Genomic DNA, 57,395 nt, shown 5'->3' on the forward strand with positions numbered 1-57,395 from the left:
CCGCGCGGAGATAGACCTCTTTGTTGGTCTTGTTCTGCAGCATCTCGGTGATGCGCGGACCCAGATCGCCGGAGGAGACCTGGTTGGCGCCGAGGTAGACCTTGCCATCGCGCGTGACCGCGACAACGACCGAATCCTCGTGATCCGCGTCTGGCATCGGTGTTGCATCGATGCTCTTCGCCAGATCCACGTTCACCTTGTTCTGCACCATGGGCGTGATGACCATGAAGATGATCAAGAGCACCAGCATCACGTCCACCATCGGTGTGACGTTGATGTTGGAGTTGACCTTGGAGCCTTCGTTTCGAACTGCAAGTGCCATATGTGCTCCCTGATGGGCGGGGGGATGATGGGCGGGATCGTGCCGGAGGTCCATCCGCTGCGAGTAAGGAGGGGAGCGGCGGGAAGACGACTCCCCGCCACGTCCAGCTCACCCACGTTGGATGACAGGCCCGCTCTTACCGGCGCTGTGCCTGCTTGATGAAGTAGTCGACCAGCTCGCTCGAGGAGTTATCCATTTCGACGTCAAATGCCTCGACCTTATTGGTGAAGTAGTTGAAGAGCATCACGGCCGGGATCGCGACCAGCAGGCCGAATGCTGTGGTGACCAGAGCCTCCGAGATACCACCAGCGATCGCGCCGATACCGGCCGACTTCTGGGTGGCAATCTGCTGGAAAGCGTTCAGGATACCGACCACCGTGCCGAACAGGCCGATAAACGGTGCCGTGGAGCCAATGGTCGCCAGACCACCGAGACCGCGCTTCAGCTTTGCGTGAACGATCGCCTCAGCCCGCTCGAGTGCGCGCTTGCTCGACTCGATCTGGTCTTCGGTGATGGCCCCGCCGTTGCCGTAGCTCCGGAACTCCTGCAGGCCGGCCGTAACTACCTCAGCCAGGTGCGACTTCTTGTTGCGGTCCGCTACCTTCACGGCCTCATCCAGCTTGCCCTCGCGCAGGGCGCCCGCAACCCGGGGTGCAAACTCGCGCGACTGCTTGCGAGCAGCGCTGAAGTAGATCAGGCGATCGATGATCACAGCCAGCGACCAGATCGACATGATGAAGAGAATGACGACAACGCCGCGAGCCGGAATGCCCATCTTCGACCACATCTCGGGAAGAGTGAAGCCGGGCGTGGCACCAGCCTGGTCCTGGAAAAATCCCAGTGCCGAGACGTGCGGAACTACTTGAGTGAGCTGAGCGAGAATCACTGAATCTTTCCTCCTGGGTGAGACAGCAGAACGAATCTCCATGACAACTGCATGGATGGAAATCGAAGGGCCAAGAAAGCTCCCCGATGCTAACACCGGCCTCTTCGTCACCTATATGACACGAAGAGGCCAGTCGGTTCGAACATCAGCCCCGACTCGCGACGAGCGGAGCGCAGGGATCAGCCGCCGAGGTTATAGACCACGTTCACCGTAGTCTCAACTTCCACCGGCTCGCCGTTCAACTGATAAGGCTTGTAGCGCCACGTGCGCACGGCCTCGAGCGCTGACTGCGTCAGCATCGGCGGCCCGCTGATCACACGCAGATTCTCGATGCTGCCTGTCTTCGAGATAGTTGCCTGCAACACCACCGTCCCTGAGATGCGCGCAGCACGCGCGATCGGCGGATAAGTGGGGTTACTCCCGGCAGTCTTCAGACCGGTGGCGACACCGGACGAGATAGCCACCTTCTTCGGAGGCGCAGCCTTGACCACAGGAGCCGGGGGACCGGAGCCACCGAGAATGCCGCCGATCGCGCCACCACCGGCACCACCAGCAATGCCTTCCATACCGGCTACACCACCCGGAGGCGGCGGCGGGGGCTCTTCCTTCACGACCTTGATCTCATGCGGGATCTTGCTCGGCGCTTGGAACGGATCAACCGTCTGCACCTTGATCTTGGGTTGCGGTGCCTGCGGCGGCGGCGGGGGCGGCGGCGGAGGCGGCGGGGGTGGCGCGGTCAGGAGCGTCGCCATCATCTGCTTCGGCAACGACTCCAGGTGGAAGAGCGGGTACAGAATCAGGGCAACCACGACCCCGACGTTGATTGCCAACGCCACGATTGACCAGTACTTGCTCTTCGACTTGATCCTGCCACCGGATTCCATCAGGGCATCTTCGAACATGAGCCTTAACCTCGAATTCGGCGTTCCCAGGTCTCGGGGGAACTGCGCTCGGCGTGGGGCCACCTTCAGGAGCGAAGAGGGTGGACGGCAAGAGGGCGACAGCACTCCGGACCTGTGACTTCTGGGCTATAGACACCTCATGTGCATAGCTTTGTTCCCGAGATATTCAAAAAAGATTCGCCTGCACTGGTTTCAGTGCAGGCGAAGAGTGCTTCGGAGATGACGTCGGTTAGACGCGCGCGCGCCGTGCCGCTGGCAGCGCCGCGGTCCGACCCTGGCCTGCGCGCCACTGCTGATACGCCACCAGCATCGGCGCCGCCACCGCAATCGACGAGTAGGTGCCGATCAGAATGCCGATCACCAAAGCGAACGAAAAGCCATGCAGCACCTCACCACCAAACAGAAAGAGCGACAGCACGGTGAGGAACGTCAGTCCTGACGTCAGCACCGTCCGGCTCAGTGTCTGGTTGATGCTGCGATTCACAACGTCGGCCAGCGGCTCGCGCCGGCTCATGCGCAGGTTCTCGCGAATGCGGTCAAAGACCACGATCGTATCGTTCATCGAGTAGCCGACCAGCGTCAGGATCGCCGCGATCACCGTCAACGTGATCTCCTGGTTCGTCAGTGAGAAGAAGCCGATGGTGATCAGCGTGTCGTGGAACACAGCGACAACCGCAGCCACGCCGTAGATCAGCTCAAACCGCACCCAGAGATAGATCAGCATGCCGAGCAGTGAGTAGAGCGTCGCGAGCAGCGCCTGCTTGCGCAACTGCGCGCCGACCTGCGGACCGACGATCTCCACGTTGAACACGGTGAAACCAGGGATGTAGCTCTTCGCCTCGAGGGTCGAGACGACCGCCGCGTCCGCGACCTTGCGCAGCGCGTCATAGCTGCCGACGAGGCCGCCGTTGTCGCGATCGCGATAGTTCAGGACAGCTTCCGCCTGCTGCGCGTACTTCGCCGGGGCTGCGTCCGGACCGAGGTGCTCAGGATTCTCCTGCGTCAGGAAATCGGTCAGCGTTGCGCGTCCCACATTGTCGATGTCGAACCGGCCCGACTCGTTCGCGGCGGCAGAGGAGTAGTGCTGCTCGAGCGCCTTCACGATGGTGGTGCGGCCGGCCTCAAGGTTCGCCTCCTGGGTCTGCTGTTCCGGCAGAGAGACGATCACCTGGTTGTTCGACGCGGGGCCAAAGCGCTGGATGCGCGTGTCATGCACGCCCGCCTGCGCGATTGCATCGCGGATCCGGTCGTAGGACGGCGTGGCATTGAACTTCACATAGACCAGCGTGCCGCCCTTGAAGTCCACACCCAGCGGAATGCCGTGCCACAGCACGATGGACAGCAGGCCAAGCACGCTGAAGATGAGAGAGAAGCCGAGGAAGTACCACTTCTTCCCCAGCCAGTCGATCCGTACGTCGTGAAACAGTTCCACGTAAACTCCGCTTTCCGCCGTGCCCTGCGCAGCAGCCGGCGCCCTCGTTAGAACCTGCGCAACGCGCCGATCAAAAACTTTTCAACTGCCATCGCGGTCATGACAAAAACTGCGCCTGCCGCGAGACCAAGGCCGAGACTGCGGCTCAGTTCTGCCGGACCGATATCGGGCTTGCCGCCCCGCTGAGCAAGTGTGTTCTTCATCAGATCGACAGCGCCTCCCCGCGCTCCTTGCGATTCAGGTTCGCGTCGAAGATGGTGCGCGACACAAACACTGCAGTGAACAGATTGGCCAACAAGCCGAAGGTCAGCGTCACGGCGAAGCCCTGCACCGGGCCCGAGCCGAACAGAAACAGAATGGCGGCCGACACGATCGTCGTCACGTGCGTATCGATGATCGTCGTCCACGCGTGCCCGAAGCCCTGATCCACGGCAGCGCCCGGACTCTTCCCCGCACGCAGTTCCTCACGAATGCGCTCGAAGATCAGCACATTCGAGTCCACGCCCATACCAATGGTCAGGATCAGACCCGCGATGCCCGGCAGCGTCAACGTTGCGCCGGTGTAGCCCATAAAACCGAGCAGGATGACCAGGTTCAGGACCAGCGCGAGGTCCGCATTGATGCCGGCGCCGCGGTAGTAGATCAACATGAACGCCATGACGGCGAGCATGCCGACCACTGAGGCGAGCACGCCCTTGCGGATCGAGTCTGCACCGAGCGACGGGCCAACCGTGCGCTCTTCAAGGAAGTGGATCGACGCAGGCAGTGCGCCGGTGCGCAGCATCAGCGAGAGGTCGCGGGCCTTCTGCTCGCTCAGCCCGGAGATGCGGCCCTGGTCGCGGATCGCCGCCTGGATGTTCGCGACTTCCTGCACGCGGTTGTCGAGGACGACGGCAAGCTGCTTGCCGATATTGGTGCTGCTGAACTGGTAAAAGCGGTCGCCTGCGGCGCGCGTCAGAATGAAGGTCGCGTCCGGCCGCTGGTTCTCATCCTTGCCCGGCTCCGCATCGCGGAAGTCCGCACCCGACACGACCGGGATGCGCTGCAGGATGAAGAACTGCCCCTGCTCCGCAGCGTCGGTGCCGCCGAACTGCAGCAACTCCTGATCCGGCGGAACCGCGCCGCTCACTGTCTGGAGCGCTGCTTCCCGCGTCGGAAACGGACCGCTCTCGACGGCGTGGATCTCGAGCCGTGCCGTCGACTGAATAATGTCGCGTACGCGGCCCGGATCGTCGATACCCGGCAGCTCCACCAGGATCTGGTTCTTGCCGAGGCCGTATTCCTGAATGGTCGGCTCGCTCACACCGAGCGCATTGATGCGCGTCCGGATCGTCTCGATCGACTGCGCCAGCGCGCGCTTCTCGATATCCTGCTGCACCGGCTGCTTCAGCGTCAGGCTGTAGCCGTCAGCGTTTGAGCGGATGTCATATTGCTGCGCGTACTTGGTTTCGAGCATGTTGCGCACATCGCTCGACTTGCCCGCCGGCACGCCGGTCAGCGCAATGGTCTGCGGCTCTGCCGGGTTTGGCTTCTGCACCGAGCCGACCGTCAGGCTCGCGCCCTGCAGATCCTGCTGCAAGCGGCCGAGCGCGTTATCGGTCTCTGCGCCGACCGCCTCATCGACCATCACCTGCAGCACCAGGTGAGTCCCGCCCTCCAGATCGAGGCCGAGCTTGATGCGGTCCGACAGCGCGTTGCGCAGCGCGCTTCCGCTCAGTCCATGGGGCAGGCCGAAGATCCCGTAAAAGAAAACCAGGAGCACGGCAACAATAGCAATGGCTCGTCCAGTGAGGTTCTTGCGCATAGATCCGTCGCGGTTACTTCGCGTCCTCGGGAGTGTTGGTGGTCACGGAAGCAATGGCGGACTTCACGATCTCCACCTTGATGTTGTCGGGGGGCAGCTTGATCTGGATCGCATCATCGCGCAGCGCGACGATCGTGCCGCGCATGCCACCCGTGGTGGTGATCTTGTCGCCGATCTTCAGGCCGCCCAGCATCTCCTGCCACTGCTTCTGCTTCCTCTGGTTGGGCCGAAAGAGCATCAGGTAGAAGACGCCCACCATCAGCACCGCGGGAAGAAATGTCACATAGCTCTGCGGCAGGGCAGCGCCCAGAAGCGCGGGCGAAAGAAGAGTCAGTTGGGCGAACACAGCGATCGATTCCGTCCTTGGCGTTCCATCTCTTGTCTTGCTGGCGCGTACGCCCCATTGCACCCGAAGTGGCCAAGCCAGCAGGCGGGGCGCAAAGAGTGCGGGAGGCACGAGAGAGGAGCGATGGTGGCCAGGTCCGCCGAAGCCGTTCGCCGCAACATCACGGCAAGCGGCTCATCCTGCACGCCCGGGGCAAATACGACCAGACACACCAGCGGGCAGGATACCTAAGCATCAAGCATCAGGGAGGGTCCCGCCCCTGTCAAGCAGAAGACCGCGGCTGATCCCGAGGCGTCACCGTCTCGCAGACACCGCTCACGCCGGGCTCAGCACCGCGTCAGACTCGGCGACCGGAGTCAGGTCGCGCGGCGCGCCCTCGGCTCGGGCGATCAGCAGTGTCAGATCGTCCGTCGGCCTTGCTCCCGCCAGAAAGCTTTCGAGGGCCGCAAGCACAATGCTGCGAATCTCACCCGGCTCGCATGCAGCCGTCTCGGCCAGCAGTGCCTGCAGCCGCTCCTCTCCGAACTCCTCGCCCGCCGGATTGGTGGACTCGACCAGTCCGTCCGAATATAGGACCAGCAGATCCCCTGGATTGAGAACCGCCTCCGCTGATTCGTACTCCGCATCCGGCAGCAGGCCGAAGACGGTGCCGCCCTTGTCCAGCGGCTCAATCCGCGTGCCGCTCGCGTCGCGGCGCACCAGCAGCGGCGGACAATGCCCGCCATTCACATAGCGCAGCTGCCGCCGCCCGGCATCGTAGTGCGCCCAGAACATGCTCGCGTACCGTCCCGCGGCGGCCCGCTCACACAGCAGCCGATTCAGCCGCGCCGAATCCTGCCGGTGCGCCTCCGGCGAAGCCGTCCAGTCGCTCGACCGCACCGCGCCATGCAGCACGCCCATCAGCAGCGCCGCGGGAATCCCCTTACCCGAGACATCGCCCATCACTAGCGCCACGCCGCCATGCGACGGAGTGAACGCGTCGTAGAAATCTCCAGCGACCACCTCCGCGGGACGATACTCGGCCGCGATGTCGAGTCCGCCGATCGCGCCGCCACGCGGCAGCAGCAGCTCGGCCTGCACCTCGCGCGCCACCTCCAGCTGCTGCTCCAGCGCACGGCCGCGCACGTACGACCGCAGCAGCAAACCCGCAATCAGCACCGAGCCCAGCAGCGCGAGCGCGCCCGTGCTGTTCACGAACAGATTCCAGTGCTGCGGCGCCAGCACCGACGGATCTGCAAAACGCAGTGGCGTCGCGAGCTCCACGATCAGGATCGACCGCGACGGCGGACCTGCTGGCGATCCGGACGTTGCAGCCTCTGCGGGTGCGACAGGTCCTCTCGGATGTGGCAGAAAGATCGGGAACGCCTCCGCAACCACCTGCTGGCCGGCTGCAGTTATCGTGCGGCGCAACGGCACATGGTTGCGGAAGGCCTCGATCTCTTCCGGCAAGGTGAACACCGGATGCCCTGCGCCCTGCACCTCGAGCACCACGCCATCCTGGTTCCGTAACGTCACCCACACAGGCTGAAGCTGTGCGCGCCCAAGCAGCTCGTTCAACAGGTGCAGGCGCGAGTCACCAGGCTGCCACCGTGTGCGGAGCTGCTGCTCCAGGCTCACCATGACCTGGTTGGTCTGCTGATGCACCTGCTGCGCCGCGAGCAGGCGGGACACGAATCGGTAATCGCGAAACGAGTTAGCAAGCAGCAGCAACGCGAGCAGCGCGCCGGCCGCCAGCCAGAGCGTCAGCCAGCGATAGAGCTGGCCCGAACGGGGCCCTGAGCCCCGAGTCGACCGGCGGACACGTCTCTGCGTCACAAGCTCATTCATAGTGGGCGGGCAGCGGACTCCGATCCTACTCCAGCCTTCGCGTTCATAGACGAGCTCGCGCGACATCGCGCCGACAGCACTTATTTCAAAACCGCTCCCGCTGCAAGCTGCTCCCGCACCCGCCGCATCGTTTCCAGGTAGTACGCCAGGTTGTGCAGCGTGTTCAGCACGGCCGACAGCGGCTCCTGCGCCACCATCAGGTGCCGCAGATACGCCCGCGTGTAGCGACGGCACACCAGGCATTCGCACGTCGGATCGGGCGGCCCCTGGTCCTCGGCAAACTGCCGGTTCTTGATGTTGAGCCGGCCCTCGGACGTGAACAGTAGCCCATGCCGCGCCGCACGCGTGGGCAACACGCAATCCATCATGTCGACGCCCATCTTCGCGTACTCGACGATCTCCTCCGGATAGCCCACGCCCATCACGTACCGCGGCTTGTCCGTGGGCAGCAGTGGCAGCGTGCTCTCAATCACCTCGCGCGTCAGCTCACGCGGCTCGCCCACACTGAGGCCGCCTATCGCATACCCCGGCAAATCCATCTCGACCAGCCGCTCCGCCGATTCACGTCGCAGCTCGGGATACATTCCGCCCTGCACGATGCCGAACAGCGACTGCGTGCGGCCCTCCGCGCGATTCCACTCCTCGGTAAACCAGGGCGCCTCGTGCTTGTGCTCCTCGAAGTAGCGCCGGCTGCGCTCTGCCCACGCCATCGTCAGTTCAAGCGAGCGCCGCGCCCGCTCGCGATCCGCTGGATATTCCGTGCACTCATCGAAGACCATCAGGATGTCCGCGCCGAGCGCAATCTGGATCTCGATCGAGCGCTCCGGCGAAAACATGTGTGACGACCCATCGAGATGCGAGCGAAACCGCACCCCTTCCGGCGTCACCTTGCGCAGTTCGTTCAGGCTGAAGACCTGGAAGCCGCCCGAGTCCGTCAACATCGCGCGCGGCCAGCTGATGAAGCGATGCAGTCCGCCCATGCGTCGCACCAGTTCATGCCCAGGCCGCAGATACAAATGGTAGGTGTTGCCGAGGATGATCTCCGCGCCCAGCTCTTCGAGCAGATGCTGCGGCACCGCCTTCACCGAGCCTACCGTGCCCACCGGCATGAAGACGGGCGTCTGCACCTGCTGGTGGGGCAGGTCGAGCACGCCGCGCCGGCCGCCACTGGCTGCGGTAGCACTCACTGTGAATCGCAGACTCATTGCGCAGCGCTCCGCGCAGGCGTCTCGATGCGCACAACCGTCTCGGCGTTCGCCGGCAACTCGGCCAGAAGTTCCGCGATCCTGCGGTCCAGCACCGGATGCCGCCACTCTGGCGCAATCTCGGTGAGCGGCTCAAGCACGAACCGCCGCTCCTGCAGCGACGGATGCGGCAGCGTCAGCGTGGGTGTTGCGAGCACGCGATTGTCATATAGCAGCAGATCGAGATCGAGTGTGCGTGGGCCCTTCGCCGGACCCTTGCCGCGCTCCCGGCCGAACTCGCGCTCCACTTGCAGGAGTGCGTTCAACAGCGCGACCGGTTCCAGCGAAGTCTCGAGCAGCGCCGCTGCATTTACAAACTCCGGCTGGTCCAGGTAGCCCACTGGCGTGGTGCGGTAGATTGACGAGCGCGCCAGCACCTGGCCAAGGGCTGCCAGCCGCTCCGTCGCTGCGGTCAGCGTCTCCGCCGGCGTTCCCGCCGCAGAGGGCAGGTTCGCACCGAGCGCGATGGCAGCCATGGACATACTTCTATTATGGCTGGCGCTCACCAGGCGCGCTGAAGTGAGGCCGCGCGCCCTCGGCTAGCATGGAACGATGCGCATCGCCCTCTTCGGCGGCAGCTTCGATCCGCCGCACCTCGGCCACCTCGGCATCGCGCTGGCCGCGGTCGAACGGCTCCGGCTCGATCGCGTCCTGATGGCTCCGGTCGGACGCCAGCCGCTGAAGGTCGGGCAGCGGCCATCGTCCTTTGACGACCGACTCGCCATGGTGACGCTGCTGTGTGCAGGCCGCGCTTCGCTCGAGCCATCCACGATCGACGCACCATTGCCGCCGAGCAGCGAGGGGCGCCCGCGATTCAATTACACCAGCGACACACTTGCCCGGCTGCGCCAGGAGCTGAGCAGTGCGGACGAGCTGTTCTGCCTCATCGGCGCGGATTCGTTGCAGACGCTGTGCCGCTGGCACAACGCCGCGGAAGCGCTGTTCGAGGCCGAGTGGATCGTGGCGGCGCGTCCTGGCTTTCCGCTGGACCGCCTGTCCACGCTGCTGCCTGCCGGCGTCGTGACCGGTGCGCGCGAGGCGGCTCGGGGATGCGAGCGCATCCCGCTGAGCTCACCCGATGGCAACACGAGCGCCCTTTGGCTGCTGCCCGACCTCAACTACGACATCTCGGCGACAGCCTTGCGGCGTGCGCTCGCCGATCACGCCTCCGGCATGCCGCAGGCCGTGCTCGACCCGCGGGTCGCCGAGTACGCGCGTCAGCACGCGCTATACGAAGCCGCAAGCCGGACCGGCACACAGCCAACCGGCGTCATACGATAGAGCACGAGCACCGTTCGGCACACAGCCGGATGCCTCAAGGATCGAGGACCAGCAAGCATGGCACCATCGAGCAAGAAGAAAGCAACAAAGCGCACCCCCGCGAAGCGTGCATCGTCGTCAGCTGGCAAGAAAGCCACCGCGAAGGGCACGAAACGCGCCTCGGCTGCAGGCAAGAGCAGCCGCGCGAAAAAGGCGACGAGCACCCGCGCCGCGAGCAAGAAGAGCGCACGCGCCACGAGTGGCACAGCCAAAGTGCGAGCCGCAAAGGCGCTCCCCGCACCCGAGCCGCCGGCGCCGCGCGCTATCTCTGAACTGACCCGCCGCATGGTGGCCGCAGCCGCCATGGCGTGCGAAGAGAAAAAGGGAACGGAGACGCGGCTGCTCGAACTCGACGCCGCCGATGCCGGTCTGACGGACTTCTTCCTCATCACCAGCGGCACCAACGAGCGGCAGACACAATCGATCGCCGACGAGGTGGAGATGAGGATGAAACGCGAGTTCAACACCTACCCCAACTCCGTCGAAGGCAAGCGGCAGGGGGAGTGGGTGCTGCTCGACTACGTCGATTTCGTCGTGCACGTCTTCCTCGAAGAAAAACGCGCGTTCTATGACATCGAACGACTGCGCAAGTCCGCACGGACCATTGACGTAACGCAACTCGAGCACTTGCTCGCAGACAAGACGGTTAGCTCACGGACCCGCGCCGCCGCACGCAAAACGTAACTCTAAGGCGAGCGTTTCCAGGAAAGCAGAAGGGGAGCCGGCTGGCTCCCCTTCTGCTTTGGTTCGAGTGCATAGTTAGAACTCAATGCGCACGGCAAGCTGCGTCTGACGCCGCTCGTCCGTAGCACCTGGGCTGCCACCCGGTGCACCCTTGATGGCTTGCACCGCGGATACTTCCGCGAAGTCTGCGTTCCCGGGCACGACGTAGAAGTTGTGGTGATTAGGCAGGTTATAGAACTCGCCACGAAGCTGAAGATTCAGCCGCTCCGTGATCTTGAAGTTCTTGTGCACGCCAAGGTCAAGGTTCCACACGCTGGGCGAGAACCACTGGTTGCGGGCAAGGCCGGCATTCTGGTAGCAGCTCGACGCAATGCAGTCCGGCACATCCGACAGGCCGAAGGTCGAATCAACATACGGGTTGGCAGAGGCGGCCGGCAGCGGGATGTAGTCGTACGAGTCCACACCACCATTGGCCTTGGGCGTGCCGTGGAACTTCAGCCCGGGAGTATTAACAACGCGTGGGCACGACGCGAATGCATTTGTGCAGTCGTAGATCGTGAATGGTGTTCCCGTCCGTGCGGTAAAGATTGGCGCGAACTCCAGCCCGCCGAGCAGTGTGTGAACGAAGTGCCCAGCATTGTTGAACTCAAGCCACTTCGGCTGATAGATACCGCCGACCACAAACCGCTGGCGCACGTCGTAGTCGGAATTGCCACGATCGAGCGACGGGTTGAATGGATTCAGGTAACCGAGATTGAAGTTGTTGCCCGACTCGCTGAAGGTGCTGCTCAGGTTATCCAGCGAATGCGAGTAGGTGTAGTTCGCGTTCAGCTGCAGACCGCTTTCTGCGAAGCGGCTCGATTCCAGTCGAACGTTAAGACCGTTGTAGTAGCCGTCACCATTCGCCTGGCGCTGATTGATATTGCTGAACTGGTAGTTCAGTCGATTGCCCGCGTGCTCGTCACCCAGGTACTCGTTGCCGAAGTAGGCCGGGTTCAGGTTCGCGATCGAGTAGAGGTGAACGCCGCGTGTGCCGGTGTACTCAACCGCGACCAGTGTGTTCGGCAGCACCTCGTGCTGAACAGAGAGGCTGTACTGACTCACATACGAGGCCGGGATGTTCTGAGCTAGTGCGCGCAGACTGGTCTTCGGCAGTGGCTTTGTTCCGGTGCCCGCCAGCGGACCGGAGTTGTCCGAGGTGACCGCAAGCGATGGGACATCGACGCCAGCAACCAGCGAAATCACAGCGTAGTTCGGCGGGTTCTGGATCACGTTGTAGGTGACGTTGCCGAAATCACGCTCGTAGCTGATGCCGTAGCCGCCGCGGACCACCGTCTTGCCCGTGCCAGAGACGTCGTAGGCAAAGCCGAAACGAGGACCGAAGTTGTGATACTGCTGACCGATCAGTCCGTGCTTCGGGCTGTTCGGAGTGGTGAGCACGGTACCGTTACGCACCTGCTCGAAGAAGTTCGCACCAGTGCCCGTGAAAAAGTTCGACTCGAGATTCTTATTGCTGTTGTGCTGGACACCGTAGTATTCCCAGCGCAGACCCGCATTGAGCGTGAGCCGCGGTGTGAGCTTCCAGTTGTCCTGGCCATACACCGCACCGTCGTTGAAGGTGTTCTCGCGCTTGAAGCTGGGGGCATTGACTGGCAGCGTCAGCGTGCAGTCGGGGCTGACCTGCGTTTTGCCTGCTTCATTGGTCGGGCAGGGCAGCTTGCCCTGCGGATTGACCGCGCCCTGGAAGCTATAGAGCGTGCCTGCCTGCAGCCGCGCAAGCGCCGCTGCTTCCCCAGTGCCGTTCTTCGCGACCTGCTCGACGGAGTTCTCATAGGCACCGAAGAGACGGTTGTCACGCGTCTGCAGGAATTGACCGCCGAAGTGCAGGCTGTGGGTCTTCACCGTCCAGTTCAGATCTTCCTGGAACTGGGTAAGGTTCTGCGGACCGCCAAACGGCAGCGCATTCCCCGGGCTGAAGGGCAGGTATCCGGGAAACGCGATATCCAGTCCAGTGCTGGAATCCGCGCTCGCCGTATTCGCCTGGTTCAGGTAGAGCGTTGGGCCGACCGGACCGGTTCCCAACGGCTGCTGCAGGTTGATGCGGCTGTAGGCCGCCTTGCTCGTGCTGATCAACTGCGGGGAGAAGATGTGGGTGATGCTGAACAGGTTCGACTGATTGAACACCACCTGTGCGGTGCTGTAACCGGCATACGGGCTGAACGAGACCGCACCCGCCTGGTCGGTCTCATGATACCCACCGTAGCGATAGAACATCGTCGTCTTCGGGCTCAGGTTGAAGTCGAAGCGCTCGTCCGTCAGCCAGCTGTTCTGCGGGCTGCCGGCGCTGGCATCGGAGGGGACCTGGAACGAAACCTGCTGCAGCGGGGCGGCGTCGAAGCCGGCCACCGCTACGGGTGCAACCACCTTCACGTTCGAGGCTAGCTTGCCGTATTTGCTGAAGAAGTCCTGCACGTTCGGTGCCGAGGAGGCGATGAACGAGTCGGTCGGCACCACGGCGTTCTGCGTGCCGCTGCTGCGGACCCGGATGAACTCGGTATTCGAGAAGAAGAACAGCTTGTCCCGCTTGATCGGACCGCCGACCGCATAGCCGAACTGGTTGCGGGTGAAGTGATCGCCCGGGTTCGCCGGCAGTCCCGACTGCTTCAGCGAGTAATTCGTTGCGTCCTCGTAGTAGGTGTTGGCAGCCAGAGCAGAGACGCGGTTGTACTCATACACCGAGCCGTGGAAAGCATTCGTCCCCGACTTTGTGGCCAGATTGACGATGCCACCCGAAGCGCGCCCGTACTCCGCGTCAAAACCGTTGGTGACGACGCGGTACTCCTGCACGGCATCAAGCGGAATCTGCGTGCCGACCGCCTGGTTGTAAAGGTCCACGTTCTCGACACCGTCGAGCAGGATCTCGGTTGCGGAAGAACGTGTGCCGCTGATGGAGACACCGACGCCGCGGAGGGTCGACCCGTTCGGGTCCTGCGTCACGTTGCCGGACAGAACGACGAAGTCATAGGGGTTGCGCGTCAGGCTCGGCAGATCCACGATCTGGCGTGGCGAGATGACCGTCGAAATCTCGGATGTGGTCGTGTTTACCTGGCCACCAGCATCGTTCGCGTCCACCTGAACCGTCAGCTGCGAGCCGACGCCCATCTTTGCGTCGACCGTTGTCGAGCCACCAACCGCCACCGTGGCCGCACCTTTATAGTCACCGAAACCTGGTGCCTTGATGCTGATGTCGTAGACGCCGGGCGGCAGGGACAGAACCTGGTACACACCCGGCCGTTGCTTTGCGCCGTCCGTTCAAGGCCGGTCTGCTGATTGTGGACGGTGACGTTTGCGTTGGGAATCACGGTGCCGAAGCTTTCTGGAAACAAGGGGCTGCCCAGAATGAAGATGAATTAACGACAACAACGGAATTAAGACTTTCTACGATTTGATGAATATATCTACAAAATCAGAAGGGGCAAGCAGAAGGGAGGCGACTGCTACCTTCTGCTTGCTTTCCTCTAAGTTCAGAAGGTGAACTTTGCAGCAAGCTGACTCTGGCGTGCAGGGAAGTTGGTGTTGATCCCCGTGATACGGCCGAAGTTACCTGACGTAAAATTTCCCTGCGGCATAGCGAATTGCGTGTGGTTAAAAACGTTGTCGCTTTCGAGCCTGAGTTGCAGGCTGTAAGGACGCTCCGCACTGAGGCGGAAATTCTTCGCGAGAATCATATTCGTATTGTTGATCCCCGGGCCGTGGTAAGGGTTCCGATGGATAGTGCCGAAGGAGCCGATCGGTTCCGCAACAAAGCTGCTCTTATCGAAGTACCCCACCGGAGACGTTCTGCCGGAACCGGTCCTAGACTGACGAGGGTTCAACCTCACAAGCGGGCTGATCTGATCGGGGACGTCCGGGCAGGCGTAGAAGGACCAGTTCGCAGAGCAGTAAAGCGAACGAGACGTGCCGCCACCGTACGAAATGTCGTAGGGGAAGCCAGTCGCGAGCTGAACAATGCCCGAAACCTCCCAGCCAGAGAGCGCCAGATTGAGGGGCGAGAACGCGCTACCCGCCCTATGATATGGCACCTCGTAAACAGGACTGAAGACGAGGCGGTGCCGGGCGTCATAGGCGGAGTCGCCGTAATTCAGAGACTGGTCGTACTGGTTGTAGCCCCGCGCCGAACCGCCGAATCCGGAGTTCTCGAAGTTTGATCCGTTGTCCATTGCGTGGGAGTAGGTGTAGCTCAGCTGAAAGAGCAGGCCGTGTGTCGGAGCTTTCTGGACGCTGATCTGTGCTGAGTGATAGCTGGAGGATGCCTCAGAGCCAACGGTTCCGATACTGGTGAAGCCGGTCAGCCCAGTGATGGCATCCGGAGCCCCGTATGCGGTGTTCTGAGGATAGAGCAAGCTCTGATTGTTGCGGTTTCTGATACACGCGGGGTCAGCCAAGCAAGCGTCGTGCCCGGCCGCGGTCTCAGGGTTTCCTTCATACGTGATCTGATTGTGACGGCTCAGTGCGCCGACATAACTGAAACGTGCGACGACCTGCGATGGGAACTCGCGCTCTACGCTAAGCTGAATGTTCTGCGAATAAGAAGCGCGGAAATCCGGACCGTAGGTGCTGATACTGAACGGCTCCGAAGCTGAGAAGTCAACCGCCTGCCCCTTCACCGGGAATGCGAACGGGAAACGGTTCGGGTGAACCTCGCCTGTATCAACATCCTGGTACGGGTTCTGGAAGCCTGGCGCATTCGCACCGTAGTCGCTGGCGCCGAGTGAGGTCAAGCCGAACGGCGGTGTCTGCAGTGTTTGAAGCGAAGACTCTTCTTCGGTGCGGTTGTAGTAGATGCCGTAACCGCCACGAACCGAGAACTTCTTCGTGTTTCCGCCGGAGAGCCAACCGAGATCAGGGGCCCACGCGAAGCCAAACCGCGGCCCGAGCTCGCTGTAGCGGGTTTTTGCCTGACCCGAGATTGAGCAGTTCCTATCACCAGGGAAGGCAATTCCGCGCGGCGCCGTCGGGAAGATCTTCGACTGTTGACCCGGGACCAGGCAGGCGATGGCTTCGCCACCAAACTGATGCTGCCGAAGTGGCGTATCGATCGAATATCCCAGGCCGTAATTCAGCGTCAGTGCATCCGTTACCTTCCAGCCATCCTGCGCATAGAAGTAGTTCAGGAATGCATCGGCCTGAATGATACCGCCAGAGCCCTGTGAGTAGCTGCCCGGAATGCCGAGCAGAAAGTCCAGCGAGGGATCGCCGGTCGAAAACGGGCTGCTGGATGTGTTGAATGCGAAGTTGCCGTTGTTATTGGATCCGAAGCTGTTGGATACATTGAATCGGCGTCCGTCGTATCCGAACTTCAGGCTGTGGTTGCCGACCAGCTTCGAAAAGTTATCATCGAGCTGATACACCTGGTCAATACGAGGCTGTGGTCCATTATTACTGAAGCCCAGATTAAAGAAGCCGTTGACCTGGATGAGGGGCAGACCTGCACCAGCCGACTGCTGGGGAGCAATTGCGAAACCGAAGGTCGATGGCTGAACCACGGTCTGCGGAATCACTGTCTGATCGTCGAACCGGGTATAGTGCGCGGCAAAGTCGTTGACGGCAGTGGATCCGAGCTGGCGAGTGTAGTCAAGTGTGTACTGAGTGACGTTAACCTTGGTCGCGTCACCGAAGCCAGGGAGCGTGGACCCGGTGAAGGGGAGCGTCTCGGTGGAGTTGCGCTTGTCATTTATCGCCAGAAAATAGAGTCGATTGTTGCTGTTCAGCGTGTAGTCAAGGCGACCGATGAATTGATCGTTCTTTCCGGGGATGGTCGGATTGAATGTGTACCCATAAGTGCCGCTGTTCGGCGCGGGGACGTACTTGTTGATAAGCGCGAGCGCGACGGGATTGAATGACGAGGTAGGGATCTGGCCACCCAAGCCGCTGAGGCAATCGGCCCAGGTCTCGCCGGTGGTGCATCCCGGGATGTTGACCGTGCCAGGGATTGGGTTGCTGCTGAACGTCAGACCGCCCTTCGCATCCGCTCCATTTCCCAGATCGTCCGCGAAGTTGCCCTGGCGGTTCTGGTTTGAGTAAACCAGGAGCCCGGTACCGCCCGCTTGAGGCTGGACCTGGCGCGCGCCCTGATAGGCAAAGAAGGCGAACAGCTTGTCTTTGAGAATCGGTCCGCCGACCGTACCGCCGAAGATGTGCTGATGGAAGGGGCTTGCCGTGTTCTGGAAGAAGTTGCGGGTGTTCAGGAAGCTGTCGCGGTAAAACTCAAATGCATTGCCGTGAAACTGGTTGGTGCCCTGCTTCACCGTCGTACTCACGATTCCGCCGGAATTGCGGTCATATTCCGCATTCAAGGGGCCGGTGATCAGGTTGAACTGATCCAGAGCATCAATATTCGGCGAGAGAGCCAGCGTGTTTAGGGCGATGTCGTTGCTGTCGGCCCCATTGATCAGGTACGAGGACTGCTGCGTCTGAGAGCCGCTGCTGGAAAACCCGCCGAACCGATCACTCGGAGACTGCACGCCAGGCAGGGTGGTTTCCAACTGAGTGAAGTTGCGCCCGATTAACGGAAGCTCGACGATTTGACGGGAGCCGACGACGCTAGAGATCTGGATATCCGTCGTGTTGACTTGGACCGCGTCCGCGGTAACGGAAACCGTCTCTCCAGAGTTGCCCACAGCCATCTTCACTGGCTCGACGTATTCCTGGTCGATATTCAGGACGATTCCGGTTGCGGAAAACTTCTTAAAGCCGGGGGCTGCAACGGAGATTCCGTAGGTGCCGACTGGAAGCGCCTGAAAAATGTAATCGCCCTGTGGGTTCGCAGTCACGGTGGACGCAACGCCCGTAGCCGTATTGGTCGCTGTGACAGTGGCACCTGGAATTGATGCTCCTGATGGGTCGGTCACTGTGCCTTTAATACGCGCCGTAACATCTGCAGAGTAGGCAATGGGCACAGCGATGAAAAAACCAGCCAAAGCCGAGAGAAGAATACGAGAGGCCATGCCAAGCTTCACAGAACAGATCCTCCAGGAGAAAAAGAGCCGACAACGGAAAGAGAGATCCGGCGCGTAACCGGACCTGCCAGCAACTCATGTAGGCGTGGAACCTTCTTAGTGATAAGAAGCTGCGACGCTCACATTCGCCTTGGCGCACCCAACCCCTAGCATTTCTCGTGCCGTTAGGGTTTGGCTTTTCCTCACATCAAAAATCAGCATTCACGAGGCCAACTGCGGGTGAAAGTGTCGCACTGAAACACATTGCGCTGCCTCTCTGTATGAAAATCCGTATAGATCGATCACAAATGTCTCCATAATTTGGGTTATGCGCCTCTCCATTCAAAGTGTGAGCCCCAGGACCAAAGTGGGGCCGTCCGCTACGTCGGTCGACGCCTATCTGCTGCGCATGCGCCCGTTCGTTCAGGCCGGAGCCGAGGAGTTCGCCTCCGAGGCTCGGCTGCTCGATAAGGCTTCTGTAGCCGGCCGCACGCGCCCCACTGTTGTCCTGCTCGATAGCCGAGGACGGCTCTTCTCCTCTGAGGAGCTGGCAGCCTGGATTGGACGTCAGCGCGATGGCGGCGCACAGCACCTCCTCTTTGCCATCGGGCCAGCGGATGGCTGGTCCGACACAGCCCGCAGCCGCGCCGATCTCTTGCTCTCCTTCGGGCCCATGACCTTCCCACATGAGCTCGCCCGCGTCATGCTGGCAGAGCAGGTGTATCGCGCATTTACAATCCTCGCTGGACACCCGTATCACTGCGGACACTGAGAGCGGCCCACAAATACAAGCCGCGCACACCGGAGAAGTCAGCCCACACGGCTTTGGTGGCGTGTGATCGCCAGTGAAGGGCATCCGCGAAAACAGCCGCGCTTTGGCGGACGGAAGGGAAGTGGCATGGCCTGGTTCAAGCGGCAGGACAACGACATCGAGAGCTCGCAGGAGAAACGCGTCCGCACCGAGGGGCTATGGGTCAAGTGCGACGGCTGCAGCCAGTTCATTTTCAAGGCCGACCTTGAAGGCAACCAGCAGGTCTGCCCAAAGTGTGGCCGCCATCGCAAGATGGACGCGCGCACCCGCGTCGCCACGCTGCTCGAACCCGGCTACGAACTGGTCGACCTCGAGTTGAAGTCCACTGACCCGCTCAAATTCACTGACACGAAGAGCTACCGCAGCCGGCTTGCGAAGGCGCAGGAGGCCACCGGCCTGAACGATGCCATCGTCAACGCGCTCGGCCGTCTCGGCTCGCACGATGTCGTGCTCAGCGTTATGGAATACGGCTTCATCGGTGGCAGCATGGGCGCCGTCGTGGGTGAGACCATCGCCCGCGCGGTCGATCGCTCGCTCGCTACGCGCCGCCCGCTCATTGTCATCTCTGCGTCCGGCGGCGCACGCATGATGGAGGGCATCGTCAGCCTGATGCAGCTCGCAAAGATCTCAAGCAGCCTGGGCGAGCTCGACGAAGCCGGCGTTCCTTATATATCTGTCCTGACCGACCCCACCACGGGCGGCGTCACGGCCAGCTTTGCCATGCTTGGCGACCTGAACATCGCCGAACCCGGCGCCCTGATTGGCTTTGCCGGACCCCGCGTCATTGAGCAGACCATCCGGCAGAAGCTGCCCGAGGGCTTCCAGCGCTCCGAGTTTCTGCTCGAGCACGGCATGCTCGATGCCGTCGTCTCCCGGCTCGACATGAAGGCATACCTCGATCGCGCCCTCAGCTTTATGACCGCGGCCGCCTAGCAAAGGCGCCGCCTCCTGCAAGTACACTGATCGTTATGCAATACACCGAGGCCGTCGATCGCCTGGCCGCACTCGGCGCGGAGTTGCACAGCCCAGCCGGCCAGCCGCGGCGCAAATTCGAACTAGCCCAGATGCGCACGCTCATGGCGGCGCTCGGCAATCCCCAGCAGCGCTTCCGCTCGGTGCTGATCGCCGGCACCAACGGCAAGGGCTCCACCGGCGCGACCCTGGCCAGCATCCTCGCTGCCTCCGGCCTGCGCACCGGTCTCTACACCTCGCCACATCTGGTGCGGGTGAATGAGCGCATCCGCGTCCTCTCCCGTGCCGACGCAGCGACCTTACGCATCGCCCAGGGCCTGATCCCGGATGCAACCTTCGGCGAGCACCTGGAGCAGGTTATCCACGCGGCAGAGCGCCTCGTCTCCGAAGGCCGCCTCCCCGGAGCGCCCAGCTTCTTCGAAACGATCACCGCCATGGCCTTCCTGCACTTCGCAGCAGAAGCCGTGGACATCGCGGTCCTTGAAGTCGGGCTCGGCGGACGGCTGGACGCGACCAACATCGTTGATCCTGTGCTCTCCGTCATCACCGACATCTCGCTCGATCACACGGAATGGCTGGGCCACACCATCGCCGAGATCGCTCGGGAAAAGGCCGGCATTCTTCGCGCAAACGGCGTACTAGTCACACTGCCCCAGCACCCCGAGGCGAACCAGGCGATTGGCGAAGCAGCCGTGGCGCTGAACGTACGCGGCATCAATGCGGCTGCTGCTCTGCCCTATGGCACCGTCGCTGTGACGAATGATCGCAACCAATACACATTAGCGATGGACGACCTTTCCGTCGAGGTCGACTCGCCGCTCGCCGGACAGCACCAGCAGCGCAACCTCGCGCTCGCCATCACCGCCGCACTTGAATTACGTAACTCACACCATTACGAAATTGGCAGCGCCTCGATCGCCGCAGGCATCCGTCAGACCGACTGGCCGGGTCGTCTCGAGCGGCTCACGCACGACGGACGGGCCATGCTGCTCGATGTAGGTCACAACCCCGCCGGCGCGTGGACCCTTCGGGCTGCGCTGTCCGCGCTGCCTGGCTTCGACACAGTGGTCTTCGGCTGTCTCGATGACAAGCCGGTCGAGGAGCTGGCCCAGATCCTGTTCCCACTCTTCGAGCGCGTGCTGCTCGTTCCAGTTGCGTCGCCGCGCGCTGCCACCGGAGCCCGCCTCCTGGCCGCCGCGAACACCACGGGCGCGCACGCCACACTCGAGCCCAACCTCTCCGCAGCGCTCGCCGAGGTTCCGGCCAGGGCCAATGCGGTCATCACCGGCTCTGTGTACCTGGTCGGCGAGGCAAGGCGTCTCCTGCTCGCGCAAGGTTGGGGCTCTCATGCCGGTTGAGCCGGAGCTGCAACCCGCAGCGCCTTCGACGAATGCCCTCGTCCCTGTGCCAGAACGCCACCTCCGCAGGACGGAACAGCTGCTCTCAACCGTCGTCCAGGGACCACTGTTCTTCTCGGCTACGGCGGCCTTCGGCACGCTCTCGCTGATTGCTTCACTAACGGAAGACGACGGTCGCCGCCAGCACAGGATTGCCCAGGCTTGGGCACGCTGGTCGCTCGCCATCGCGCGCTCACCCATCCGCGTCACCGGCCTCGACATCCTGCACAACCACCCGGTCGCGGTCTACTGCTCGAACCACCTGTCCTACATGGACACCCCGGCCATCTTCGCCGCGCTGCCGTTTCCCTTCCGCATCCTCGCCCGCAGCGACCTGTGGCGCATCCCCTTCATCGGCTGGCACCTCAACCGCTCCGGCCAGATCCCTGTCGCCGTCGACAATCCGCGCGCCTCGATCGCGTCGCTGACCACCGGGGTACGCGCGCTCAAGTCCGGCATGCCGCTCTTTGTCTTTCCCGAGGGCGGCCGCTCGCCCAATGGCAAGCTCCAGCCCTTTATGAGCGGGCCCGCCTACATGGCGATCCGTGCTGGCGTCCCCGTGATTCCGATGGCGCTGGTCGGCACCTATGAACTGCTGCCCATGCACACACGCGAATTCAGCCCACGACCACTCGAACTGCGCGTCGGCCAGCCGATTTCGACCTCCGGCATGAACGCGCGACAGGCTGAGGCACTCACGGGACAAATTCGAGAAGCCATCCTCGCGCTACAGGACGCACCACCAGCCCCGAACCAACTATGATCCAGCCCCGCATCCTCATCCCGGAACCCACCTCCTTTGACCGCGCCTACAACGAGCGCGGCTGGCCGCAATACGCCGAGGCCGTGCGTCAGGCGGGCGGCGAGCCCGTGCTGGTGCCGCTGCACGCCACCCAGGAGGAGCAGGCGCGCCTGGTTGCGAGCGCCCAGGGCGTGCTGCTCCCCGGGAGCCCCGCCGACATTAATCCTGAGAAGTGGGGCGAGGTTGTGCACCCAGAGACCGCAGCTGCGGACCCGCTCCGCGAGGCAGCCGACGAACTCCTGCTCCAGGATGCCTTCAACCTGCAGAAGCCCCTGCTCGGCATCTGCTACGGCCTGCAATCCATGAATGTCTGGCGTGGAGGCTCACTCGTTCAGCATCTCGAGACGGCCATCAACCACAGCCCCGGCCGCGATGTGCACGAGGCGCATGCGCTCGAAGTACTTGATGGCAGCCATCTGGCAAGCCTGGTCCGCGACTCGCAGCCAGGAAGCCCCGTGCTGGTCAACTCCAGCCACCACCAGGCGCTTGGGCGGCTCGGCGACCAGCTCGTTCGTGTCGGGACCAGCCCGGGCGACAATGTCGTTGAGGCAGTCGAAGATCCCTCAGCCCCGTTCGTCATCGGCGTCCAGTGGCACCCGGAGCGGACGACCGCCTCCAGCCCCCTCTCGCGCCAACTCTTCCGCCAGTTCGTCGAAGCGGCCCGCACCTGGGCTCCTCGCCCGAACGGCGCCGCAACTCTAGGCATTTGAGCTTGGTCGCACCCGGGCAGATCACTCCTGAGCAGGTATCCGCCGCTGCCGCACGCTGGAGCCTCCCGCTGCCGGGGAATGCCGACATCCAGCTCGCGGCCTACGGCAACCTGCTGCTGCGCTGGAACGAGCGACTCGCTATGACCGCCATCCGCACTCCCGGCGAACTTATCGACCGCCACGTGATGGAGGGCCTCTTCGCTGCCGCACATCACCCGCAGCCTAAGGGGAATGAGCCAGCAGTGCTGGACTTCGGCTCCGGTACCGGCGTTCCCGGCATCCCTCTAGCGATCTGCCGTCCCGAGCTCCACGTCACACTCGCCGAGTCGCAGCAGAAAAAGGCCTCCTTCCTCCGGGAAGCAGTCCGGCAACTCGGTCTGCGCTCGCGCGTGCATCCCGGACGTGCCGAAGCCCTGCCGTCGGGAAGCTTTGACGCGGTCTGGATGCGTGCGGTCGAGCGGAGTGTCGCCATGCTCCCCCTCGCTGCCGCCTTGGTCAGCCCATCCGGCGCGTTGTGCCTCCTCAGTGGTTCGGCGGTTCCAAAACTGCCCGATTGGCATTGGACCAGCCTGCCGCTCCCTCACTCAGAAAGACGCGTTTTGCACATCGGCACCCGCTAGGTTTGTTCCACGTGGAACACTCTAACCCCTGCGCTTTCTGCTGTTCCACGTGGAACATCCCACGCCCTCCCCGCGATCCACAATCCAATCCACAGGTCGCACAAGCACCCCCGTTTGCATCCTGCCGCCTCACCCCTTAGCTTCAGTAACAATGTCAGAAGCCATCTGTCTGGCCATCGCCAACCAAAAAGGCGGCGTCGGGAAAACGACGACAGCCATCAACCTGAGCGCGGCTCTCGCCCTCGAAGGCCTCCAGTGCGTCCTCATCGACTGCGACCCTCAGGCCAACAGCACCAGCGGCCTCGGCGTCGCCCGTGAGGGCGATCACGGCTCTGTCTACGACCTGCTGACCGGCGCGGCCTCCGTCGACACCCTGCTCCAGCCCACCGGCATCGAGACTCTCAAGATCATTCCAGGCAGCCGCAACCTCATCGGCGCCAACATCGAGCTCGTCGATAACAAGAATCGCGAGACCCGCCTCAGGGAAGCTCTCAAAGAGCTCCGGATCGCCTACGACTTCATCCTGCTGGACTGCCCCCCAGCGCTCGATCTCCTCACCCTGAACGCCCTTGTCGCCGCCGATCGCCTGCTCGTCCCCATGCAGGCCGAGTACTTCGCCCTCGAGGGCGTCAGCGAGCTGCTCGGCACCATCGGCCGCGTCCAGCAGGCCTTCAACCCCAAACTCCAGCTCGAGGGCGTCGTGCTCACCATGTACGATGAGCGCACCAACCTGGCCCAGCAGGTCACAGAGAACCTGAAGACCTTCTTCGGCGACAAACTCTACAAAACCGTCATTCCCCGCAACGTTCGGCTCGCTGAGGCGCCCAGCCACGGCAAGCCCGTCCAGCTCTACGACCCCCGCTCTCGTGGGGCCGAAGCCTACCGCGACTTGGCCGACGAGTTGCTGTCGCACCACAAGATCATCAGCCCCGCCGCCAAGGAGCGCGAGGCCAACGCGAAGACCCGCAAAAATACCAAGATCCGCTTCTGGCCTTACGCCTGAGTCGAACCCTGCCTGGAGATTCCGCCATGTCCACACCTGACAAACGACGCGCGCTCGGCAAAGGCCTCGAAGCGCTGCTACCTCATCGTCCCAGCACGCCACCGCCCGCACCCGCTACGGTTCCGTCGCTCTCCGCCCAGGCGGACGGCAGCCCCAACCCTACTGGCGCGCCGCTAGAGATAGCCGTCGATCTCATCGACCGCAACCCCTTCCAGACCCGCACCCAATTCGACGAAGCCGCCCTCGACGAGCTCGCCACGTCCATCGGAGCCACCGGCGTCGTTCAGCCCATCCTGGTGCGGCCCATTGCGGACGGCCGCTATCAGCTCATCGCCGGCGAGCGCCGCCTCCTCGCGTCACGTAAGGCCGGCAAGGCCACCGTTCCCGCCGTCGTCCGGCAAGCCTCCGACGGGCAGGCGATGGAGATGACGATCATCGAAAACCTCCAGCGGGCCGACCTTAACCCGATGGAGCAGGCCCGCGCCTTCGATCGCCTGAGCCGCGAATTCCAACTCACCCAGGAGCAGATGGCGAAGCGCACCGGCAAAGACCGCGCCTCGGTCGCGAACTTTCTCCGACTGCTTCGTCTGCCGACAGAGATCCAGGGCAAGGTCGAGAGTGGAGACCTCACCTTCGGCCACGCCCGCGCCCTGCTCGCACTCGAGTCGCCGGACGCGATCCTCAAGGCCGCGCAGAAGGTGCTCGCGCTCTCCATGTCTGTGCGTCAGACCGAGAGCTTCGTCCAGAACACCCTCAACCCGGAGAAGGCCGAAAAGACCGCAAAGCCGAAAGACGTGCTCGACCCCAATGTCCGCGAGGCCCGCGATCAGATGCAGCGCGCCCTCGGGCTCAAGGTCGCCATTGAGGACAAGGGCGGCAAGGGCAAGGTCATCATCGAGTACACCAACCTCGAAGCCTTCGACTCGCTGATGGAGCGGCTCACCGGCGCAGGCACTGCATGAGTGAGCCGGCACCGCTCCCGCACGCGCCTGTGCGCCGGCGCATCTGGCTCGGCCCTCTGCTAGACGGCCTCATGGTCCTGCTGGTGCTTGTCTTCCTCGGGCTGCCAATCTTCTCCGGCTCGGCCGGCAGTGGCAGCTCGTTCAACCTGGTCTGGCTCGCGCTGCCGGTCTGGCTCGCGCATCACGGCGTCGGCCTTGAATCTGCAACCGTCGATGTGACAATTGCAGCGCTTGTGCTCGCCATCGCCGGCGCACTGCTCGCCATCGCGGCACGCATGCGGGCGGGCGCCCTGCTCTGGGCCATCGGCACGCTCTGCTTTGCCGCGTCCATCGCAAGTCTCCTGCAGCCGTGGACGGCCGTCTTCTTCCTCGGGGCGATGCTGCTGCTCATCGCGCTCCGCGCGCGCTTTGTCCCCCTGCACGCGGTGACAGCACTGCAAGCCGTTCTGCTGGAGCTGTGGCCTCTCGGCTATGCGATCGGCTACGCCGTGCTGGCCTGGCGCTACAACCCGCAACTACTGTGGCGCGTCCTGCTCATCGCGCTCGGTGCGGCGCTGGTGGCGCGCGCCATCGTGCCCGCGAACGCACCCCGCCATACGTAACTGCTCATTGCACTCATCATCTTGAGCGCAAAAAAAAGTGGTGTGGCTCCGCAGAGCCACACCACAGTCGCTCACAACGTCTCTCCAGCCCGGCGCCAACGCCCCCGGTGCCTGGATTGGAGGCGGCTACTTCTTCGGCGGCGCGATCGTGTCCTTCGCGGACTTCGCCACGCGGAACTTCACCACCGTCTTCGCCTTGATCTTGATCTGCTCACCCGTCTGCGGGTTGCGGCCCAGGCGTGCCTTGCGCTCCGCCTTCACCAGCCGGCCCAGACCGGGGATCACGAACACGCCGTTCTTCTTGGTCTCCTTCACGGCGGTCTCAGTCAGAAGTTCGAAAAATCCGTTCACCTGCTTGTTGGTCAGCTCGAGCTTCTCGGCCATCGCCCGAACGAGCTGTGTCTTGGTCAATCCTGCTGCCATGCGTATTCCTCCTCGTACTCGTGTATCGCCCTGGGGCTCGCGTCCCCGAGCGCTGGTTTAGGAAAGCTCCGCTCCCGCGTGCCAGGTCATCCGTTGCACCGGGCCCCAGCGATCGAGTGCACGCATCGCCAGTGTTTATGCGGGTTCCCGCAACTTCTACCGCGTTCACCATGCGGCCTGCCGGCGCTGCTTGTCAACGAGAAATCAGGCATTTCCACAAGTTTCTTGCGGTTTTGGCCACAATCACCGGCTTTTATAGGGTTTTCTACAACTTTCTGGCTACATGGGCCGCCAAACACGCGGCTCCCGGCGTCCTCGCGTGCGCTAAAACAGCGGTTTCCGCGGCTTCTCGGCTGCCTTCAGCAGCGGCCGGTTCAACAACTCCACCAGCGGCGCGGCCGCGCGAAAGCGCTGCGCGATCTGCTTCGCAATGTCAGCTTTCGCCGCCGCAGCGGACGGCAGCGTCACGCTGCGTCCCCAGCGCCGCTGCCGGATCAGGTCCAGCGCCGGATGGTCCACAGGAAATCCCTTCGGCGCACGCGTCATCGGATCGCCGCTCTCTTCCTCCGGAAACAGCCGCCGCATCGCCCGTCCGCCATCAAGCTTCCGATACTCCTCATGGTGCTCGAGCAGGTGACGCCGAATCGCCAGCAACTGCTCCGGATCCGGCATGTACGCGCCAAACGCGATCATCACTTCCTTGCCTGAGATCTGCAGGTAATAGCCCGCGCCAGACGTCTTCGTCAGCCCGTCACGCACCCACCAGCCAGACACGTGCGGCTTGTACGGCGACTTATCCTTCGCGAAGCGCGTGTCGCGATAGATGCGCATCAGGATCGACTCCGGCGCGCGCACATGCGCCGGCGCAAAGTCCATCATCGCCCCGGTCACGGCCTCGATCAGCGCCAGCATGGGCCGCTTCACTTCCGCTTCGTAGATCGGCTTGCGCTCGTTGAACCAGAGGCGGTCGTTGTTGCGCGCCAGCCCGCGCAGAAAACGCAACCCCTCCGGTGACAGATACGGCTCGGCCTTCTCTGGCGCGGCCTTGGCTGGCTTCGTTGCCGCTGCCTTCTTCGCGCGGGTCGCGCTCTTCGTCTGCGCCTGCATGCTGCGGGTGGTCCTCCGGGAAAGGCTGCAGGTCCAGTATCCACCGCCCAGAGACATCACACGCAGCGAACGGAAGGGTCGCTTCGTTCAGGCGAACAGCATCGCAATCGGCAGGAAAACTAGCGGTCCGCGATCAGCATCAGCGGATCGGGCTCCACGCGGCAGGACTGCCCCGCCCCCGGACGCCACCGCGAGCCGTCCGCATAGCGCAGCTCCATGATGTTCACCCATGCCACTGACGTCAGACCATCCACCGCCAGCAAATGGCTCCACGACCCCGCCGCCGCTACGCGACTGTCGAGATGCACATGACGCACTGCATCTGCACCGGAGTCGTCGGTACGCAGCTCCGCCGCGGAAGCCGAGCCCGCGGTCACCACGCGGCCCTTGTTCTCTGTCCCGTGCACATCCAGCTCTGCACTGACGATCGGCGCACGTCCCATGTTCGTCATCGAGAGATCGAGCCACTGATGCGTCTGCGACTTCTCGCTGCGCCGCCCCGCCGGCATCAGCGTTCCATCCGCGTGGCGGCTCACCGCCAGGTCAACAGGACACACGTCCGCTGGTCGCGGATGCACGGCGACCTGGATGGCAGTCGAATGCTGCGCAGGCAGCGTCGCGGGAGCAAGCAGCAGGAGTGCAGCAGAGGAGAGAACGAAACGCATAGCAGGACCTCCGGGTGAGGCGGCTTTCGCTCGACACCAATCTACGCCCGGTCCCTCGCCGCCGACAACGTCACAATCGCCCTAGCGAATCGCCATCAACGCTGCGCGAAACAGGGTGTCGAAGTGCTCGCCTGCCTGCTTGTCCTTCGCCACTGCGCTCTCGATCGCCTTCTCTGCCGAGGCGCGCTGATACCCGAGATTCACCAGTGCGGAGAGCACATCCTCCGCCGCAGGTCCGGCCGCAGCCATCGCAGGTGCCGCCGCGGTCGCCATGTCTTCGAGCTTGTCCTTCAGCTCCAGCGCCAGTCGTTCCGCCAGCTTCTTGCCCACACCCGGAATACGCGTCAGCGTCGCGTGATCCTGCCCGCGCAGCGCCGTCACCAGCCGATCCGCCGGCAGCCCGCTCTGGATCTTGATCGCGAGCTTCGGCCCCACGCCGCTCACCGTGATCAGCCGCTCAAACAGCCGCTTGTCTTCGCGGTCCAGGAATCCGTAAAGCGCGAGCGTGTCCTCGCCCACCTGCGTGTGGATGTGGAGCCCCACGTCCGCACCCTCTGACGGCAGCGATGTGTAGGTCGAAACACTGATGGCGACGTCATAGCCAACGCCCGCCGCCTCCACGATGGCTTGGTGCGGTTGCTTGCTGAAGAGTCGTCCGCGAAGGTGCGCGATCATGCGCCTATGGTAGCCGCCCGCGCGTGATCCGCCGCGGTCTTCGGCAGCAGCGCCGTCAGCAGCCCGAGCGCCGGCAGAAACGCGCACACGTGATACACGAGGTCCAGGCTGGTCGCATCCGCCAGCTTGCCCAGCAGCGCCGCACCCAGTCCGCCCATCCCGAACGCGAGGCCGAAGAATAGCCCGGAGATCGTACCCACTCGGTGCGGCACCAGCTCCTGCGCATAGACCAGGATCGCGGTAAACGCCGAGGACAGCACCAGCCCGATGATCACGATCAGGATGCCGGTCCACAACAGGTTTGCGTACGGCAGCAGCAGCGTAAACGGCAGCACGCCCACGATCGAACCCCAGATCACCACGCGCCGTCCATAGCGATCGCCGATCGGTCCGCCCAGGAAGGTGCCGATCGCCGCTGCGCCAAGAAACAGGAACAGATACATTTCCGCGCGGTGCAGCGACACATGGAAGCGCTGGATCAGGTAGAAGGTGAAATAGCTGGTGATGCTCGCGATGTAGAAGTACTTCGAGAACACCAGCACGCCAAGCACAGTCATCACGCGGGCCACATCGCGCCGCGGCTGCACGTTCTCCGCAAAGGCTCGTGTCACTCGCGACGCAGCAGCCTGGGTGCGAATCGTGTCGCGATACCATCCGCCGATGCGGATGAGCAGCCCGATGCCGAGCAGCGCCGCCAGCGAGAACCACGCGATGCGATGCTGTGCCCGCTCCGGGTTACGCGCCGACAACACCACCAGGAGCACCAGCAGCGGCCCCAGCGCCGAGCCAGCATTGCCGCCCACCTGGAACACCGACTGCGCCAGCCCATGCTGTCCGCCCGACGCCAGCCGCGCCACACGCGACGACTCCGGATGAAACACCGCCGACGCCAACCCGACCAGCGCACCCGCGACCAGCAGCCAGCCATACGTCGGCGCCCACGCCAGCAGCAACAGCCCGAACACGGAGAACGCCATCCCCACGGCCAGCGAGTACGGCATCGGCCGGCGATCCGTCGCCATCCCGACGAACGGCTGAAACAGCGACGCCGTCACCTGGTAGGTAAACGTCACCATCCCGATCTGCCCCAGCGACAGCCCATACGTGCGCTGAAACAGCGGATACAGCGCCGGAATCGTCGCCTGCACCAGGTCGTTCAGCAGATGGCAGGCGCTGATGCCGGCCAGCACCAGCAGCAGTGTGCCCCGCAGCGGCTCGGCAGCGATAGCCTTTGCCGGTGCAGTCTGCTCGATGCTCGATTCTGCAGCGGACACGGTCTCTCCCTGGCCTGCGATCGGAAGTCTCAACAGTGAGGCCCCAGCCTCCGGTTAGCGGCGGCGGTAGTGGATCTGGAACTGGTAGCCATGGTTCGGTGGAAACAGCGCCGCAATGGCTTGCAGCCGCTCTGCCAGCGCCTTCGACTGCAGCAGCGGATACTCGCGCTCACGCAGATCCGCATAGTCGAAATCCAGCGTCAGCGACAGCATGTAGATCGCCAGCGCATCGGCAAACGCCGCGTGGATGTACGCCGTCTTGGCCTTCTCGTCCACGGCCCGCGCCACGCGTTGCGCGCCTGCGCCGTCATGGCTGCTGCGCCCGTTGCGGCCGCGCTCGGCCGGTTCGTCCGTCGCCTCGCCATACGCGCGCATGCGACTCTCCCATGCGTCGTGGCTGGTCTCGCCGCGCACCTGCGCCACGGCCTGCCGGTCCAGCAGCTCGCCAAAGCTGGCGGGCACGCCGGCTGCGTCCACAAAGTGGTGTCCCACATTGATGAACAGCTCAAACGCCAGCGCGAACTTGTCCTGCATCAGCCGCGTCGAGATGAAGATGCAGTCCGCCCCGGCGAAGTGCAGGTTGCGGTGGCAGATCGCGCGATCGCTCAGATCGTTCGAGAACTGCGGCGCGACCAGCGTCTCCCCGCCGGTGTGCGCGTCGTCGGGAATGCTGTCGCCCTCATGCTCATGGATCGTGAGCGGGACGAAGTAGTACGCCCGCTGCCGCAGCGCCCCGGCCACTGCCTGCGGCACCGCCAGCAGGATCTGCTCCAGCTCACCCGGCGATAGCTTGTGGTCGCCAAAGGTCGCGTAGCAGATGCCGTTCTCCGCCTGCTGCACGGCGGTTTCGCGCGCCACCTGCGCCGCCGGCAACAACTCTGTCTGTGCGGTATGCCCCATCCGATTTATTCTAGACCGGATGACAGCCCTCTCTGCACAGAACTCCGGCCCCCGCTCCCGGCCCTCCACGGTGCAGCCTGGCACGACGCGCATCTTCGGCATCCCGGCCGGCGACTTCGGCCTCTTCGCCAGCCTGCTTATCTCTGCCGCGCTCGGCTTCATCGCCTTCTTCGGCGTCACCTTCCTGTCCATCTTCGGCCTGTTGATCTACAACAGCGCGGGCCACCACAAGGTCACGCTCGACGTCAGCTACAAGTACTTCGGGCTGCCCGCCGGCATCGCCGTCCTCCTCATCAGCGGGCTGACCCTGCTCGCCATCTGGCTGCGCCGCAAGATCACGGCACGCTAGCCCCATGGCAATCGTCACTATCTCGGCGACAGACCTCGCCACCGCGACTCCGGAGCAGAAGCGCGCCTGGTGCGAGCGCCTCGAAGAAGGCGGCATCGTCTTCTTCCCGGAGAGCCCGATCCCCTTCGCGCCCGGCGACCTCGACTTCCTCCGCGGCCAGCAGCAGACCGACAGCAGCCTGCACAAGAACATCGCCTACAAGCCAAGAGCCGACGAGCTCAGCGGCCTCGACACCAGGACCGCAAACAGTGAAGCCGTCGCGCGCCTGCGCGGCATCATGCGCGGCTACTCGCAGTCGGTCACCACGTTCCTCACCGGCTTCCTCGCGCCCTACAACGCGCACTGGCAGCTTGATTACGCCAGCTTCCGACCGCAGGAGGAGCAGGGCCGCGACCTGCCGCTGCGCCGCCGCAATGACCTGCTGCACACGGACGCCTTCCCCACTCGGCCCACGCACGGTGCGCGCATTCTGCGCTTCTTCAACAACATCCATGCCACCCGCACCCGCGACTGGATCGTCAGCGATCCCTTCCGCAGCGTCGCCCTGCGCTACGCACCCAAAGAGATCGCGTTGCCCCGTCCGGACTCCGGCCTCGGCCGCGCGTTCAAGTCAATGGCGACCGGCATCGGCCTCGGTGCCGCTGCGCCCGCGCTCAAGCGCTCGCCCTATGACGACTTCATGATGCGCTTCCATAACTTCCTCAAAGAGAGCGCCGACTTCCAGAGCTCCTGCGCGAAGTACGACTATCAGTTCCCCGCCGGGTCCAGCTGGATGGTCTACACAGACATGGTGCCGCACGCCGTGCTCGCTGGTCAGTACGCGCTCGAGCAGACCTTCCTCGTTGCGCCCGACGCGATGGTCGCGCCGCAGCACGCGCCGCTCACCGTGCTCGAAGAGCTCGCCGGCGCTCGACTGATCTAGCCACTTCGCGCGGCACACATCGCTCGGCCCAGCCCCAGTTGCCGCTTTCGCGCCTGCTATCCTCCTCGCACATTGTTCCGCTCCTGGAGGCTCGTCCCTATGCTGATCGCCCGCAAGGCTGCGCTGCTCGCGCTCGCCTGCGCCATCCTCGCTCCTGCGTCATCCCGGCTCGCCGCTGCCGATAAGAAGCCCGCGCATCCCGCTGCCGCCACACAGGCAGAGCCCTGGAACGCGCCGCAGCCTGCTGTCGAAGCCATCGACCTGGGCGCCTACGGCCGCATCCGCGAAGAAGGCCTCGCGCACTCGCACATTATGGAGTTCGCCTCCGCTCTGAGTGATGACATCGGCGGTCGCCTCACCGGCTCGCCCAACATGGAGAAGGCCAACAACTGGACGCGCGACGAGCTCACGCGCCTCGGACTGGTCAACGCGCACCTCGAGGACTGGGGCGAGTTCGGCCTCGGCTGGCAGCAGATCAACACCTGGGTCCGGATGAGCGCGCCCGACACCGCGCCCTTCATCGCGCAGGCCACCCCGTGGTCGCCCGGCACCAACGGCCCCATCACGGCCGACGCCACCCAGGTCGTCATCGCCGACGACAAGGACTTCGACAAGTACAAGGGCAAGCTCGCCGGCAAGATCGTGCTGCTCGGCGACATGCGCGCGGTCCCGCCCGTGGACAAGCCGCTGTTCGAGCGCTACACCGACCAGCAGCTTCAGGACATCGCTCAATACCCCGCCGGCGACCAGAACCGCGAGTACGCCAGCCGCGTCGCGCAATACCTCAAGCGGTTGGAGACCCGCGACAAGGTCGCCACCTTCCTCGCGGATGAAAAGGTCGCCGCCGTCCTGGTGCCCAGCCGCGATGCCGAGCACGGCGGCGGCAGTGGCGGCACCTTCTTCGACGACAACGGCGCAGCCCTCGGCACCGCGCCCTACAAAGCGGAGAAGGCGGTCAAGGTGCCCGTCGCCGTCCTCGCTATCGAACACTACGGCCGCGTCTCGCGCCTGCTCAAGCAGCACGTCCCCGTCAAGCTCGAGCTGAACATCGAGACCAGGGTCACCGGCGAGCACCAGCACGGCTTCGACACCGTCGCCGAGATCCCCGGCACCGATCCTGACCTGAAGGAGCAGGTCGTCATGGTCGGCGGCCACCTCGACTCATGGATCGCCGGCACCGGCGCGACCGACAACGGCGCCGGCTCCATCGTCGCCATGGAGGTCGTCCGCATCCTCAAGGCCATCGACGCGCACCCACGCCGCACCATTCGTATCGCGCTGTGGAGCGGCGAGGAGCAAGGCCTGTTCGGCTCGCGCGGCTACGTCAAGCAGCACTTCGGCTCGTTCCCGCTCTCGACCGAGCCCGACCAGCTCAAGCTGCCCGAGTTCATCCGCAAGCCGGGCGGCCCCATCGAGACCAAGCCCGAGTGGAAGACGCTCGATGCCTACTTCAACGTCGACAACGGCTCCGGCAAGGTCCGCGGCGTCTACCTGCAGGGCAACGCAGCGGTCGAGCCCATCTTCCGCCAGTGGATCGCGCCTCTCAAGGACCTCGGCGTCTCCACCATCACCATGCAGAACACGGGCGGCACGGATCACCTGTCCTACGACGCGGTAGGCCTGCCTGGCTTCCAGTTCATCCAGGACCCGCTCGACTACGAGACTCGCACGCACCACTCCAACATGGACGTCTACGAGCGCCTCCAACCCGGTGACCTCGCGCAGATCGCCACCGTCGAAGCGATCTTCGTCTACAACGCAGCCATGCGCGATCAGATGATCCCGCGGAAGGCCTTCCCCCATCCCGAGCAGCGCGAACAGCAGTCCGCCCCGCTCAAGGATCTCTTCCCGGACGCCGTGCCGGACATGAAGTAGGGCACGCTCCGTCCCACCGAAAGGCCCGCCTCGCGCGGGCCTTTTCTGTTCCTCAGCCGTTCAGCCGCCACAGCGCCCAGCTCAGCGCCGTCGCGAACCCCACCCACAGCGCATACGGCGTCATCAGCCACGCCGCGCCACGCGACACGCGCCCGAACAACACCGTACTCATCACGATCGCAAACAGCAGGATCAGGATCTCGAGCGCCGCTGCAAACAACAGGTGCGCGCGGAAGAAGATCAGCGTCCACGCGAAGTTCAACGCAAGCTGCGCGGCAAACCAGCCCAGCCCCGCCGACCGGGTACGCGAGTCCGGCAGGCGCCACACCAGCCACGCCGCGATGCCCATCAGCGCGAACAGCACAGTCCACACCGGCGCGAAGATCGAGTCCGGCGGCGTAAAGCCCGGCTTGTGAAGTGTGGGGTACCACGTCGTGATTCCGTGCGCTGTCATCAGCCCAGAGACGGCCCCTACGGCTTCGCAGACCACGATGAAGCCGGCCAGCCACAGACCGCTTCGCGGCCGGCTCACCGTCGCTGCTGTTGTTTGTTCCGACATCCAATTCCCCTCCCACCGCGCCTGCAAAGATCGGCCTGCAGTGTAAGCCATCGCCGTCCACGGCAGTGGCGGGTGGATGACGCGCCACCCGGCCGCAATCCGCTCCAGGCGCGACCTCAACGACACTGCAATCCGCCGCGTGACTTATCCTTGTCCCAACATCATGCCCGACCAGATCCAGGTTCATCTGCCCGATGGCTCCGTACGAGCCCTCCCCTCCGGCTCCACGCCGTTCGACGTCGCCAACGCCATCTCGCCGCGCCTCGCCGCCGCCTCCGTGGTCGCGCGCATCAAGCCCGCCCGCCCGCTCGCCGATCCGGCCCATGTTCCGCACCAGCAGGCACCTGGCGACGAGAAGTCCGCTCCCGGTGAGCAGGCCATGTACGCCGCGCCCGATGCCGCCGCCGCGCGCCTCGTCGATCTGCGCACCCCGCTCGTCGAGGACGTGCATCTGCAACTCCTCACGGAGAAGGACCCCGACGCGCTGCCGGTGGTTCGTCACTCTGCCGCGCACGTTATGGCGACCGCGGTGCTCGAGCTCTTCCCGGAGACCAAGCTCGGCCACGGCCCCGCCACCGACGCTGGCTTCTTCTACGACTTCTATCGGCCCACGCCCTTCACCACGGATGACCTCTCCGCCATTGAGCTCAAAATGGCCGAGGTCGTCGCGCGCGATCAACCCTTCGTGCGCGAGTTCGAGCCGCGCGACGAAGGCCTCGCACACTATCGCGAGCAGGGCGACTTCATGAAGGTCCACTTCATCGAGCGCTTTACCCAGCCCGGCGAAGAGATCTCGCTCTATCGCAACGGCCCGTTCGTCGACTTCTGCCGCGGCCCGCACGTGCCTTCCACCGGCCGCGTCAAGGCGTTCAAGGTCCTCTCGCTCGCCGGCGCGTACTGGCTCGGCGATGAAAAGAATCCGCAGTTGCAGCGCGTCTACGGCACCGCTTTCTTTTCGAAGAAGGAGATGGACGAGCATTTCGCGCGGCTCGAAGAGGCAGCCCGCCGCGACCATCGCGTGCTCGGCAAGCAGCTCGATCTGTTCTCCATCCAGGAACTCGCCGGCGCCGGCCTCGTCTTCTTCCACCCCAAGGGCGGCATCGTCCGCAAGACGATGGAAGACTGGATGCGCGAAGAATGCATCCGCCGCGGTTACGACATGGTGTTCACCCCGCACGTCGCCCGCGTCAATCTGTGGCAGACCAGCGGCCACGAAGGCTTTTACGCGGACAACTTCTTCACCAAGATGGAGCTCGACGACGCAGACTACCGGCTCAAGCCGATGAACTGTCCGGGCCACATCCTCATCTACAAAAACGCGCCCAAGAGCTACCGTGACCTGCCCGTCCGCTACGCGGAACTCGGCAGCGTCTATCGTTATGAGCGCTCCGGCACCATGCATGGTCTGCTGCGCGTGCGCGGCTTCACTCAGGACGATGCCCACATCTTCTGCACCCCCGGGCAGATCGAAGACGAGGTCGCCGCCTGCATCGACTTCGCCGAAGCCGTGCTCAAAACCTTTGGCTTCTCCGAGTACAAGGTCGAGCTCTCCACCTGGGACCCGAAGGACCGGCAGAACTACGCCGGCTCAGATGACAAGTGGGCGCTCGCCATCGGCTCGCTCGAAACAGTGCTCCAGCGCAAGGGCATTCCTTACAAGGTCATGCCCGGCGAAGCCGCCTTCTACGGCCCCAAGATCGACATCAAGCTGGTCGACGCCATCGGCCGCCTCTGGCAGCTTTCAACCGTGCAGTTCGACTTCAACCTTCCCGCACGCTTCGAACTCGAGTACGTCGGCGAGGACGGCGAGCGGCACCAGCCGCTCATGGTGCATCGTGCGCTGTTCGGTTCCGTCGAGCGCTTCTTCGGTGTCCTCATCGAGCACTACGCCGGCGCCTTCCCGCTCTGGCTCGCCCCCGTGCAGGTCGGCCTCGTCCCCATCGCCGAGCGCCACAACGCCTACGGCAACGAGCTCATGGAGAAGCTCAAGGCCGCCGGGCTGCGCGTCGAGCTCGACAGCCGCAACGAAAAGATGAATGCCAAAATCCGCGACCTCACCATGCAGAAGCTGCCCTACATCCTCGTCTTCGGCGACAAGGAGCAGGCGGCCGGCGCGGTCAGCGTGCGCGTTCGCGGCAAGGGCGACCAGGGCTGGATGCCCCTCGATCAGTTCATCGGCCACGCGAAGCAACTACTGGATAGCCGCTCGACTGAGCTGTAACGCTATGCAACCGTTGCACCAGAACATGGGAAGAGAGGGGCGCGAGTGAATCCCGCCCTTCTCTCGTTTCGTCACGGCAGCAGTCACAATCCCCAGCAACTCTGGAATGCCCTGTACAACAAGCGATTCCTTGTTGCGCGCGCGTGAATCCGTGCAGCAGCAAACAAATACTCGTCGTCACTCACGTTCCTTCCCACACCGAAGCAAACCTTCCGCGACTCCGCTCCTCTTACTAGACAGAGCAGCGAGCTATGGCAGCCGCGTTGTGCGACGCCACCGTGCTCGTTCCCCGAACCACCATGACCGGTGCCGAGCCTCGCCGTCGCGGTTTCATCCCAGCGACGCCGACACCTCGCGCCCACAACGCATCGCGGAGACCTCATGAACAGCACTGGCACAGAATCGGTCGCAGCTTACTTCAGCAGCGAATCGCAGGCAGAAAAGGCAGTTCAGGATTTGAAGGCCGCAGGGTTCAGCAATAACCAGATCGGTCTCGCGCTCGCCTCGAGCAGCGGAGCCGGCAGCATGGGCGCGGGCAGCTCCATGGCTGGCAGCTCCTCCACCGGCACGTCGACCGGCAGCCACGCGCACCAGGCCGCATCGCACGCCGGCGCCAAGGCTGAGAGCGCCTGGGATCGCTTCAAGGACTTCTTCACCGGCGGCGACGGCGGCGTTGAGCCCTATGCCGATGAGCGCGATCGCGGCTCCACCACGTCGCATGAGATCACAGCCGGACCCGGCAGCGGCACAAGCTACGAGGGCGGTTACAACCAGGACCGCTATGACACCGGCGACGTCACCGGCTCCTTCTCGGGCCTCTCCATCCCGCAGCACCGCTCGCACTACTTCACCGATCGCCTTCGCTCCGGTTCGGGCGCAGTCGTCACCGTGAACGCCTCCCCGCGCAATGCAGAGGCCGAAGCCATCCTGACCCGCGACGGCGGCGACCTCGGCACCGACGCCGGCAGCGACTACCAGTCGCAGTACGCGAACCGTGGCACCGGCACCGGTGACCTGGCCGACCAGCAGCAGATCCAGCTGCTCGGCGAAGTGCTCCGCGTCCACAAGGAACGCATCAACCGTGGCGAAGTGCGCATCCGCAAGGAGGTCATCACCGAGCAGCAGACCGTGCAGGTCCCGGTCACGCGCGAGGAGATCGTTATTGAGCGCGTCGGCGCAGACCAGAGCACGCCAGCACGGGGTGAGGTCGGCACCGCATCCGAGATCCGCGTCCCGCTGACCGAGGAGCGCGCCACACTCGACAAGCAGACCGTCGTCCGCGAGCAGGTCAACGTGGGCAAGCGAGCTGTTGAGAATGTCGAAAACCTGGAGGGCACAGTCCGCCGCGAGGAGCTGGACGTGAACGACACCACCACCGCAACGAACGACACTCCGCGCCGCCGCTAACCTCACGGCCCGGCGCGTCCCCCGGGGCTAAAACGGAATGAGGACAGGTGCCCCCGCACCTGTCCTCGCCAGCCCGCGCGGCCCGGCTCTCTCTCCCCAGTTCTGTTAGATCGCTTCGCCGCTCAGCGGCGACACCATCTCCATCGCAGCCCCGACCGTGCGCAGCGCACCGCGCAGGCGCGACAACGCGCCATCCAGCCCATCCGGCTGCAGCTTCACTACGTCCAGCGCTGCATGCAGATCGGCCAGCTGTGTTCTCACATCCAGAAACGCGGAATATGCGCGTTCCAGCTGCTCGACATGCTCATCGAGACGAATAGTGACCAGATGGTGGACGGGAGGTGTGTCCATCATTGCTCCTGATTGGTTTGGACTTTGGCATATTCTGCACCCTCCCTGCCCAAATCCGCTCTACAACTTTCCCGTTGTATCCCGTTTTCTTCCGGGTATCTTGCCCGTCACCTGCCCGTCCTGCGCCCGATCACGCGGCTCTCATCCCTCAGCTCTCATCTCCATCGTGTTCCAGCGCGGCGCATAGAGCCTCGGCCGCGCGCGCTGACTCGAGCGCGCACGTATAGTTCGCACGGCCCAGCGCATCCTCGCCCGTCGCCGCCATCAACTCATGCAGTGTGCGCAGCGCATTCGCCCGCTCACCCTTGCTCTTGCGCGCCGCCCCGCGAAGCTCGCCATCCTCCCGCAGCTTGCGGTACTCCGCCTCCAGCGTCTCGGCCAGCATGCCGGACCACGGCTGGTTCGCCTCCTCCGTCGCGTTCAGCCCGGCAAAGGCGATGTGCTCCGCCGCTCGTGTCAGCTCTGCTGCCATCCGCGCGCCAGTCCGCGCCACCTGCAACTCGGCCGTCACCAGCGCGGCCAGTCGCTCGGCAGCGGCGCGCAGCTTGGCATCCCCGGTCTCCACGCGCAGCAGCACACGTACCCGTGCCAGGTGCTCATACACACGACGCAGATGCTTGCTGTCTTTTTTGCCCAGCCGGAACTCCGCGGCATCTTCTCCTGCTTCAGCACGCTCGGGCGGCGGTGCGTGCTTCTTCGCATGCTTCGCGGGTGCATGCTTGGCAGACTTTTTCTTCGCATGCTTGGCAGCGTGCTTCGCCGCATGCTTCTTCATTGCCTTATCAGGGCGGGAGAGCGCCTTCTTTGCGTCCGGTTTCATGCGCCGTTAGAGGCACCCCTCTGTCAGGTCTGTTGCTCAGCCTGTGTTCAGGAGAGCGGACAGTTCCGAGCGATCGTGACCCGCTCGTCCTCTGCAGACGCAGTCCCCGCAAGCAGCTCGCGACCATGGATGCTGCCTGCTCGATCGCGCAGAGCGCCCCCGGTCCGTCCCGCGAAGCGCGCCTGCACCTCGCCCAGGATCGACATCGCGATCTGCTCCGGCGTCTCTGCGCCGATGTCGAGGCCTGCCGGCGCGTGCAGCATCTCCGGTAGCGCCTCCTGCCCCAGCCGCGCCATCAGGTCGAGCGTCCGCCGGCGCGACCCGAGCACCCCCAGGTAGCGCAGCGGTCGCGGCAGCAGCCACTCCAGAAAGAACGCATCCTGCGCAAAGCTGTGGCTCATCACGATCGCCGCGGTCCGCGCATCCAGCCGCACCGGCTCGAGTGCAGCAGCATCCTTCGCCACGATCACATCCGCCCCCTGCGGAAAACGCTGCGCCCTCGCCATGTCCGCCCGCTGATCCAGCACCGTCGTGCTCCAGCCCAGCGCATCGGCCATCGCCACCACGGGCTGCGCATCCGTACCCGCGCCGCACACCACCAGCTGAACCGGCGGCACCAGCACATCCAGAAACACCAGGCAGCCAGCCTCGTCGCCTTCTTGTAACTCGACCAGCGACGAATGCCCCAACCCGATCGCCCGTGCCAGCAGCCGCGTAATCTCGGGCGACGCAGCGGCATCCCGCAGCGCGAATCGCTGTCCCGCGTGCAGCTTGCCCGAAGCCCCCGGCTCCACCACCACTGCCATCGCGCTCATCTCGCGCGTGCGGTGCACCTCGTCCAGCGCCAGCAGGGGATGCGTGCCCGGCAAGGCACCAGCCTCCGGCGCAAGCCGCTCCAGCAGCAGGTCAATCCCGCCGCCGCACCCCAGCCCAAAGCCTTCGTTGTCTTCCTGTGTCGATGTGTCGAAGTTCTTCCGCAGGGCAGGGAACTGGCTCGTCCACCAGTGGGCGCGCCGGCACAGTTCGCCCTCCAGGCAGCCGCCACTCACCGCGCCAATCCGCGAGCCGTCCGGCAGTATCAGCATGCGTGCCCCGGGCGACCGATAGGACGACCCACGCGTGGCCACCACAGTCACCAGAACGCAGACGCCACCCGCGGCCGAAGCCGCTCGCCAGGCCTCCATCATGCGCGCTTGTTCCTGCATCGTTTTAGTCTAGCCTCTGCGGCGGCCCTGCTTTCGCCACTTCCCGGGGCTCGCCGCTCTCCGTATGGATGCCCCGCACTCACTGCCCGATGTTCGCTCCGTGACCGCGGTCCTGCTCGCCGCGGGCAGCAGCCGCCGCTTCGGTGGTGATAAGCAGTCCGCCCAACTCTCGGGTGAGGCGCTGCTGCTCCGCGCCACGCGCGTGCTGCTTGCAGCCGGGTTCGTGGAGCCGCTCATCGTGCTGCGCGCGGACGCAGCCCACCACCGCGCCCTGCTCGCCGGTCTGCCCGTGCGGATCGTCAGCAATCCCGATCCCGCCGCCGGCATGGCCAGCTCGCTGCACTGTGCGCTGGACTTGGCCTCCGCGGCGCCCGCCCTGCTGGTCACTGTGTGCGATCAGCCGGCCGTCACGCCCGCGCACCTGCTGCAATTGGTCGCCCGCTGGCGCGACGGCAGTAGCCTGGTCGCCAGCCGCTATGGCGACACACGCGGCGTCCCCGCGCTCTTTGCCGCCATGCACTTTCCGGAACTGCGCGCCCTCACCGGAGACCGCGGCGCCGGCCCGGTGCTCGCCCGTTATCCCGAGGCGGCCACCGTCCCGCTCAGCGGCGGCGAGTGGGACATCGATACGCCGGACGACCTCGCCCGCTGGCCCGATCTGGTGCCTAGGTGAGTTGCAATTCATCGCGCCGTAATGAAGCGATCCGTACACTCGCGATATGCGCGACGAACCACTGATCCTGTCCGTAGCCCCGGGCAGCGACTCCTCTGTTTCCATCCTGAAGGTCGACGGACCCCTCACACTGGGCGGCCTCTTCGCCTTCCAGGACCAGGTCAAGCAGCACAAGCCCGCACTGCTGATCATCGATCTGAGCAACACGCCCTACATGGATTCGGCCGGGCTCGGCGCGCTCATGAACGCGCACGTCTCCGCGGAAAAACACGGGCGCCACGTCGTGCTCGCGGGCGCCAATGACCGTGTCATGACCCTGCTCGAGATCACCAGGGTGCACCTGGTCCTGAAAAACTACGCGACCGTGGCGGACGCAGAGGCCTCGTCTCGCCAGTAACCGTCTCGCCAGTAGTCGCGTCGCCCCTTTAGACCGTCTCCGCCTCTGCCGGTGTCAACGTAAAGCGCACTTCCTTCGTGCCCAGCCGCGCATGTTTGGCCCGCAGCGTGACCGTCCCGGGCTGCTCCCCCGCACGCACCCACACCGCCACTGCGCCACCGATCAGCGGCGCCGGATTGTCGCCGATCAGCGTCGCCGGCCCCTCCAGCTCCAGCTCGATCGGATCGGTCGCAAACGGGCGGATCGCGCCGAACTCATCGTTCACGCGCAGGAGCACGCGCGTTGTGTCCGCACCATCCGCCACCAGCTCCGTGTCGTCCGGCACTGCCACAAATGCATCGTCGGTCCCGCGGCCGGAGTAGCGCCGCGTCGCCACCAGCTTGCCGCCGATGTAGCCTTCAATGCGCAGATCGCCCCAGTAATCGCGGATCTTGTCGCCGAAGTCCGGGTCGAACGGCGCGTACTTCAGGTGCGGAAACTGCTCGCGATCCGGATCGGCTTCGGCCAGCAGGTGCTCGCCGCCTCCCTTGCCCATCACGTTGTCGCTGTAGATCTTGATGTGGTCGCAGTTCGAGCAGATCAGCCCCTTGGTGAAGCCGGTCGACTCGTCGTTGCGCGCCCAGTGAAACGCCGGCTCCAGCACAATCTCTTCCGCCGGATCGCACTGCGACTTATAGAAGAACGCCGCCGGCTTGGGCTCGCGGAAGATGTCCGCCACACCGTGGTAGCAGATGCGATCGCCGGAGCCGAAGTTCGCATGCGTGTTGTAGTCGAACGCGCACCAGCCGATGCCACCCGCATACTGCGGATCGGAGGCCAGCTGATCGTGCACTCGCGCGTGACGAATCGTGTGCTCGCGCAGCCGCTCCATGCTGTCAAACGTCTTGCACGGATACGTATGGCCCACGAACTCCGTATTCAGGTAGCGCGGATGATTCGGCTTCTTCAGCGGCCAGCCGAAATCGTTCATCGTGAACACATCTTCCAGAAACTCCGACTCCTGAAAGTAGCGAATGCCGCCCGTCTGCCGCGTTGTATCCAGCTGGTGCGCCAGCGCATTCGTGCGCGTGTAAAAGTCGTGGTTGTCGCGTGACTCGTTAATGCGCACGCCCCACAGCACGATCGACGGATGGTTCCAGTCGCGGCGGATCATGCGCCCGACATTGTCCACCGCCAGGTCCTGCCACTCCTGCGGACCGATGTGCTGCCAGCCCGGGATCTCTTCCAGAACCAGCAGCCCGATCTCGTCACAGCGATCGAGAAAATGCCGTGACTGCGGGTAATGCGACGTGCGCACGATATTGCAGCGGAAGTTCGTCCGGAGAATGTCCGCATCCCGCCGCTGCACCCGCCCCGGCATCGCCTGACCGACGTAGGGGAAGGTCTGGTGCCGGTCCAGTCCGCGCAGCTTGATGACCTTTCCGTTCAGCGAGAAGCCATGATCCGTAAATGTCGCCTCGCGGAATCCGATGCGCCGCGTCATCTCGTCCACCGGCTGCCCGTTGCGCAGCAGCCGCACCCGCACCTGGTAGAGCTTCGGGTGGTTCAGGTCCCACAGCTCCACCTTTTCGAGCTGCGCAATCTGCACCACGTGCGGCGTGTCCGTCTTCGCCAGCGCGGCAGGCGCGATCGCCTGCGTCGCCTTGCCGATCACCCTGTCGCCGTCCAGCACCTCGGCCGTAACTGAGTACCGGCCCGGCTGAGCCTGCGCCGGTCGATCCAGGTAGCAGCGCACCTCGACCGTCGGCGTCGTCAGCACATTTTTCGGAGCAGCGAAGATGTTCTCGAGGAACGTCTCCGGCACGACGCGGAGAGACACCTCGCGGTAGATCCCGCCAAAGGTGAGGTAATCAATTTCATTACCAAACGGCGGAATATCCGCCCTTTCGGTCGAGTCCACCTCGACCGAAAGGACGTTTTCTGCGCCCGGATCGAGGTTTTTCAGCTCGAATGAGAACGGTGTGTAACCGCCCCGGTACTCGCCCAGCTTGGTGCCGTTCAGCCACACCGTTGAGGCGGTCATAACCCCTTCAAAGTCAACGAAGACGCGGTGATTTGCAGCCCCCTCCGGGGTCCGGAAATGGCGTCGATACGTCGAGACGAACGTGTAGTCCTTCTCTGTAAAGCTGTGCCAGGGCAGCTTCACATTTGTGTGCGGAATGACCACCTTCTCGAAGCCCGATTCGTCCATTTCCCGCGCCGTCGCGCCTGAAGCGGCCTTCGCGTTGTAAAGCCAGCCGCGATTCATCGGCAGCACACGGCGTCCCGCCGCTGCCGCGGCGCTTCCGCCTGGTTCTTCAGTCAGGGCCGCGGCATTCAGGGCCTCGGGTGTCAGCGCTGCGCCGGCCATCAAGGTACCGGTGGTCTTCAAAAAATCTCTGCGATCCATTGTTTCTCCTGCACATCCGTCAGCCCGGGACAGCCCCAGGGAAGATCCCGGGTCCGCGCGTGGTCAAACGGCCACCAGCATACAACGTCACCAGAAAAGGGTTTCTTCTGGCGATTTCCCGCACCTGGTGTCTGCACCAGGGCTCCAGAAAGTGACTATGTAACCGTTGACAAAGGCTCTCTGCGCCGATTAATGTGCCTCTCGCGTTGCTCCGGTCTGTTGAACCGGCGCCCAACGCGCGCAGCAGTGAAAGCGCTTTCACTTTTAGCGGCCCGTTAGAGCCGCTCATTTCAGAGGCCAGTCAATTGAGGGCACATCGATGCGACGCAACTTTGTAGGGAGATCCGCCCGGATCAGCAGCCTGTTCAGCCACCCGCTGAGCTACCTGCTCGTCCTTATCCTTCTCCTGCTCGGTCAGGCGACCACCGCCACCGCTCAGCAGGATCAGGGTGCCATCACCGGCACTGTCACCGATCCAACCGGCGCCAGCATTCCCAATGCCAGCGTCACCGTAGTCAACGTCGAGAACGGCTTCTCACTCACGGCCAACACCGACGCCAGCGGCAATTACACCTTCTCCCCGATCAAGATCGGTGACTACAAGGTGACCGCCACCGCGCCTGGGTTCTCCACGACCAGCCAGCCGAACGTCCGCGTCGATCTTCAGTCGCGCGCCGAAGTGAACCTGAAGCTCACCACCGGCGCCGCGACCACCACGGTCGAGGTCACCGAGGCACCACCGCTGCTGCAGACCCAGGAGGCCTCGACCGGCCAGGTGCTCAGCGCGAAGACCATCAATGACACGCCGCTCAACGGCCGCAACTGGATCTTCATCGCGCAGCTCACTGCCGGCGTCGATCCGCCGAGCGGATCACGTGGCGCAGGCAAGGGCGACTTCAACGCCAACGGCCAGCGCGCGGAGCAGAACAACTTCATCCTCGACGGTGTGGACAACAACACCAACGTCGTCGACTTCCTGAACGGCGCCAGCTACGTCGTGCGGCCTCCGCCGGACGCCCTGGCCGAGTTCAAGGTGCAGACCGGCGCCTACTCGGCCGAGTTCGGTCACTCCGCAGGCGCGGTCGTGAACGCCTCGATCAAGTCGGGCACCAATGCCATTCACGGCGACCTGTGGGAGTATCTCCGCAACGACGCCTTCGACGTGCATGAGTTCTTCGGCGGCCCCACGGTTCCGAAGTACCGCGAGAATCAGTTCGGCGCCACGCTCGGCCTGCCCGTCATCAAGGACAAGCTGTTCTTCTTCGGAGACGTCGAGGCCAACCGCATCATCTTCGGCGAGACGCAGTCCGGTCTAACGGTGCCGACCGCGCTCGAGCGCCAGGGCAACTTCACCGAGCTGCTGACCCGCACCAACAACCAGAGCGGCAACGCGATTCAGCTCTATCAGCCGAGCACCACCAACCCCGGCGTCACGCCCCTGAACTGCAATGGTCAGGTCAACGTCATCTGCCCCGACCAGATCGACAAGGTGGCACAGAACCTGCTGAACCTCTTCCCCCTGCCCAACGTGGGGGCCCCGGGCAAGACCTTCGCGAACTACACCACGCAGACCAACACGCGCGACAACACCTGGCAATGGGACGCGCGCGCCGACTACAACCTGAGCCAGAAGGATCAGATCTTCGGTCGCTTCAGCTACTCGCATGAGCCGTCGCTGCACCCGGCCCCCCTCGGTCCCATCCTCGATGGCGGCAATTTCTCCGATACCGGCAACATCTTCAGCCTGGGTGAGAACTTCGCCGGCAGCTATACCCACGTCTTCACGCCGACGCTGACCAATGAGTTCCGCTTCGGTTACAACTACGGGCACTTCGGCTTCTTCCACGAGAACTCGAACAACCCCGGCCTCGCCACCTCACTGGGTCTGGGCGGTATCCCGACGAACAAGAACAACGACGGTCTGCCGTACATCAACGTCAGCGGCATCGCGCACTTCGGTTCACCGCAGTTCTACGCGTCGAACGAGTACGAGAACGTCTACCAGATCCTGGACAACGTCACGAAGCAGGCAGGCAATCAGTCGCTGCGTGCCGGCGTGAACTTCCAGCGCGTCCGGTTCTCCACCTCGCAGCCCACACAGCCGCGCGGTACCTACAACTACACCGGCGTGTACACCTCAAAACCGGGCACCAGCAACACCGGCATCGGCGTGGCGGACTTCCTGCTGAACCTGCAGAACAGCTCGGCCATCTCGAACGTCTTCAACACGGACGATGTCCGCTGGGATCGCGCAGCGTACCTCGAGGACGACTGGAAGGCGAGCCAGAAGCTGACCATCAACCTCGGCTTGCGCTACGAATACTTCCAGCCCTATTACGAGCGCCATGACAACCAGGCCTCTTTCGTGCCCACCGACTCCAGAACGCCAGGGGGCGGAACCGCGACCTACTACCTGCCCAACAGCCAGCGCAATACGCCGCTCGCCCCTGCTTTCTCGAACCTGCTGGCGAAGGACAACATCGCCCTCAAGTACACGAGCAACAGGTCGTTGGTCGAGTCGCAGAAGAACAACTTCGCACCCCGCGTCGGCATTGCCTACACGCTGGATGAGAAGACGGTAATGCGTGCCGGCTTCGGTATCTTCTTCGGTGGCCTGGAGAGCACCGGCTACTTCCCGAACCTGGGTGAGAACTACCCGTTCGAGTTCGACTCGGGCTTCAACTCGGCCACCGGATGCAATACGGGTAGCTGCCCCACCAACGGCTTCACGCTCGAGACTGGCTTCTCGAACGCGATTGCTGCCGGTCTGCAGAACGCGATCAATACACCCAACCTGCGCGGCAGCGATCTGAAGGCCAAGACGCCGTACAGCGAGCAGTTCAACCTCTCGGTGGAGCGCGGTATCTCCTCGAACATGGTCGCGACTGTCTCGTATGTGGGCTCGGTCAGCCGTCACCTGCAGGTCTTCCCCAACCCCAACGGGCCGCTTGCCCTGGCACCGAACTCGTTCGGCAATCCAACGCCGAACCCGCTGGCGCCGTTCCCGGACTTCGGTGTGACGTATACGTCCTACACCGGGTCCAGCAACTACAACTCGCTGCAGGCCAAGTTACAGCGCCGCTACGCAAATGGCCTGAACTTCCTGGCCAGCTACACCTACTCGCATGCGCTCGATGACGCGCCCACGCCGCTCGGCAGCACGGGCGACGGTGGATACCGCGGCACCAACATCGTCCCGGAGAACCTGGACTACGCCAGCTCTCCGTTCGATGTACGCCAGCGCTTTACCTTCAACGGCAACTACGAGCTGCCCATCGGTCATGGCCGCAAGTACGCCAACTCCAACGGATTCGCCGACTACCTGATCGGCGGATGGTCCACCAGTCTCACCTTCGCCGCACAGACCGGTGAGCCGTTCACCGTCTACTCGAGCAACATTTCCAACCCGAGTGGCGCGAGTGCGCGTGCGATCCGTGTCTCGGATCCGTTCAAGGGCGGCGGTCAACCCGACCCCAGCTACACCGCTCCGGTCATCAATGCGGACGGAACCACCAGTCCAAACCCGAACGTGTTCTCCTGCCCCACCAAGGTGCGGACGGTTGCGAACTGGTATAACCCCTGCGCCTTCCGCAACCCCAAGGCAGATGACCTCGGCACGAATGGCGTCCCGACCAATGTCTCCGGCCAGGCGGCCCTGCTTTACCTGGGCAGCCCGCGCAACCAGATTCACGGGCCCGGCTACAACCGCGTGAACATGTCCTTGTTCAAGGCATTCAAGACCTGGCGCGAGCAGAACCTGCAGTTCCGCGCTGACGTCTTCAACCTCCTGAACACTCCAGCCTATGGCGAGCCCAGCACGACGAACCTCGGCTCGAACGGTGGCCAGATCACCGGCTCACGCTTCTTCCAGAGCTACACACCAGACTCGCGGTTCTTCCAGTTCGCTCTGAAGTACGTGTTCTAACCACTACAATCCCTCCCATGCGGACCAGCACACCGGCCGCGCGGGAGGGATCCGCTTAGACGTATGACCAAGAAGCACTCTCCCTGCCAATGCCGGCCGATCTATCGCCGGCATTGTTTTTTTGTGCCTGTGATGGCGACGTGTCTGTGGCTGGCCCTTGTTCCCGCGTCTCTGCGCGCCCAGCAGCACAGCCCGGCCGCCGGCCTATCGACCGCAGACGCCGCCCGCCTGAATCACGCGCTTGCCGACTACGATCAGGGCCATAGCGCAGACGCAGAGCCGGTTCTGAACCAGCTCCACACCCGCTATCCGCGCAACTACGCCATCGCCGAGACGCTTGGCCTGATTCACGCCGAGGCCGGCGATTTCAAAGCAGCCTTGCCGCTGCTCGCGCAGGCAGCGCATCTTGAGCCGCGCACGGCGCTCGCCCGCGCCAACCTGGGCACTGCTTATCTCAAGCTGGGCGATGCCGCGCACGCGATCCCGGAGCTTGAAGCGGCCCACCATCTGGACGCCAAAGATCAGCAGACACTTGTGAACTTGGCGACCGCGCGGCTCGAGACGCATCACCCTGCCGATGCCGCCGAGGCCTTTGCCGCCGCGGCTGCTCTCGGTCCGCTCGACGCTGGCACGCTTCACGACCAGGCGCTTGCACTGCTGCTTGCAAATCGTGCTGCGGACGCCGAGCGCGTGCTGCAAGCCGTGCCGCCGGCCGAGCGCAACGATGCGATCGAAGAGGTCTCTGGCGAAGTGGACGAGCGGTTGGGCCACTACAAGGAGGCCGAGCAGCACTTCTCGCAGGCCGCGCACCTGAACCCCAGTGAGCCAAACCTCTACGCGTGGGTGGTGGAGCTGCTGCGTCATTTTTCGTGGCAGCCGGCTGCCAAGCTCGCCGAGTACGGCGCGAACAGATATCCGGAGAGCCAGCGATTGAAAGCAGCGCATGGCATCGCGTTCTACGCGGACAACCGCTTCAAGGAGGCAGCCGCGATCTTCTCGTCGCTGCTCGCGGCGGACCCGGACAACGCCACGTACGCCAGCCTGCTCGGCCGCAGCTGCGCCGGCATTCAGGACACAGGCACCACCGGCTGCGAGGGCCTGGACCACTTCGCCGCGGCGCATCCGCACAACGCCGAGGCCGCCGACTATGCTGCCGCCTCGCTGCTTCATCGTCCGGCCGGCGAGCGCGATGACGCACGTGCACGCACGCTGTTGCAGCAGGCGCTCGCTGCCGATCCGCGGCTTGCGGATGCGTGGTATCAGCTTGGCGTGCTCGAGCAGGAAGAGACGCACTGGCAGGACAGCACAGCACCGCTCGAGAAGGCGATCGCGATCAAGCCTGCGCTGGCTGAGGCGCACTACCGGCTGGCCCGAGCCTACTCACACCTCGGCCGTCGCGACGAAGCCATGCAGCAGATCGAGTTGCAACAGCGATATGCAAAAGAGGAGAAGGAGAGCCTCGACGCGCGTCTCAAGGAAGTGACGACCTTTCTTACTCCCGCGCCCTGAGGCAGTCGGGCGCGGCCCAGAGTGTCGTGGGACAACGTTTATGGCGCACGCGCTTCCTCTTCTCCGCACTCTGTTCGGCACCGCACCCGGTGAGGGCGCACGCACGCGCCTGATCGCACGCTGGCTGTTTCTGCGCGCGCTCGGACTGATTTATCTCTCGGCCTTCTACTCGCTGTTTTTCCAGATTCGCGGCTTGATCGGACCGCACGGCCTATTGCCCGCCGGCGACTATCTCGATCGGGTGCGCAGTCTGGGTGCGCTCCGCCTCTGGTATGCGCCGACGGTGCTGTGGCTCTCGAGCAGCAACGCCGCACTGATCGCGCTTTCTGTCGTCGGCATGGTGGCGTCGCTGCTTCTCATCGTGAACCTGTGGCCGAGGCTCATGCTGCTGACCTGCTTTGTCGGATTTCTCTCGTTCGTCGTGGCCGCGCAGGATTTCTCGAACTACCAGTCGGATGGCATGCTGCTTGAGGCGGGCTTCATCAGCCTCTTTCTCGCGCCGCGCGGCCTGCGGCCCGGGCTGGGCGCGGACTCACCACCACCGTGGGCGCCCGTGCTGCTACTGCTGTGGGAGTGGTTCCGGATCTACTTCCAATCGGGCGCGGTGAAGCTGCTCTCGGGCGACCCCACGTGGCGCGACCTGACCGCGATGGATGAGTACTACCAGAACGGCCCGCTGCCGACATGGATCGGCTGGTATGCGCAGCACGCGCCGGAGTGGGTGCACCGCTTCAGCGCGGGAGCGACGCTGGTGCTTGAGCTGGCGCTGGTGTTTCTCGCCTTGCTGCCGCGACCGTGGCGCATCGCCTGCTTTGTGATCGCGACGGTGTGGCAGGCGGGCGTCATTGTCACAGCGAACTACACATTCCTCAACTACCTGGTGCTGGTGCTCGGCATCCTGCTGCTCGACGACCGTCTGCTGCGCCGCTTCGTGCCTGCGCGCCTCACGAGCGGTCTTCCAGCCGATGCGGTGACACCCGCGCCTATCCAAGCGGACCCGACCGCACCAGCATGGCGTCGTCACCTGGTTGCCGCGCGCACTGCCATCAACGCTGTCGTCTTCGCGTGGCTCACCTATAGCACGTGCTTTCTGCTGTTGCATATGTTCAGCCGCGCGCTGCCGCTGCCGTCGGCTCCCGTGGTGGCGCTTGAACCGTTCCGCATCGCGAACGAGTACGGACTGTTCGCGACCATGACGCCGCATCGTTATGAGGTCGAGTTCCAGGGCTCGAACGACGGCGTCACCTGGACGCCATATCCCTTCCGCTACAAGCCGCAGAGCCTCACCACGGCGCCCGGGATCTACGCCCCGTACCAGCCGCGATTTGACTGGAACCTGTGGTTCGCGTCGCTCGGCTCGTGGCCGGAGTACCCGTTCGTGCCCCGCGCCGAGGAGGCCCTGCTCACCAACGACCGCGACGTGCCCGGGCTGTTCGCGGCCAATCCCTTTCCGGCTGCGCCGCCGCGCTACGTTCGCGCCGTGCTGTGGCAGTACTGGTTCACCAGCATCCAAGAGAAGCATGCCACTGGAGCCTGGTGGCGCCGGCAACTCATCGGCACCTATGCACCCACCATCGCGCGCACGCCGGACGGCAAGTTCCAGATCGTGCAGGATGCGTCGCTGGCCGGGCCCGCCTAGGCGTCTTCACAGCTCGCACGTGTCAGTCGCGGCGGCGTATGCTGCCCGCGAGGAGAACTCTTATGCTGCGTCGTGACTTTCTCCGCCGCACTGCTTCCGGGCTCGCGGCCACCTGGGTCGCCGGCAAGACCGCTCGGCGCTCCGCACTCGCCGCCACACTCGACCAGATCCCGTCCGCGGGAGGCAAGTACCGCGCCAGTGACGAGGTGGTGCTCGGCCGCACCGGCATCCGCACCAGCCGCCTCGCCATGGGCACCGGCACCATTGGCGGTGGTGGTGCGTCCAACCAGACCCGCATCGGCACCGATCCGTTCGTGCGGCTGCTGCTCGACGGCTATCACGACAACGGACTGCGCTTCTTCGACACCGCGGACTCCTACGGCAGCCATCCGTATGTCGCTGCCGCGGTCAAGCAGCTCCCACGCGACAAGGTTGTCGTGATGACCAAGACCGACACGCGCGACCCCGCGGGCGTGCGGCAGGATCTGGATCGTTTCCGGCGCGAGCTGGGCATAGACACCATCGACATCGTGCTGATCCATTGCACGACCGAGCCGGACTGGACCACCCGGTACCGCGGCGTCATGGACGTGTTGTCAGAGGCGAAGCAGAAGGGCACGATCCGTGCTCATGGCGTCTCCTGCCACAGCATCGCGGCATTGCGCGATGCGGCCCGCCATGCGGACTGGGTCGATATCGACCTGGTGCGGCTGAACCCGGTTGGCGCGCACATGGACGCGGACGCCCAGACGGTGATCGAGACAGTGCGCCAGATGAAGCAGCAAGGCACCGGCGTGGTCGGGATGAAGATCCTGGGCCAGGGTGCGCTGCGCGAGCGGCCGTCCGAAGGGCTCCGCTTCGCGCTGAACAGTGGCGTGCTCGACGCCTTCACCATCGGCGCCGAATCGCGGCAGGAGCAGAACGACCTGACCCACCGCATCGCCGCCGCCTAGGCGTACGCGTTTTGTCGCGGCGCGCCGCGAGGGAAAGCTAGCGCGCCGCGATCTGAACCGAGACTGGCGGCAGGGCTATGGGTGCGGTCGCCTGTGCGACCTTCTGCACCGCGATGATCGACAGCGGAATGCTGAGATACAGGGCCAGGATCCCAAACGCCACCTTCGCTCCGATTGCTGTCGTCATCGCATATCCTCTGCAGCCAGTTGCCGCGAGACCGATACTCCCATCCCATGCCGGGGCGCCTCCCTCCCACCTTTAGCGCATGGGGAATGACCTGCGTACCGAATTCCGAATCTGTTTCCCAAAGCTGTAAAGGCGGCTTAGACCTACCTCGGGACACACCTAAGCCTTGCGAATGCATCCATTTCCAGCGCTGTAACCTCCCATTCACAATAGCCATGGCCAAGAAAAGCAAAGGTGGTCCTGCCTCCCTGGCAGCGCTCCACACACTCAAACCGCTCCTTCCCGATCCATCCAACCCAAAATCCAAACAAGAGCTGCTCCAGGTGGTGATCGAGACGCCCAAGGGCTGCCGCAACAAGTACGCCTACGACCACGAGCAGGGTGTCTTCGCACTGCGCAAGGTGCTGCCGGAGGGCATGGTCTTCCCTCATGACTTCGGCTTTGTGCCGCGCACACTGGCCGACGATGGCGACCCGATCGACGTCCTCGTGCTGATGGATGTGCCTGCCTTCGCCGGCTGTGCGATCCCGGCGCGGCTGATCGGCGTCATGGAAGGCGAGCAGGTGGAAGGCAAAAAGCGCACCCGCAACGACCGGCTGATCGCGGTGGCGCTGGCCACGCATGCCTTCGCGAACATAGCCAAGCTCGACGACCTGCCGGAGCCCTTCCGCAAAGAGCTCGAAGCATTCTTCGTGAATTACCACGGGCTCGAAGGCAAGGAGTTCCGCCTGCTTGGCTACAAGGGAGCGAAGACCGCGATGGACTCGGTCAAGAGGGCGCAGAAGGCAGCAAGGTAGGCGGATGAGCGCAGGCGAGCTCGTTCTCCGGTTCGTGATCGGGGCGCCGTGGTCAACTGCTTCGGCGATGCTGGGTCTTGCGTCCCAAGGAGCTTCGCCGGGCTGTTCGCTGCTGCGCCTTCGGTGGCCACTGGCCAGTCGCCCGGCTCTCCAGTCCAGTTATGACATTGCCAACAGGCAAACCTCGCACGAGTAACTACCTTGGCGACATTCCCCAGCAAACGGGGCTATATTAAGTTGGCCCGGGCATCCGAGCTGCTCCGTCCACCAGCATTGGAGCAGCGGCACCTGTCCCAGCGGCATGATGGGAGCTCTTCATGAGCAAGTCATTGACCATCCCTGCGTTTGTTCTCGCGTTCGCCGCCTGCACCCTCAGCGCACCCGCCCAGCAAACCGCTGCGCCTGCCACTCCGCCCACGCCCGCCGATACGGCGACCGTGAGCGCGGCACACGGCGTGCGCATTGTGCGACTGAGCGAGGTGAACGGCGCGGTCCAGCTCGACCGCGGCACGCATGAGTTCGAGACCGCCTTTAACAACCTGCCTATCGTCGAGGGCGCGCGCCTGCGCACCGGTGACGGCACGGCCGAGGTTGAGTTTGAGGACGGCAGCTCACTGCGTCTCACGCCCAACTCGCAGGTCGAATTTCCCGTGCTCTCGGCAGAGCGCAATGGCAATCGTCAGACCACGATCCACGTCACCGCGGGGCAGGTCTACGCCAGCATGGTGAAGCCGCAACGGGGCGTCCCGAATGTGGATGCGCCACTGAACCTCGCCTTCGGCGAGCGCGGCATCACCCTCACCCCGGGTGCGCACGTCCTCTTCTCGATGAGCCCAGGCGCGCCACGGCTCGACGTGCTTGACGGCTCCGTGCAGGTCACCGGGGACGGCGGCACGCAGATGGTCGCGAAGAAAAAGGGACTGGTCTTCGACTCGGCGGCGCCCACGTTGGTCAGCAAGCGCGAGCCGGGCCCGTTCGATGACTGGGACAAGCGCTCCGTCCAGTACCACAGCCAGTTCGCCAGCATGAACCAGATGCGCGGTAGCGGCTATCAGTACGGCGTCGCGGACCTGAACTACTATGGCAGCTTCCTCAGCGGCGGCAGTTGCTCCGGCATGTGGCGTCCCTACTTCGCCAGCGCCAACTGGAGCCCGTACAGCAACGGCGTCTGGGCTTACTACCCGTCCGCCGGCTACTCCTATGTGTCGCAGTACCCCTGGGCGTGGGCACCGTACCACTCGGGTTCATGGGGCTACTGCCCCGGCGTGGGCTATGGCTGGACGCCCGGCAACAATTGGAACGGCGTGAACAACGTAGCCGCCCTCAACACTCCCGGCCGCAACGCGCCGGTCGGACCGAATCAACTGCGGCCGCCCCACCCTCCGACGCCCGGTCCCGGAAGTGGGCTGGTTCCGGTCAACTATGATCCACGGAGCGCGTCCGGCATCGTCCCCAAGTCAGGCAGCTTCACCTTCCGTGGCAACTCGGCCGGTCTGGGTGTGCCGCGCGGCGTGTTCGGCAAGCTGGATGGCGTGTCGAATCATGCAGTGCAGCACGGAAACGTGGAGCGCCCGATCTACCTGGCTCCGCCCTCATCACCTGCGGCTGCCAGCATGATGTCCCACAGCCATGCGCTTGCGGCCACCCACATCACCACGGCTGCCCCTGCCGCCCAGATGGGCAATGCTCAAATGACCCCGTCCGGTATGGGTGCTTCCGGTATGGGCACGCCCGGGGCCGGCAACCGTGGCTCGATGGGAGCAGGCACCTACAGCAGCCCGCATACCGGACCGGTGGGCGTCTCGGGCGGCCCCAGCATGGGCGGCGGAGCGGGTGCCGGAGCCACCCACGCGGGCGGCGGCGGTGCCTCGCATCACTAGACTGCTTCAAAACGAACAAAAGGGTGGCCGGGAGATCCCCCTGCCACCCTTCTTAGTTCTCAGGCGAACCTGTCGACGGCCACCGCGCTCTCCGGCAGAACGAAATATCGACCACCGCTAAGGAAAACTGCGGGTTTCTGCATATCCCCTGCATCTTCCTAGCTGTTCACGATCGTCCTTACCGGTACTTTGCTTTCAGGTCACTCCAATTTCAAGGGGGGAAGCCGCTAACCCCGGGGCTTCCCAATTTTTTTTTGCCTTGGACTTGGTGCCGGGGATCGCTCCTCGTCAGACGACTGGCCGATTCTCCCTGCCGGAACTCCTCCCGGCTGCTGCCTTAGGCCACCGTGTGATGGTCCGCCCAGGCCTCACGAAGCTTCTCCGCGGCCTTGTCAACAGGCACCACTGACTTCGACTGCGTCGCCGCCCGGTAGTAGACCAACCCGGCCATCGCGCACGACACCAATCCCCAGATCAAGCTCTTGCTCATGCTCACCTCACACGGCGTGGTCGCCGGTCTTGTGTAGGATGCCGGCCCCTCGCTGATCGTATTTGTCGCCATCACGGCGACGACTCGTGCTCGGCAAATGTGCCGGACGTTCCATTCAGGGCTTCCGTCTCCCATAGGCCCGGCTCCGGTTTCTAAGTGGCTTCGCGCACAACTCAATAGGGGGAGCTTGCCGTCCATTGAAGAAACACCGAAAGGGAACGCGGTGGCATGCGGATGCTGATGTACCTCCCGCGAAGGAATGTATGTTCAAGAACAGATCGGTAATGACGCTCTCGATCGCAATACTCTCGCTCGTTCTGACCGCCGGAAGTGCCGCGCGCGCGCAGACCACAGGCGAGCAGAGCACGACCCAGACAACAACCACGACCACCGCGCAAGGCACTGCGGGTGCGACGCCCACCAAGGACGAGCTCAAGGCACAGAAGAAGCAGCTCAAGGAAGAGCAGCGCCGGCAGAAGCTGGAGCAGCACGCCCAGAAGCAGCGGGACCAGGCCACCAAGCAGCAAGAGAAGGCAGCCAAGAGCAGGACCAAAGCGGAGTCGCAGCAGAACAAGGCAACCGTGAATGACGACAAGGCCGCGCAGGAAGAGCGCAAGGCGACACAACCGCAGCGTTAGCTCTTAGACAGGTGGTTTCGAAACCTGATCTGGTTACAGTGACGGCGACAGATCACTTGCCGATGCAGAAGCTCGAGAAGATGCGGTTCAGGATGTCGTCGGCGGTGGTAGCGCCGGTGAGCTGATCGAGCTGCTCGAGTGCGGCGTAGAGGTCGAGCAGCAGCATCTCGTGGGGGATCGACTGCGCGATGGCGCCGCGAGCGCGGGCGATGCCGTCGAGCGTTCCCGAGAGCGCCTCGTAGTGCCGCAGGCTGGTCAGCATCGCACCGCTTCCGGCCGCGGCACCGCCGCGTGCACGCGCGAGCAACTGCGCTCGTAACTCCTTGACGCCTTCGCCAGTGCGCGCCGACACTGCCACAATCTCGTTCGCCGCATCTGCGGGCTTAACACCGGTAAGCACGGCGGCGATGAGTTCAGGCCGCAGGTCGATCTTGTTCAGCACGAGAATCGGTCTGCGGTCGGCGAGCGACTCGAGCAGTGCAGCATCCGGCGCGTCGAGCGCGAGCCCGTTAGCCATACGCGATGCGTCGATCACCAGCAGTACAACGTCGGCCTCGGCAATGGCGCCGCGTGTGCGCGCAACTCCGTGCTGTTCGGCTTCATCAGTGGTTTCGCGCAGCCCGGCAGTGTCGACCAGCTCCACGGGAATGCCGTCGAGCGCGATGCGCTCGCTGACGAGATCGCGCGTGGTGCCAGGCGTCGCGGTCACGATGGCGCGCTCGCGCTCGACGAGACGGTTGAAGAGCGACGACTTGCCCGCGTTCGGCTGACCGACGATTGCCATCGTGAGCCCGCTGTGGACGAGGCGGCCCTCACGATAGCTTGCGGCAAGCGGGCGCAGCATCGCCTCCACTGTGTCGAGCCGGCGCGTCAACTCCGCATCCGGCGTGACGTCGATATCGTCTTCTGCGAAGTCGATGCCGGCCTCGAGCAGCGCGATCAGCTCGAGGAGCTGCTCCTTCGCGGGCGCAACACTGCGGCTGAGTGAGCCCTCAAGCTGCGCCGCGGCAACGCGCGCCTGGTAGAGCGTCTCAGCCGCGATCAGGTCGCGCACGGCCTCAGCCTGCGTCAGATCGAGCCTGCCATTCAGAAACGCACGCTGCGTGAACTCACCCGGCCGGGCCAGCCGCGCTCCGGCTTCGAGCGCACGCCGCACCAGCAGGTCGAGGATGACCGGCGAGCCATGCGCCGCGATCTCGAGCACATCTTCGCCGGTGTAGGAGCGCGGAGCTGCGAAGAAGGTGACGACGGCTTCGTCGAGACGCACGCCCTGGTCCACAATGACGCAGAAGCGGGCGCGACCGGGTTCAAGCGGGGCGCGAATTTGTAACTGTGGCAAGAGCAGATCGCTAGCAGCTGGTCCGGAGAGCCGCACTATACCGATGCCGCCGCGTCCGGGTGGCGTGGCAATCGCGACGATGGTGTCGTCCGCAATGCGGGAGGTGGGTGCAGGCTGCGAGATGCCGCTGTCGTCCCGCGTGGCGTCACTCATGATGGGTCAAATGTGGGGGGAACAGGCGA

The 57,395-nt window shown here is 64.1% G+C and carries 51 protein-coding genes; 25 read left to right on the forward strand and 26 right to left on the reverse strand.

Features of this window, described 5'->3' with window-relative positions; all coding sequences use genetic code 11:
* The 10 genes from AC5IJH_RS12050 to folK form a co-directional block, all read right to left on the reverse strand.
* Positions 1-322 (reverse strand): ExbD/TolR family protein (locus tag AC5IJH_RS12050; RefSeq protein WP_491903070.1); only part of this gene is annotated, 322 nt, incomplete at its 3' end.
* A 136-nt stretch (positions 323-458) separates the two neighbouring features.
* Positions 459-1,208, reverse strand: a complete 750-nt coding sequence (locus AC5IJH_RS12055; protein WP_491903071.1) for a MotA/TolQ/ExbB proton channel family protein — start codon at positions 1,206-1,208, stop codon at positions 459-461.
* Between the two features lie 179 nt (positions 1,209-1,387).
* Positions 1,388-2,110 (reverse strand): energy transducer TonB, encoded by a 723-nt coding sequence (locus AC5IJH_RS12060; protein WP_491903072.1) that lies wholly within the window; start codon positions 2,108-2,110, stop codon positions 1,388-1,390.
* Between the two features lie 229 nt (positions 2,111-2,339).
* Positions 2,340-3,542: a protein translocase subunit SecF gene (gene secF, locus AC5IJH_RS12065; protein ID WP_491903073.1), complete on the reverse strand. Its 1,203-nt coding sequence runs from the start codon at positions 3,540-3,542 to the stop codon at positions 2,340-2,342.
* A 47-nt stretch (positions 3,543-3,589) separates the two neighbouring features.
* Entirely contained in the window at positions 3,590-3,745 is a 156-nt protein-coding gene (locus AC5IJH_RS12070; RefSeq protein ID WP_491903074.1) for a hypothetical protein, read from the reverse strand.
* Positions 3,745-5,346 carry a protein translocase subunit SecD gene (gene secD / locus AC5IJH_RS12075; RefSeq protein WP_491903075.1) on the reverse strand — a complete coding sequence of 534 codons (1,602 nt, stop codon included), beginning with the start codon at positions 5,344-5,346 and terminating at the stop codon, positions 3,745-3,747. The genes AC5IJH_RS12070 and secD overlap by 1 nt, the downstream gene beginning before the upstream one ends.
* 13 nt (positions 5,347-5,359) lie before the next feature.
* On the reverse strand, positions 5,360-5,692 hold the full coding sequence (yajC, locus tag AC5IJH_RS12080) for a preprotein translocase subunit YajC (RefSeq protein WP_491903076.1): 333 nt from the start codon (positions 5,690-5,692) through the stop codon (positions 5,360-5,362).
* Positions 5,693-6,007: 315 nt separating this feature from the next.
* Positions 6,008-7,507, reverse strand: coding sequence for a PP2C family protein-serine/threonine phosphatase (locus tag AC5IJH_RS12085; RefSeq protein ID WP_491903077.1), 1,500 nt, complete (start codon positions 7,505-7,507; stop codon positions 6,008-6,010).
* Between the two features lie 92 nt (positions 7,508-7,599).
* A complete protein-coding gene (tgt, locus tag AC5IJH_RS12090) occupies positions 7,600-8,724 on the reverse strand; it encodes a tRNA guanosine(34) transglycosylase Tgt (protein ID WP_491903078.1) in 1,125 nt (374 codons plus the stop codon).
* A complete protein-coding gene (gene folK / locus AC5IJH_RS12095; protein WP_491903079.1) occupies positions 8,721-9,245 on the reverse strand; it encodes a 2-amino-4-hydroxy-6-hydroxymethyldihydropteridine diphosphokinase in 525 nt (174 codons plus the stop codon). The genes tgt and folK overlap by 4 nt, the downstream gene beginning before the upstream one ends.
* Before the next feature lie 70 nt (positions 9,246-9,315).
* Between folK and nadD the strand changes: the two genes are divergently transcribed.
* Positions 9,316-10,044 carry a nicotinate (nicotinamide) nucleotide adenylyltransferase gene (nadD, locus tag AC5IJH_RS12100; RefSeq protein ID WP_491903080.1) on the forward strand — a complete coding sequence of 243 codons (729 nt, stop codon included), beginning with the start codon at positions 9,316-9,318 and terminating at the stop codon, positions 10,042-10,044.
* A gap of 57 nt (positions 10,045-10,101) precedes the next feature.
* On the forward strand, positions 10,102-10,767 hold the full coding sequence (gene rsfS, locus AC5IJH_RS12105) for a ribosome silencing factor (RefSeq protein ID WP_491903081.1): 666 nt from the start codon (positions 10,102-10,104) through the stop codon (positions 10,765-10,767).
* A 75-nt stretch (positions 10,768-10,842) separates the two neighbouring features.
* On the opposite strand, the gene AC5IJH_RS12110 is transcribed toward rsfS, so the two are convergent.
* Together AC5IJH_RS12110 and AC5IJH_RS12115 are read right to left on the reverse strand one after the other, a co-directional pair.
* On the reverse strand, positions 10,843-14,052 hold the full coding sequence (locus tag AC5IJH_RS12110; RefSeq protein ID WP_491903082.1) for a TonB-dependent receptor: 3,210 nt from the start codon (positions 14,050-14,052) through the stop codon (positions 10,843-10,845).
* A 239-nt stretch (positions 14,053-14,291) separates the two neighbouring features.
* A complete protein-coding gene (locus AC5IJH_RS12115) occupies positions 14,292-17,786 on the reverse strand; it encodes a TonB-dependent receptor (RefSeq protein ID WP_491903083.1) in 3,495 nt (1,164 codons plus the stop codon).
* Positions 17,787-18,093: 307 nt separating this feature from the next.
* Here AC5IJH_RS12115 and AC5IJH_RS12120 point away from each other — a divergent pair, with 307 nt between their 5' ends.
* From AC5IJH_RS12120 to AC5IJH_RS12160, 9 genes are all read left to right on the forward strand, one after another.
* Positions 18,094-18,537 (forward strand): 23S rRNA (pseudouridine(1915)-N(3))-methyltransferase RlmH, encoded by a 444-nt coding sequence (locus AC5IJH_RS12120; protein ID WP_491903084.1) that lies wholly within the window; start codon positions 18,094-18,096, stop codon positions 18,535-18,537.
* A 126-nt stretch (positions 18,538-18,663) separates the two neighbouring features.
* The gene (gene accD, locus AC5IJH_RS12125; RefSeq protein ID WP_491903085.1) at positions 18,664-19,509 is read left to right on the forward strand and encodes an acetyl-CoA carboxylase, carboxyltransferase subunit beta; all 846 of its coding nucleotides are present in this window, start codon (positions 18,664-18,666) and stop codon (positions 19,507-19,509) included.
* A 35-nt stretch (positions 19,510-19,544) separates the two neighbouring features.
* The gene (locus AC5IJH_RS12130; protein WP_491903086.1) at positions 19,545-20,906 is read left to right on the forward strand and encodes a bifunctional folylpolyglutamate synthase/dihydrofolate synthase; all 1,362 of its coding nucleotides are present in this window, start codon (positions 19,545-19,547) and stop codon (positions 20,904-20,906) included.
* Positions 20,907-20,952: 46 nt separating this feature from the next.
* On the forward strand, positions 20,953-21,708 hold the full coding sequence (locus AC5IJH_RS12135; protein WP_491903087.1) for a lysophospholipid acyltransferase family protein: 756 nt from the start codon (positions 20,953-20,955) through the stop codon (positions 21,706-21,708).
* A complete protein-coding gene (locus AC5IJH_RS12140; RefSeq protein WP_491903088.1) occupies positions 21,705-22,457 on the forward strand; it encodes a gamma-glutamyl-gamma-aminobutyrate hydrolase family protein in 753 nt (250 codons plus the stop codon). Before AC5IJH_RS12135 ends, AC5IJH_RS12140 begins: the two co-directional genes overlap by 4 nt.
* Complete coding sequence (gene rsmG, locus AC5IJH_RS12145) at positions 22,454-23,077, forward strand: 16S rRNA (guanine(527)-N(7))-methyltransferase RsmG (protein WP_491903089.1); 624 nt, start codon at positions 22,454-22,456, stop codon at positions 23,075-23,077. The genes AC5IJH_RS12140 and rsmG overlap by 4 nt, the downstream gene beginning before the upstream one ends.
* A 151-nt stretch (positions 23,078-23,228) precedes the next feature.
* Positions 23,229-24,080: a ParA family protein gene (locus AC5IJH_RS12150; protein WP_491903090.1), complete on the forward strand. Its 852-nt coding sequence runs from the start codon at positions 23,229-23,231 to the stop codon at positions 24,078-24,080.
* A gap of 26 nt (positions 24,081-24,106) precedes the next feature.
* The gene (locus AC5IJH_RS12155) at positions 24,107-25,042 is read left to right on the forward strand and encodes a ParB/RepB/Spo0J family partition protein (protein WP_491903091.1); all 936 of its coding nucleotides are present in this window, start codon (positions 24,107-24,109) and stop codon (positions 25,040-25,042) included.
* On the forward strand, positions 25,039-25,644 hold the full coding sequence (locus AC5IJH_RS12160; RefSeq protein ID WP_491903092.1) for a hypothetical protein: 606 nt from the start codon (positions 25,039-25,041) through the stop codon (positions 25,642-25,644). The genes AC5IJH_RS12155 and AC5IJH_RS12160 overlap by 4 nt, the downstream gene beginning before the upstream one ends.
* Before the next feature lie 126 nt (positions 25,645-25,770).
* Here the strand turns inward: AC5IJH_RS12160 and AC5IJH_RS12165 are convergent, their stop codons facing one another.
* From AC5IJH_RS12165 to AC5IJH_RS12190, 6 genes are all read right to left on the reverse strand, one after another.
* Positions 25,771-26,067 carry an HU family DNA-binding protein gene (locus tag AC5IJH_RS12165; protein ID WP_491903093.1) on the reverse strand — a complete coding sequence of 99 codons (297 nt, stop codon included), beginning with the start codon at positions 26,065-26,067 and terminating at the stop codon, positions 25,771-25,773.
* A 324-nt stretch (positions 26,068-26,391) separates the two neighbouring features.
* Entirely contained in the window at positions 26,392-27,174 is a 783-nt protein-coding gene (locus AC5IJH_RS12170) for a DUF2461 domain-containing protein (RefSeq protein ID WP_491903094.1), read from the reverse strand.
* 119 nt (positions 27,175-27,293) lie between these two features.
* A complete protein-coding gene (locus AC5IJH_RS12175) occupies positions 27,294-27,839 on the reverse strand; it encodes a hypothetical protein (RefSeq protein ID WP_491903095.1) in 546 nt (181 codons plus the stop codon).
* Positions 27,840-27,920: 81 nt separating this feature from the next.
* Positions 27,921-28,514 (reverse strand): Holliday junction branch migration protein RuvA, encoded by a 594-nt coding sequence (gene ruvA / locus AC5IJH_RS12180; RefSeq protein WP_491903096.1) that lies wholly within the window; start codon positions 28,512-28,514, stop codon positions 27,921-27,923.
* A complete protein-coding gene (locus AC5IJH_RS12185) occupies positions 28,511-29,788 on the reverse strand; it encodes an MFS transporter (protein WP_491903097.1) in 1,278 nt (425 codons plus the stop codon). The genes ruvA and AC5IJH_RS12185 overlap by 4 nt, the downstream gene beginning before the upstream one ends.
* 54 nt (positions 29,789-29,842) lie before the next feature.
* Positions 29,843-30,688, reverse strand: a complete 846-nt coding sequence (locus tag AC5IJH_RS12190; protein WP_491903098.1) for a hypothetical protein — start codon at positions 30,686-30,688, stop codon at positions 29,843-29,845.
* Positions 30,689-30,707: 19 nt separating this feature from the next.
* On the opposite strand from AC5IJH_RS12190, the gene AC5IJH_RS12195 reads away from it, so the two are divergent.
* The 3 genes from AC5IJH_RS12195 (at position 30,708) to AC5IJH_RS12205 (ending at position 33,834) form a co-directional block, all read left to right on the forward strand.
* Positions 30,708-31,037 carry a hypothetical protein gene (locus tag AC5IJH_RS12195; RefSeq protein ID WP_491903099.1) on the forward strand — a complete coding sequence of 110 codons (330 nt, stop codon included), beginning with the start codon at positions 30,708-30,710 and terminating at the stop codon, positions 31,035-31,037.
* Positions 31,038-31,041: 4 nt separating this feature from the next.
* Positions 31,042-31,959, forward strand: coding sequence for a Kdo hydroxylase family protein (locus AC5IJH_RS12200; protein ID WP_491903100.1), 918 nt, complete (start codon positions 31,042-31,044; stop codon positions 31,957-31,959).
* A gap of 99 nt (positions 31,960-32,058) precedes the next feature.
* Positions 32,059-33,834 (forward strand): M28 family peptidase, encoded by a 1,776-nt coding sequence (locus AC5IJH_RS12205; protein ID WP_491903101.1) that lies wholly within the window; start codon positions 32,059-32,061, stop codon positions 33,832-33,834.
* A 52-nt stretch (positions 33,835-33,886) separates the two neighbouring features.
* Here AC5IJH_RS12205 and AC5IJH_RS12210 read toward each other — a convergent pair whose 3' ends face one another.
* Complete coding sequence (locus tag AC5IJH_RS12210; RefSeq protein ID WP_491903102.1) at positions 33,887-34,393, reverse strand: TspO/MBR family protein; 507 nt, start codon at positions 34,391-34,393, stop codon at positions 33,887-33,889.
* Between the two features lie 163 nt (positions 34,394-34,556).
* On the opposite strand from AC5IJH_RS12210, the gene thrS reads away from it, so the two are divergent.
* A complete protein-coding gene (gene thrS / locus AC5IJH_RS12215; protein ID WP_491903103.1) occupies positions 34,557-36,614 on the forward strand; it encodes a threonine--tRNA ligase in 2,058 nt (685 codons plus the stop codon).
* Positions 36,615-36,995: 381 nt separating this feature from the next.
* Positions 36,996-38,021, forward strand: coding sequence for a YsnF/AvaK domain-containing protein (locus AC5IJH_RS12220; protein WP_491903104.1), 1,026 nt, complete (start codon positions 36,996-36,998; stop codon positions 38,019-38,021).
* Positions 38,022-38,126: 105 nt separating this feature from the next.
* Here the strand turns inward: AC5IJH_RS12220 and AC5IJH_RS12225 are convergent, their stop codons facing one another.
* The 3 genes from AC5IJH_RS12225 to AC5IJH_RS12235 form a co-directional block, all read right to left on the reverse strand.
* A complete protein-coding gene (locus AC5IJH_RS12225; protein WP_491903105.1) occupies positions 38,127-38,372 on the reverse strand; it encodes a hypothetical protein in 246 nt (81 codons plus the stop codon).
* A 148-nt stretch (positions 38,373-38,520) separates the two neighbouring features.
* Complete coding sequence (locus tag AC5IJH_RS12230; RefSeq protein WP_491903106.1) at positions 38,521-39,192, reverse strand: hypothetical protein; 672 nt, start codon at positions 39,190-39,192, stop codon at positions 38,521-38,523.
* 47 nt (positions 39,193-39,239) lie between these two features.
* Positions 39,240-40,397, reverse strand: a complete 1,158-nt coding sequence (locus AC5IJH_RS12235) for an XdhC family protein (protein ID WP_491903107.1) — start codon at positions 40,395-40,397, stop codon at positions 39,240-39,242.
* A gap of 64 nt (positions 40,398-40,461) precedes the next feature.
* Here AC5IJH_RS12235 and AC5IJH_RS12240 point away from each other — a divergent pair, with 64 nt between their 5' ends.
* Together AC5IJH_RS12240 and AC5IJH_RS12245 are read left to right on the forward strand one after the other, a co-directional pair.
* A complete protein-coding gene (locus tag AC5IJH_RS12240; RefSeq protein WP_491903108.1) occupies positions 40,462-41,070 on the forward strand; it encodes a nucleotidyltransferase family protein in 609 nt (202 codons plus the stop codon).
* Positions 41,071-41,116: 46 nt separating this feature from the next.
* Positions 41,117-41,467 carry an STAS domain-containing protein gene (locus tag AC5IJH_RS12245; protein ID WP_491903109.1) on the forward strand — a complete coding sequence of 117 codons (351 nt, stop codon included), beginning with the start codon at positions 41,117-41,119 and terminating at the stop codon, positions 41,465-41,467.
* 28 nt (positions 41,468-41,495) lie between these two features.
* Here AC5IJH_RS12245 and AC5IJH_RS12250 read toward each other — a convergent pair whose 3' ends face one another.
* Positions 41,496-43,856 carry a glycoside hydrolase family 2 protein gene (locus AC5IJH_RS12250; protein ID WP_491903110.1) on the reverse strand — a complete coding sequence of 787 codons (2,361 nt, stop codon included), beginning with the start codon at positions 43,854-43,856 and terminating at the stop codon, positions 41,496-41,498.
* 319 nt (positions 43,857-44,175) lie between these two features.
* Between AC5IJH_RS12250 and AC5IJH_RS12255 the strand changes: the two genes are divergently transcribed.
* The 4 genes from AC5IJH_RS12255 (at position 44,176) to AC5IJH_RS12270 (ending at position 51,882) form a co-directional block, all read left to right on the forward strand.
* Positions 44,176-47,781, forward strand: a complete 3,606-nt coding sequence (locus AC5IJH_RS12255; protein WP_491903111.1) for a TonB-dependent receptor — start codon at positions 44,176-44,178, stop codon at positions 47,779-47,781.
* 132 nt (positions 47,782-47,913) lie between these two features.
* Complete coding sequence (locus AC5IJH_RS12260; protein ID WP_491903112.1) at positions 47,914-49,290, forward strand: tetratricopeptide repeat protein; 1,377 nt, start codon at positions 47,914-47,916, stop codon at positions 49,288-49,290.
* A gap of 40 nt (positions 49,291-49,330) precedes the next feature.
* Positions 49,331-50,929, forward strand: a complete 1,599-nt coding sequence (locus AC5IJH_RS12265; protein ID WP_491903113.1) for a lipase maturation factor family protein — start codon at positions 49,331-49,333, stop codon at positions 50,927-50,929.
* A gap of 62 nt (positions 50,930-50,991) precedes the next feature.
* Complete coding sequence (locus tag AC5IJH_RS12270) at positions 50,992-51,882, forward strand: aldo/keto reductase (protein WP_491903114.1); 891 nt, start codon at positions 50,992-50,994, stop codon at positions 51,880-51,882.
* 37 nt (positions 51,883-51,919) lie between these two features.
* Here the strand turns inward: AC5IJH_RS12270 and AC5IJH_RS12275 are convergent, their stop codons facing one another.
* Positions 51,920-52,069, reverse strand: a complete 150-nt coding sequence (locus AC5IJH_RS12275) for a hypothetical protein (protein WP_491903115.1) — start codon at positions 52,067-52,069, stop codon at positions 51,920-51,922.
* 215 nt (positions 52,070-52,284) lie between these two features.
* Between AC5IJH_RS12275 and AC5IJH_RS12280 the strand changes: the two genes are divergently transcribed.
* Positions 52,285-52,866, forward strand: coding sequence for an inorganic diphosphatase (locus AC5IJH_RS12280; RefSeq protein WP_491903116.1), 582 nt, complete (start codon positions 52,285-52,287; stop codon positions 52,864-52,866).
* A 317-nt stretch (positions 52,867-53,183) separates the two neighbouring features.
* A complete protein-coding gene (locus tag AC5IJH_RS12285) occupies positions 53,184-54,746 on the forward strand; it encodes a DUF6600 domain-containing protein (protein WP_491903117.1) in 1,563 nt (520 codons plus the stop codon).
* Between the two features lie 337 nt (positions 54,747-55,083).
* On the opposite strand, the gene AC5IJH_RS12290 is transcribed toward AC5IJH_RS12285, so the two are convergent.
* Entirely contained in the window at positions 55,084-55,236 is a 153-nt protein-coding gene (locus AC5IJH_RS12290; protein WP_491903118.1) for a hypothetical protein, read from the reverse strand.
* Positions 55,237-55,499: 263 nt separating this feature from the next.
* Between AC5IJH_RS12290 and AC5IJH_RS12295 the strand changes: the two genes are divergently transcribed.
* Entirely contained in the window at positions 55,500-55,874 is a 375-nt protein-coding gene (locus AC5IJH_RS12295; RefSeq protein WP_491903122.1) for a hypothetical protein, read from the forward strand.
* 52 nt (positions 55,875-55,926) lie between these two features.
* On the opposite strand, the gene mnmE is transcribed toward AC5IJH_RS12295, so the two are convergent.
* Positions 55,927-57,366 carry a tRNA uridine-5-carboxymethylaminomethyl(34) synthesis GTPase MnmE gene (mnmE, locus tag AC5IJH_RS12300; RefSeq protein WP_491903119.1) on the reverse strand — a complete coding sequence of 480 codons (1,440 nt, stop codon included), beginning with the start codon at positions 57,364-57,366 and terminating at the stop codon, positions 55,927-55,929.
* Positions 57,367-57,395 lie beyond the last annotated feature (29 nt).

It is taken from the genome of Candidatus Dedyshia acidiphila, assembly GCF_051025295.1.
Lineage (GTDB): Bacteria > Acidobacteriota > Terriglobia > Terriglobales > Acidobacteriaceae > KBS-83.

Coding starts and splice junctions, on each gene's coding strand:
- AC5IJH_RS12210 (WP_491903102.1), bottom strand. CDS start 34,393: ATGTCGGAACAAACAACAGCAGCGACGGTGAGCCGGCCGCGAAGCGGT.
- ruvA (WP_491903096.1), bottom strand. CDS start 28,514: ATGATCGCGCACCTTCGCGGACGACTCTTCAGCAAGCAACCGCACCAA.
- folK (WP_491903079.1), bottom strand. CDS start 9,245: ATGTCCATGGCTGCCATCGCGCTCGGTGCGAACCTGCCCTCTGCGGCG.
- thrS (WP_491903103.1), top strand. CDS start 34,557: ATGCCCGACCAGATCCAGGTTCATCTGCCCGATGGCTCCGTACGAGCC.
- AC5IJH_RS12120 (WP_491903084.1), top strand. CDS start 18,094: ATGCGCCTCTCCATTCAAAGTGTGAGCCCCAGGACCAAAGTGGGGCCG.
- AC5IJH_RS12195 (WP_491903099.1), top strand. CDS start 30,708: ATGACAGCCCTCTCTGCACAGAACTCCGGCCCCCGCTCCCGGCCCTCC.
- AC5IJH_RS12190 (WP_491903098.1), bottom strand. CDS start 30,688: ATGGGGCATACCGCACAGACAGAGTTGTTGCCGGCGGCGCAGGTGGCG.
- AC5IJH_RS12280 (WP_491903116.1), top strand. CDS start 52,285: ATGGCCAAGAAAAGCAAAGGTGGTCCTGCCTCCCTGGCAGCGCTCCAC.
- AC5IJH_RS12060 (WP_491903072.1), bottom strand. CDS start 2,110: ATGTTCGAAGATGCCCTGATGGAATCCGGTGGCAGGATCAAGTCGAAG.
- rsfS (WP_491903081.1), top strand. CDS start 10,102: ATGGCACCATCGAGCAAGAAGAAAGCAACAAAGCGCACCCCCGCGAAG.
- AC5IJH_RS12165 (WP_491903093.1), bottom strand. CDS start 26,067: ATGGCAGCAGGATTGACCAAGACACAGCTCGTTCGGGCGATGGCCGAG.
- AC5IJH_RS12220 (WP_491903104.1), top strand. CDS start 36,996: ATGAACAGCACTGGCACAGAATCGGTCGCAGCTTACTTCAGCAGCGAA.
- AC5IJH_RS12175 (WP_491903095.1), bottom strand. CDS start 27,839: ATGCGTTTCGTTCTCTCCTCTGCTGCACTCCTGCTGCTTGCTCCCGCG.
- AC5IJH_RS12260 (WP_491903112.1), top strand. CDS start 47,914: ATGGCGACGTGTCTGTGGCTGGCCCTTGTTCCCGCGTCTCTGCGCGCC.
- AC5IJH_RS12200 (WP_491903100.1), top strand. CDS start 31,042: ATGGCAATCGTCACTATCTCGGCGACAGACCTCGCCACCGCGACTCCG.
- AC5IJH_RS12255 (WP_491903111.1), top strand. CDS start 44,176: ATGCGACGCAACTTTGTAGGGAGATCCGCCCGGATCAGCAGCCTGTTC.
- AC5IJH_RS12140 (WP_491903088.1), top strand. CDS start 21,705: ATGATCCAGCCCCGCATCCTCATCCCGGAACCCACCTCCTTTGACCGC.
- secD (WP_491903075.1), bottom strand. CDS start 5,346: ATGCGCAAGAACCTCACTGGACGAGCCATTGCTATTGTTGCCGTGCTC.
- AC5IJH_RS12290 (WP_491903118.1), bottom strand. CDS start 55,236: ATGAGCAAGAGCTTGATCTGGGGATTGGTGTCGTGCGCGATGGCCGGG.
- AC5IJH_RS12240 (WP_491903108.1), top strand. CDS start 40,462: ATGGATGCCCCGCACTCACTGCCCGATGTTCGCTCCGTGACCGCGGTC.
- AC5IJH_RS12130 (WP_491903086.1), top strand. CDS start 19,545: ATGCAATACACCGAGGCCGTCGATCGCCTGGCCGCACTCGGCGCGGAG.
- AC5IJH_RS12295 (WP_491903122.1), top strand. CDS start 55,500: ATGTTCAAGAACAGATCGGTAATGACGCTCTCGATCGCAATACTCTCG.
- AC5IJH_RS12160 (WP_491903092.1), top strand. CDS start 25,039: ATGAGTGAGCCGGCACCGCTCCCGCACGCGCCTGTGCGCCGGCGCATC.
- AC5IJH_RS12225 (WP_491903105.1), bottom strand. CDS start 38,372: ATGGACACACCTCCCGTCCACCATCTGGTCACTATTCGTCTCGATGAG.
- mnmE (WP_491903119.1), bottom strand. CDS start 57,366: ATGAGTGACGCCACGCGGGACGACAGCGGCATCTCGCAGCCTGCACCC.
- tgt (WP_491903078.1), bottom strand. CDS start 8,724: ATGAGTCTGCGATTCACAGTGAGTGCTACCGCAGCCAGTGGCGGCCGG.
- AC5IJH_RS12155 (WP_491903091.1), top strand. CDS start 24,107: ATGTCCACACCTGACAAACGACGCGCGCTCGGCAAAGGCCTCGAAGCG.
- AC5IJH_RS12250 (WP_491903110.1), bottom strand. CDS start 43,856: ATGGATCGCAGAGATTTTTTGAAGACCACCGGTACCTTGATGGCCGGC.
- nadD (WP_491903080.1), top strand. CDS start 9,316: ATGCGCATCGCCCTCTTCGGCGGCAGCTTCGATCCGCCGCACCTCGGC.
- AC5IJH_RS12265 (WP_491903113.1), top strand. CDS start 49,331: ATGGCGCACGCGCTTCCTCTTCTCCGCACTCTGTTCGGCACCGCACCC.
- AC5IJH_RS12270 (WP_491903114.1), top strand. CDS start 50,992: ATGCTGCGTCGTGACTTTCTCCGCCGCACTGCTTCCGGGCTCGCGGCC.
- AC5IJH_RS12230 (WP_491903106.1), bottom strand. CDS start 39,192: ATGAAACCGGACGCAAAGAAGGCGCTCTCCCGCCCTGATAAGGCAATG.
- accD (WP_491903085.1), top strand. CDS start 18,664: ATGGCCTGGTTCAAGCGGCAGGACAACGACATCGAGAGCTCGCAGGAG.
- AC5IJH_RS12070 (WP_491903074.1), bottom strand. CDS start 3,745: ATGAAGAACACACTTGCTCAGCGGGGCGGCAAGCCCGATATCGGTCCG.
- AC5IJH_RS12285 (WP_491903117.1), top strand. CDS start 53,184: ATGAGCAAGTCATTGACCATCCCTGCGTTTGTTCTCGCGTTCGCCGCC.
- AC5IJH_RS12150 (WP_491903090.1), top strand. CDS start 23,229: ATGTCAGAAGCCATCTGTCTGGCCATCGCCAACCAAAAAGGCGGCGTC.
- AC5IJH_RS12235 (WP_491903107.1), bottom strand. CDS start 40,397: ATGCAGGAACAAGCGCGCATGATGGAGGCCTGGCGAGCGGCTTCGGCC.
- AC5IJH_RS12245 (WP_491903109.1), top strand. CDS start 41,117: ATGCGCGACGAACCACTGATCCTGTCCGTAGCCCCGGGCAGCGACTCC.
- AC5IJH_RS12170 (WP_491903094.1), bottom strand. CDS start 27,174: ATGCAGGCGCAGACGAAGAGCGCGACCCGCGCGAAGAAGGCAGCGGCA.
- AC5IJH_RS12205 (WP_491903101.1), top strand. CDS start 32,059: ATGCTGATCGCCCGCAAGGCTGCGCTGCTCGCGCTCGCCTGCGCCATC.
- AC5IJH_RS12275 (WP_491903115.1), bottom strand. CDS start 52,069: ATGACGACAGCAATCGGAGCGAAGGTGGCGTTTGGGATCCTGGCCCTG.